Below are 57671 nucleotides of genomic sequence, written 5' to 3'. Positions count from 1 at the left end.
AGTCCGCTTTATCGAAGATTAGTAACCTATCGATTGCGGTGTCTGCCTGATTGCTTTCACACGGCGTGTCTGAGCAAATTTAGAGCGAAAGTCATGCCAATGAGTTCCGTCTAATAAAAAACGTTACAAATCAATATATTAAGAGGGTTGAGTGATTTTTTACCCGGAAGGGCGACGGCCCTTTGACTGAAACGGACGTAGGTAGAGGGTACTTTGAGTGCCGCGCCGGGAAGTCGACGCGACACAAAAAGCGACGTGCGGTTGTTACTGGGCGTTGAAAGCTTGGCCGTTGATGCCAGTGCTGTCCGGGCCCATCAGGTAGAGGTAGGCCGGCATGATCTCCTCGGGCGTAGGATTATTCAGTGGGTTTTCACCCGGGTAGGCCTGGGCGCGCATGCTGGTGCGGGTGGCGCCCGGGTTGATGCTGTTGGAACGCACCGGTGCCACGGTGTCGACTTCGTCGGCCAGGGTTTGCATCAAGCCTTCGGTGGCAAACTTGGACACGCCATAAGCGCCCCAATACGCACGCCCCTTGCGACCGACGCTGCTGGAGGTGAACACCACCGAAGCGTCCTGGGACAGCTTGAGCAGGGGCAGCAAGGTGCTGGTGAGCATGAACATGGCGTTGACGTTGACGTGCATGACGCGCATGAAGTTTTCGCCGGACAGTTGCTCGATCGGTGTGCGCGGTCCAATGATCGACGCGTTGTGCAGCAAACCGTCGAGATGGCCGAACTCTGTTTCGATCATCGCGGCCAGTTCGTCGTATTGATGAGGCAGCGCGGTTTCGAGGTTGAACGGGATCACGGCGGGTTGTGGATGTCCGGCGGCTTCGATCTCGTCATAGACCTGGGTCAGATTGGCTTCGGTCTTGCCCAGCAGCAGTACGGTTGCGCCATGGGCTGCGTAGGTTTTCGCAGCCGCAGCGCCAATGCCGCGACCTGCGCCGGTGACCAGGATGACCCGGTCCTTGAGCAATTCAGGGCGGGCGGAATAATCAAACATAAGAAACCTCACAACAATTCAATAGACAGGCATCGCACTTGTGGCGAGAGGGCTTTTGTGGCGAGGGGATTTATCCCCGTTGGGTTGCGGAGCGACCCCAAAAAAGGGACTGCTGCGCAGTCCAACGGGGATAAATCCCCTCGCCACAAAGCATCCGGCAACCAGTCAGGTCAGCAACTACAGAGCGCGCTATCAAGCACTTTGCGCAACTCCAGCGGATGATCGACCACCACATCCGCCCCCCAATGCCGCGGGTTGTCGTCCGGGTGAATGTACCCGTAGGTCACGGCGGCCGTTTTGGTGCCAGCATCGCGACCGGACTCGATATCGCGCAGGTCATCGCCCACAAACAGCACGCTGGCCGGGTCCAGGTCGAGCATCTTGCACGCCAGGATCAGCGGCTCCGGGTCCGGCTTGCTGTTCTTCACGTGGTCCGGGCAGATCAGCAGCGCCGAGCGTTCTGCCAGCCCCAGTCGTTGCATGATCGGTTCGGCGAAGCGCACAGGCTTGTTGGTCACCACGCCCCAGATCAAGTTGGCCTTCTCGATGTCGGCCAGCAGTTCACCCATGCCGTCGAACAGCTTACTGTGAACCGCGCAATCCTTGAGGTAGCGCTCGAGGAACTCCAGGCGCAGTTCTTCAAAGCCTGGGGATTCCGGGTCCATGGAGAAGGTCACGGCGACCATCGCCTTGGCGCCGCCGGAAATCTCGTCGCGGATGTGTTTGTCGTTCACCGGCGGCAAGCCGCGATCGGCCAGCATCGCCTGGCAGATGGCAATGAAGTCCGGCGCGGTGTCGAGCAGCGTGCCGTCCATGTCGAAAAGGACTGCTCTGATTCGCATCGGCTTATTCCTCGCGCAGGGTCTGGATCATGTAGTTGACGTCCACATCGGCCGCCAGTTTGTAGTGCTTGGTCAGCGGGTTGTACGTCAGCCCGATGATGTCCTTGACGGTCAGGCCGGCCATGCGGCTCCAGGCACCCAGCTCGGAAGGACGGATGAATTTCTTGAAGTCGTGAGTGCCGCGTGGCAGCAGCTTCATGATGTATTCAGCGCCGACGATGGCGAACAGATACGCCTTTGGATTGCGGTTGATGGTGGAGAAGAACACCTGGCCACCCGGTTTGACCATTTTGAAGCAGGCGCGGATCACCGACGACGGATCTGGCACGTGCTCAAGCATTTCCAGGCAGGTGACCACGTCGAACTGCTCGGGCATTTCCTCTGCCAGCGCTTCGGCGGTGATCTGCCGGTATTCGACGCTCACGCCGGATTCCAGCTGATGCAGTTGCGCGACCGCCAGCGGCGCTTCACCCATGTCGATGCCCATGACGGTAGCACCGCGCTGGGCCATGGCTTCACTGAGGATGCCGCCACCGCAGCCCACATCGAGGACTTTCTTGCCGGCCAGGCTGACCCGCTCGTCAATCCAGTTGACCCGCAGCGGGTTGATGTCGTGCAGCGGTTTGAACTCGCTTTCGCGATCCCACCAGCGATGGGCCAGGGCTTCGAATTTGGCGATTTCGGCGTAGTCGACGTTGCTCATGGTTTAAGTCCTCTAAAACTTGAAAAATCCTGTTGCCCCGGTGTTCAGTCCGGGGGGCTTACTATTCGGTGTGGCCGCTGATGCGTTGACCCCAGGCCTTGGCAGTGGCGCAGAGCTGTTCTTCGTCGAGGCGGGTCAAGCGACGGTCGTCGAGCAGTTGCTTGCCGGCGACCCACAGGTGTTTCACGCAGTCCCGGCCCGTGGCGTAGATAAGCTGCGACACCGGATCGTAGACCGGCTGCTGCGCCAGGCCCGACAGATCGAATGCCACGATGTCCGCGGCTTTGCCGACCTCCAGCGAACCGACTTCAGCCTCGATCCCCAGCGCGCGGGCGCCGTTGAGCGTGGCCATGCGCAGCGCGCGATGGGCGTCCAGCGCGGTGGCCGAGCCGGCAACAGCCTTGGCCAGCAACGCGGCAGTACGGGTTTCGCCGAGCAAATCGAGGTCATTATTGCTGGCCGCGCCATCGGTACCGACGGCGACATTGACGCCGGCCTGCCACAGGCGTTCGACCGGGCAGAAGCCGCTGGCCAGCTTGAGGTTGGATTCCGGGCAATGAATCACATGGGTGTTGCTCTCTACCAGCAACACCAGGTCTTCATCGCTGATCTGGGTCATGTGAACGGCCTGGAAGCGTGGCCCGAGCAGGCCCAGGCGCCCGAGTCGAGCCAGTGGGCGCTCACCGCGCTGCTCGACCGATTGCTGCACTTCGAAAGCGGTTTCGTGAACGTGCATGTGAATCGAGGCGTCCAGTTCTTCGGCGATTACCCGGATTTTTTCCAGGTTCTCGTCGCCCACGGTGTAGGGCGCATGGGGGCCGAACGTGACTTTGATGCGCTCGTGGTGCTTGAGGTCGCCGAATAACTCGACGCCCTGACGAATGGCCTCGTCCGCCGTGCTGGCGCCTGGAATCGGGAAATCGAGGATCGGAATGGCGATCTGTGCGCGAATACCGCTGTTATGCACCCGCTCGCTGGCAACCTTCGGGAAGAAATACATGTCAGAGAAGCAGGTGATGCCACCTTTGATCTGCTCGGCGATGGCCAGGTCCGTGCCGTCGCGGACGAACGCTTCATCGACCCACTTGGCCTCGGCGGGCCAGATGTGGTTTTCCAGCCAGGTCATCAACGGCAGATCGTCGGCCAAGCCCCGGAACAGCGTCATCGCCGCATGACCATGGGCATTGATCAGGCCGGGGCTAAGCAACATGTCCGGCAACTCACGTACTTCGGTTGCGTTAAGCTTCAGCGCAGCCGACCGTGGGCCGATAAACACGATACGCCCGTCGCGAATGCCCAGGCCGTGCTCTTTGAGGACAACGCCAGCGGGTTCGACGGGTACCAGCCAGGTCGGCAGCAATAACAGGTCGAGCGCAGCGGCAGTGTTCGGCATCGAAGGTCGGTTCCAGTGCTTTTGTAAAGGATGGCGAAGTATACCCGAGCGTCTTCGCGGGGGGATCGCTATAATCGGCGGCTTTTGTTCATGAGTGCGGGGTGTGGGATGCGCGATCGACTGTTGGCTGCGGAGAAGGTGAAGGCCATCGATTGGCGTGATGGCGTCCTGTACCTGCTGGATCAGCGTATTTTGCCGTTCGAGGAAACGTGGATCGCCTACACCAGCGCCGCTGGCGTGGCCGAAGCCATTCGCTCGATGGTGGTGCGCGGTGCGCCGGCGATTGGCATCAGTGCCGCGTATGCCATGGTGCTGGCAGCCCGCGCCCGCATTGCCGAGGGCGGTGACTGGCAGGCCGCGTGGGAAGAGGATTACGCGTTGCTGGCCGATTCCCGTCCGACGGCGGTGAACCTGTTCTGGGCCTTGGCCCGCATGCGTGACCGCCTTGATCGTCTCAAGGGTAATGCCGACCCTCTGGCGGCGCTGGAGGCGGAGGCCATCGCCATTCATGAAAGCGATCGCGAAGCCAACCTGACTATGGCGCAGCTGGGTGTGGACCTGATCCGCAAGCACCAGGGCAATGCGCAAGCGATCCTGACCCATTGCAACACCGGCGCGTTGGCGACCGGCGGCTTTGGCACGGCGCTGGGGGTGATTCGCGGGGCCTTTATCGAAGGCATGGTCGAGCGCGTCTACGCCGACGAAACCCGCCCATGGCTGCAAGGTTCGCGATTGACTGCATGGGAATTGGCCAATGAAGGCATTCCCGTGACCGTCAACGCCGACTCTGCCGCCGCGCACATCATGAAAACCAAAGGGGTGACCTGGGTGATCGTCGGTGCGGACCGGATCACCGCCAATGGCGACGTGGCCAACAAGATCGGCACCTATCAGCTGGCGGTCAACGCCATGCACCACGGCGTTCGCTTCATGGTGGTGGCGCCGAGTTCAACCATCGACATGAACCTGGCCAGCGGCGATGAGATTCCTATTGAAGAACGCGATGGTCGCGAGTTGCTGGAAGTCGGCGGCAAGCGGGTCGGGGCGGATGTCGATGCGTTCAACCCGGTGTTTGACGTGACCCCGGCGGACCTGATCGATGCGATCGTTACCGAAAAAGGCATCGTCGAACGCCCGGACACCGCGAAAATGGCGCAGTTGATGTGTCGTAAGCGTCTGCATTGAAGATATTTGGTGCCTGTTAATTGCCTTCGCGGGCAAGCCTCGCTCCTACGATTGATCGCGTCGGTCGCATCTTTTGCGAGCGGCATCGATTCAATGTAGGAGCGAGGCTTGCCCGCGAATGGGCATTAACTGACACCAAATAGCTTTCATTCCTCCCGAAATTTTGCATTCAAAATGCCTCTAAGCCTCTCTCGTCCCCGTTAAGCCTGCCACCAGTCAACTAACTACACTCCATGCGCATCTGGGGGATAGGTGCGTGGCGGCTCTTGTGATAACATCCGGCGTTTTCCGAGGCAGTCCCACGGGGTTGTCTTTACTGCGCAAATCCATGGTTCATCTTGTTGATTTGTCGTAAGTCGGTGCATGGCACTCAGCCTGCAGCGGCGAGCTTCGTTCGTCCCATATGGATGTGACGAAGTTTCACCAGAAAAAGGAATCGAGCTTCTCATGGGCGAACTGGCCAAAGAAATCCTCCCGGTCAATATCGAAGACGAGCTGAAGCAGTCCTACCTCGACTACGCGATGAGCGTAATCGTCGGGCGGGCCCTGCCGGATGCGCGCGATGGCTTGAAGCCCGTGCACCGGCGTGTGCTGTTCGCGATGAGCGAGCTGGGCAACGACTTCAACAAGCCGTACAAGAAATCTGCCCGTGTTGTCGGTGACGTAATCGGTAAGTATCACCCGCACGGTGATACCGCGGTGTACGACACCATCGTCCGGATGGCGCAGCCATTCTCGCTGCGCTACCTGCTGGTAGACGGCCAGGGCAACTTCGGTTCCGTGGATGGCGACAACGCCGCCGCCATGCGATACACCGAAGTGCGCATGACCAAGCTGGCGCACGAGCTGCTGGCTGACCTGCATAAAGAAACCGTGGACTGGGTGCCGAACTACGACGGCACCGAAATGATCCCTGCGGTCATGCCGACCCGTATTCCAAACCTTTTGGTCAACGGCTCCAGCGGTATCGCCGTGGGCATGGCGACCAACATCCCGCCGCACAACCTCGGTGAAGTCATCGACGGTTGCCTGGCCCTCATCGACAACCCTGAGTTGACCATCGATGAGCTGATGCAATACATCCCCGGTCCGGACTTCCCGACCGCCGCGATCATCAACGGTCGCGCCGGCATTATCGAAGCCTACCGCACCGGTCGCGGGCGCATTTACATGCGCGCCCGCTCGATGATCGAAGACATCGACAAGGTCGGTGGCCGTCAGCAGATCGTCATCACCGAACTCCCTTACCAGCTGAACAAGGCCCGTCTGATCGAGAAGATCGCCGAGCTGGTAAAAGAGAAGAAGCTCGAAGGCATCACCGAGCTGCGCGACGAGTCCGACAAGGACGGTATGCGCGTCGTGATCGAGCTGCGTCGCGGCGAAGTGCCTGAGGTGATCCTCAACAACCTCTACGCCCAGACCCAGCTGCAGGCGGTGTTCGGTATCAACATCGTCGCGCTGATCGACGGCCGTCCGCGGATCCTGAACCTCAAGGACCTGCTGGAAGCGTTCGTTCGTCACCGTCGCGAAGTCGTTACCCGCCGTACCGTGTTCGAACTGCGCAAAGCGCGCGAGCGTGGTCACATCCTGGAAGGTCAAGCGGTTGCCCTGTCGAACATCGACCCGGTCATCGCCTTGATCAAGGCTTCGCCGACGCCGTCGGAAGCCAAGGAAGCGCTGATCAAGACCGCATGGGAGTCGTCCGCTGTGGTTGCGATGGTTGAGCGCGCCGGCGCCGACTCCTGCCGTCCAGAGACCCTGGACCCGCAATACGGTCTGCGCGAAGGTAAATACTTCCTGTCGCCGGAACAGGCGCAAGCCATTCTGGAACTGCGTCTGCACCGTCTGACCGGTCTGGAGCACGAAAAGCTGCTGGCGGAGTATCAAGAGATCCTCAACCAGATCGGCGAGCTGATCCGCATCCTCAGCAGCGCTACGCGCCTGATGGAAGTGATCCGCGAAGAGCTGGAAGTGATCCGCGCCGAATACGGCGACGTGCGCCGCACCGAAATTCTCGATGCCCGTCTCGACCTGACCCTGGGTGACATGATCCCGGAAGAAGAGCGCGTCGTGACCATCTCCCACGGTGGCTACGCCAAGACCCAGCCGCTGGCTGCGTACCAGGCCCAGCGTCGTGGCGGTAAAGGCAAATCGGCTACCGGCGTGAAGGATGAGGACTACATTGCTCACCTGCTGGTCGCTAACAGCCACACCACGCTGCTGCTGTTCTCCAGCAAAGGCAAAGTGTACTGGCTGAAAACCTACGAAATTCCGGAAGCGTCCCGCGCTGCCCGTGGTCGTCCGCTGGTCAACCTGCTGCCGCTGGACAGTGATGAATACATCACCACCATGCTGCCGGTCGAGGAATACACCGAAGGTCACTTCATCTTCATGGCCACTGCCAAAGGCACCGTGAAGAAGACCCCGCTGGAATCCTTCAGCCGTCAACGCAGCGTCGGCCTGATCGCGCTGGAGCTGGACGAAGGTGACGTATTGATTTCTGCCGCCATTACCGATGGTGAGCGCGAAGTCATGCTGTTCTCCGACGGCGGCAAGGTGACTCGCTTCAAGGAAACCGACGTTCGCGCCATGGGCCGTACCGCCCGCGGTGTTCGCGGCATGCGTCTGCCGGAAGGCCAGAAGCTGATTTCCATGCTGATCCCGGAAGAAGGCAGCGAGATCCTCACCGCTTCGGCCCGTGGTTTCGGCAAGCGCACGGCGATCTCCGAGTTCCCTGAGTACAAACGTGGCGGTCAGGGCGTTATCGCCATGGTCAGCAACGACCGTAACGGCCGTCTGGTCGGTGCAGTCCAGGTGCTCGACGGCGAGGAAATCATGTTGATTTCCGACCAGGGCACCCTGGTTCGTACCCGTGTCGACGAAGTCTCCAGCCTGGGTCGTAACACCCAGGGCGTAACCCTGATCAAACTGGCCAGTGATGAAACGCTGGTTGGTCTGGAGCGGGTTCAGGAGCCGTCGGAAGTCGAGGGCGAAGAGCTTGAGGGTGAAGAGGGCGAAGAGGGTGCGGTGTTCGACGGCGAAGTCGTGATCGACGACGTTGTTGAAGATCAGCAACTCGACGCCGCTGCTGACGAAGAGCCACAAGAGTAAGTGGACAAACAGGGGGCGGATGAAAATTCGCCCCCTTGTTGTTTGTCTTGTACGAAAATATCGACACCATGGAGAACCCTGTAGGAGTGAGCCTGCTCGCGATTGCATCACCGCGATGCGCCAGACATACCGCGGCGCCAGCATCGCGAGCAGGCTCACTCCTACAGAAGCTGTGCTTCAGCAGGGACTCTGTGTCGATTGATGTTGTGATTTATTGCGTGACTACCACCAAATCAGAGCGAGATTGGATGTGAGCAAGAGAGCCTATAACTTCTGTGCCGGTCCTGCGGCACTTCCCGAAGCTGTCCTGCAGCGCGCCCAGGGTGAACTCCTTGATTGGCACGGCAAGGGCCTGTCGGTCATGGAAATGAGCCATCGCAGTGATGAGTTCGTGTCCATCGCCACCAAGGCCGAGCAGGATCTGCGTGATCTGCTGAATATCCCCTCGAACTATAAAGTGCTGTTTCTGCAAGGTGGCGCCAGCCAGCAATTTGCTCAGATCCCTCTGAACCTGTTGCCGGAAGGTGGCACGGCCGACTATATCGACACCGGTATCTGGTCGCAGAAAGCCATTGAAGAAGCCTCGCGCTACGGCCACGTCAACGTTGCTGCTACCGCCAAGCCTTACGACTATTTCGCGATTCCCGGTCAGAACGAATGGAACCTGTCGAAAGACGCCGCCTACGTTCACTACGCGCCGAACGAAACCATTGGCGGTCTGGAATTCAATTGGGTCCCGGAAACCGGTGACGTTCCGCTGGTCGCCGACATGTCCTCGGACATCCTCTCGCGTCCGATCGATGTTTCGCGCTTCGGCATGATCTACGCCGGCGCACAGAAAAACATCGGCCCGAGCGGCATCGTCGTCAACATCGTTCGCGAAGACCTGTTGGGTCACGCCCGTTCCCTGTGCCCGACCATGCTCAACTACAAGGTCGCGGCCGATAACGGCTCGATGTACAACACTCCGCCAACCCTGGCCTGGTATCTGTCGGGTCTGGTCTTCGAGTGGCTGAAAGAGCAGGGTGGTGTCGAAGCCATTGGCAAGCTCAACGAAGTGAAACAGCGCACGCTGTACGACTTCATTGACGCCAGCGGTTTGTACAGCAACCCGATCAACAAGTCGGATCGCTCGTGGATGAACGTGCCGTTCCGTCTGGCTGACGATCGTCTCGACAAGCCATTCCTGGTCGGTGCCGAAGAGCGTGGCCTGCTGAACCTCAAGGGTCACCGTTCCGTGGGCGGCATGCGTGCCTCCATCTATAACGCCGTCGACATCGTTGCGGTCAACGCACTGGTTTCGTACATGGCAGAGTTCGAGAAGGAACACGGCTAATGTCTGAGCAAGAACTCAAGGCACTGCGCGTTCGCATTGATGCTCTGGACACCAAAGTCCTGGAGCTGATCAGTGAGCGCGCACGCTGCGCCCAGGAAGTTGCGCGAGTAAAGATGGCCTCGCTGGCCGAAGGCGAAGTGCCGGTGTTCTATCGTCCTGAGCGTGAAGCTCAGGTGCTCAAGCGCGTGATGGAGCGCAACCAGGGGCCGCTGGGCAACGAAGAGATGGCGCGCTTGTTCCGCGAAATCATGTCCTCGTGCCTGGCCCTGGAACAGCCGCTGAAAGTGGCTTACCTCGGCCCTGAAGGCACCTTCACCCAAGCCGCCGCCATGAAGCACTTCGGTCACGCCGTGATCAGCAAGCCGATGGCGGCGATCGACGAAGTGTTCCGCGAAGTGGCAGCCGGTGCGGTGAATTTTGGCGTGGTCCCGGTGGAAAACTCCACCGAAGGCGCGGTCAACCACACCCTCGACAGCTTCCTCGAACACGACATGGTCATCTGTGGCGAAGTCGAGTTGCGGATTCACCACCATTTGCTGGTCGGTGAAAACACCAAGACCGACAGCATCAGCCGCATTTACTCCCACGCCCAGTCCCTGGCCCAGTGCCGCAAGTGGCTGGACGCGCACTACCCAAATGTCGAGCGCGTGGCGGTTTCGAGCAACGCCGAAGCGGCCAAACGGGTCAAGGGTGAGTGGAACTCGGCGGCAATTGCCGGCGACATGGCGGCAAGCTTGTACGGGCTGACCCGGCTGGCCGAGAAAATCGAGGATCGCCCGGACAACTCCACGCGCTTCCTGATGATCGGCAGCCAGGAAGTGCCGCCGACCGGCGACGACAAGACGTCGATCATCGTCTCCATGAGCAACAAGCCCGGTGCGCTCCACGAGTTGCTGGTGCCGTTCCACGACAATGGCATCGACCTGACGCGAATCGAGACGCGTCCTTCGCGCAGCGGTAAATGGACCTACGTGTTCTTCATCGACTTCGTCGGCCACCACCGTGATCCGTTGATCAAAGGTGTATTGGAAAAGATCAGCCAGGAAGCAGTAGCACTCAAAGTGCTGGGTTCGTACCCGAAAGCAGTTCTCTAAGGGGTAGCAAATGAGTGGTGACTTCCTCGCTCTGGCACAGCCGGGCGTGCAACAACTTTCGCCGTATGTTCCGGGCAAGCCCGTGGACGAACTGGCGCGCGAGCTGAACATCGATCCAGCCAAAATCATCAAGCTGGCCAGCAATGAAAACCCGTTGGGCGCCAGTCCAAAGGCGCTGGCGGCCATTCGTGAAGAACTGGCCGAGCTGACCCGCTATCCGGACGGCAACGGTTTTGCGCTCAAGACCCTGCTGGCCGATCAGTGCCGCGTCGAGCTGAATCAGGTGACGCTGGGCAATGGGTCCAACGACATTCTTGAGCTGGTTGCGCGCGCTTATCTGGCGCCCGGCCTGAACGCGGTATTCAGCGAGCATGCGTTTGCGGTCTATCCGATCGTCACGCAAGCCGTCGGCGCTACGGCCAAAGTGATCCCGGCCAAAGACTGGGGTCATGATCTGTTGGCCATGCTGGCGGCGATCGATGCCGATACCCGCGTGGTGTTCATCGCCAATCCGAACAACCCGACCGGGACCTGGTTCGGTGCCGAAGCGCTGGACGAGTTCCTGCAGGATGTACCGGAACATGTGCTGGTAGTGCTGGACGAGGCCTACATCGAATACGCCGAAGGTGGCGACTTGCCGGATGGCCTGGACTTCCTGGCGGCGTATCCGAACCTGCTGGTCTCGCGCACGTTCTCCAAGGCTTATGGCCTGGCGGCACTGCGGGTCGGTTATGGCTTGTCCACCGCCGTGGTCGCCGATGTGCTGAACCGCGTGCGTCAGCCGTTCAACGTGAACAGCCTGGCCTTGGCCGCTGCATGCGCTGCGCTGCAAGACTCCGATTACCTGGCAGAAAGCCGTCGCCTGAACGAATCCGGCATGCAGCAACTGGAAGCGGGTTTGCGCGAACTGGGGCTGAGCTGGATTCCGTCCAAGGGCAACTTCATCTGCGTCGATATGGGGCAGGTGGCTGCGCCGATCTTCCAGGGGTTGCTGCGCGAAGGCGTGATCGTGCGTCCGGTGGCCAACTACGGCATGCCGAACCACCTGCGTATCACCATCGGTTTGCCGGCTGAAAACAGCCGCTTCCTAGAGGCGCTGACCAAGGTTCTGGCTCGTGGTTGATGTCACTGCACTGCAATCTGCTGAACCTATGATCGGTCGCCTGGTGGTGGTCGGTCTGGGGTTGATCGGCGGTTCGTTTGCCAAGGGGCTGCGTGAAAGTGGCCTGTGCCGCGAAGTGGTCGGGGTCGATCTCGACCCGCAATCGCGCAAGCTGGCGGTTGAGCTGGGCGTGGTGGATCGTTGCGAAGAAGACCTGGCGGTTGCTTGCCAGGGTGCGGACGTGATTCAGCTCGCTGTGCCGATCCTCGCCATGGAAAAAATGCTGGGCCGATTGGCCTGCATGGACCTGGGGCAAGCGATTCTGACCGACGTCGGCAGCGCCAAAGGCAATGTGGTGCGTGCCGCGACCGAAGCGTTTGGCGGCATGCCGGCGCGTTTCGTACCGGGTCATCCGATTGCCGGTTCCGAGCAGAGCGGGGTGGAAGCCTCCAATGCCGAGCTGTTTCGTCGCCATAAAGTGATTTTGACACCGCTGGATCAGACTGATCCGGCAGCCCTGGCAGTGGTCGACCGCTTGTGGCGCGAATTGGGCGCCGATGTTGAACACATGCAGGTCGAGCGTCATGACGAAGTGTTGGCGGCGACCAGCCATTTGCCGCACTTGTTGGCGTTCGGTCTGGTCGATTCGTTGGCCAAGCGCAATGAAAACCTTGAGATCTTCCGTTACGCTGCCGGCGGTTTCCGCGATTTCACAAGAATCGCGGGTAGCGACCCGGTCATGTGGCACGACATCTTCCTCGCCAACCGCGAAGCTGTCCTGCGCACACTCGATACATTTCGCAGCGACCTCGACGCCTTGCGCGACGCGGTCGATGCAGGGGATGGGCACCAATTGTTGGGCGTGTTCACACGCGCCCGGGTTGCCCGCGAACATTTCAGTAAAATCCTGGCCCGCCGGGCTTATGTGGACGCTATGAACTCCAACGACCTGATTTTCCTGGCACAACCTGGTGGCCGCCTGACTGGGCGGATTCGTGTACCGGGCGATAAATCGATTTCCCACCGTTCGATCATGCTCGGCTCCCTGGCCGAAGGCGTCACTGAAGTGGAAGGTTTCCTCGAGGGCGAAGACGCTCTGGCAACCTTGCAAGCCTTCCGTGACATGGGCGTGGTGATCGAAGGTCCGCACCACGGTCGCGTGACCATTCACGGCGTCGGCCTGCATGGCTTGAAGCCTGCGCCGGGCCCGATCTATCTGGGCAACTCCGGCACCTCGATGCGTCTGCTGTCGGGCCTGCTGGCTGCGCAGGACTTCGACAGCACGTTGACCGGCGATGCTTCGCTGTCCAAGCGCCCGATGAATCGCGTGGCCAATCCGCTGCGTGAAATGGGCGCCGTGATCGAGACCGCCGCCGAAGGTCGTCCACCGATGACCATTCGTGGCGGCAATAAGCTAAAAGGCCTGACTTACACCATGCCGATGGCCAGTGCCCAGGTTAAATCCTGCCTGCTACTGGCCGGCCTGTACGCCGAAGGCAAGACCACCGTCACCGAGCCGGCTCCGACTCGCGATCACACCGAACGCATGTTGCAAGGCTTCGGCTACCCGGTCAGTGTCAACGGTGCTACCGCTTCGGTCGAATCCGGCCACAAGCTGACGGCTACCCACATTGAAGTACCGGGCGATATCTCTTCGTCGGCGTTCTTCCTGGTGGCCGCGTCGATCGCCGAAGGTTCGGAACTGGTGCTTGAGCACGTCGGCATCAACCCGACCCGTACCGGCGTGATCGACATCCTGCGTCTGATGGGCGCTGATATCACCCTGGAAAACCAGCGTGAAGTCGGCGGCGAGCCGGTAGCGGACCTGCGCGTACGTGCAGCTAAACTCAAAGGTATCGAGATTCCCGAAGCGCTGGTTCCGCTGGCCATCGACGAATTCCCGGTGCTGTTCGTGGCCGCGGCCTGTGCCGAAGGGCGTACTGTCCTGCGTGGCGCTGAAGAGCTGCGAGTCAAGGAGTCGGACCGGATTCAGGTCATGGCCGACGGCCTGCTCGCACTGGGCGTCAAATGTGAACCGACCCCGGACGGCATCATCATCGACGGCGGCCTGATCGGCGGCGGCGAAGTGCATGGTCACGGCGATCACCGGATTGCCATGGCCTTCAGCGTGGCTTCGCTGCGCGCCACTGCACCGATTCGCATCCATGACTGTGCCAACGTCGCAACCTCGTTCCCGAACTTCCTCGCGCTGTGCGCGCAGGTCGGCATCCGTGTTGCACAAGAGGCTCAGTCGTGAATATCAAGCCACCGGTCATCACCATCGACGGGCCTAGCGGCTCGGGCAAGGGCACTATTGCCGGGATTCTGGCCAAGCGCCTGGGCTGGTGCCTGCTGGATTCCGGTGCGCTGTACCGTCTGCTGGCGTTCGCTGCGCGAAACCATGGCGTTGACCTGACCAATGAAGAGTCGCTCAAGCTGCTGGCCGCTCATCTGGACGTGCAGTTCGTCGGGGCGACCGAAGGTCATCCGCAGCGCATTATCCTCGAAGGTGACGATGTCACTGATGACCTGCGTAACGAACAAGTAGGTGCGTGGGCCTCCCAAGTTGCGGCGTTGCCGGCCGTTCGCGATGCGCTGCTCCAGCGCCAGCGGGCGTTTCAGGAAGCGCCGGGTCTGGTAGCCGATGGTCGAGACATGGGTACGGTGGTTTTCCCGGACGCGCCGCTGAAGATATTCCTCACTGCCAGTGCCGAGGAGCGTGCGCGCCGTCGATACTTGCAGTTGAAGGGCAAAGTCGATGGTGTTAGTCTGTCGAGTCTGCTAGATGAGATACGTGTCCGCGATGAGCGTGACACCCAGCGAGCGGTAGCCCCGCTCAAGCCGGCGGCTGACGCCATACAGCTGGATTCCACGGAATTATCCATCGATCAGGTGCTGGAACGCATCATGAGTGAGATCGCACTCCGCGATATCGCCGGGTGACCAAGAGACTCTGCAGGGGACCAGTCATAGTCCTGCTTTGTTTCTTTAAATGAACGTAACCCACGTCGTCTGGGATGTGGAGATGGGCGTATTCTTCGCCCTTATCATCAGGAATTAAAATGAGCGAAAGCTTTGCGGAACTCTTTGAAGAAAGCCTAAAAACCCTGAACCTTCAGGCAGGCTCCATCATCACCGGTGTTATCGTTGATATCGATTACCAAGCTCGCTGGGTAACCGTTCACGCTGGCCTGAAGTCTGAAGCACTCATCCCGCTTGAGCAGTTCTACAACGATGCTGGCGAACTGACTATCAACGTCGGTGACGAAGTTCACGTTGCTCTGGACTCGGTTGAAGACGGCTTTGGTGAAACCAAGCTGTCCCGTGAAAAAGCCAAGCGCGCTGAATGCTGGATTGTTCTGGAAGCAGCCTTCGCAGCCGAAGAAGTGGTCAAGGGCGTTATCAACGGTAAGGTTAAAGGCGGCTTCACTGTCGACGTTAACGGCATCCGTGCGTTCCTGCCAGGTTCTCTGGTTGACGTCCGTCCTGTGCGCGACACCACGCACCTGGAAGGCAAAGAGCTGGAATTCAAGGTCATCAAACTCGACCAGAAACGCAACAACGTTGTCGTTTCCCGTCGTAGCGTCCTCGAAGCCGAGAACTCCGCTGAGCGTGAAGCTCTGCTGGAATCCCTGCAGGAAGGCCAACAAGTCAAAGGTATCGTCAAGAACCTCACCGATTACGGCGCATTCGTCGATCTGGGTGGCGTCGATGGCCTGCTGCACATTACCGACATGGCTTGGAAGCGTATCAAGCATCCTTCCGAAATCGTCAACGTTGGCGACGAGATTGATGTCAAGGTTCTGAAGTACGATCGCGAACGCAATCGTGTTTCCCTGGGCCTCAAGCAACTGGGCGAAGATCCATGGGTTGCTATCAAAGCCCGTTACCCAGAAAGCACTCGCGTTACCGCTCGTGTAACCAACCTGACCGACTACGGCTGCTTCGCTGAGCTGGAAGAAGGCGTTGAAGGCCTGGTACACGTTTCCGAAATGGACTGGACCAACAAGAACATCCACCCTTCGAAAGTCGTACAAGTTGGCGACGAAGTGGAAGTTATGGTTCTGGACATCGACGAAGAGCGTCGTCGTATCTCCCTCGGCATCAAGCAGTGCAAATCTAACCCATGGGAAGATTTCTCTGGTCAGTTCAACAAGGGCGATAAAATCTCCGGCACCATCAAGTCGATCACCGATTTCGGTATCTTCATTGGTCTGGACGGCGGCATCGACGGTCTGGTTCACCTGTCCGACATCTCCTGGAACGAAGTGGGCGAAGAAGCCGTTCGCCGCTTCAAGAAGGGCGACGAGCTGGACACCGTTATCCTGTCGGTTGACCCAGAGCGCGAGCGTATCTCCCTGGGTATCAAGCAACTGGAAAGCGATCCGTTCTCCGAGTACGTTCAAGAGAACGACAAAGGCGCAATCGTTAAAGGCATCGTGAAAGAAGTTGACGCTAAAGGCGCCATCATCACTCTGGCCGACGATATCGAAGCGACTCTGAAAGCCTCCGAAATCAGCCGTGACCGCGTTGAAGACGCGCGCAACGTTCTGAAAGAAGGCCAGGAAGTAGAAGCCAAGATCATCAGCGTTGACCGCAAGAGCCGTGTAATCCAGCTCTCCATCAAGTCGAAAGACGATGCTGAAGAGAAAGAAGCTATCCAAAGCCTGCGCGACAAGCCAGCTACGGAAGCTGCTGCTACTGGTGATACCACCATGGCTGCACTGCTGCGCGAAGCAATGGCCAAACAGAACTAAGTTCTGTCGGACCATAGGAAAAGGGCGACTTCGGTCGCCCTTTTTTGCGCCCGAGATTTGGTCAGTCTGCCAATGTATTCATGCCGGGGCGACGGCCCTTGAAACCAATGACCCTTCTGAGTTGTCTCTTTCTTTAATCGGATCAATCGCTTATTTGCAGCTGGTCTTTAGCTCAAGCGAACGAACGCCGGGCAGGGCGCCTGCCATAAGGATGTGAATGAACAAGCTCATTGTCGCAATGGCACTGTTGGCATTGGCGGGTTGTGGCACGAATGCCAAGACCCATGCGGTGCGTGGGGTCAGCGGGGTTGAAATAGATTGTTCGGGTTTGGGTTCCGGATGGGAGAAGTGTCGTAAACGCGCGGATAAAGAGTGTAAGGCGGCGGGCTACAAGGTAGTAGCGAGATCCGATGATGCCAAGGATGAGGATGAGTTCCCTTTTGGTTTTAATCCCGCAGGTTATCTGACACGCACCATGCTTGTTATCTGTCGATGAGGTCGATCGGTGTTGATATTTGCTGATATCGGGAGCGGCAATTCTGATAAAGATATGTGACGCTCCGGGCTGTTCAAATTCCTCCGGGCATGCTAAAACCTTTGAAGCGCTTTTCCTAGCTGCTTGAAAAAGAAGGGAAAAATATGACGAAGTCGGAGTTGATCGAACGAATTGTCACCCATCAGGGGCTGCTTTCATCCAAGGATGTGGAGCTGGCCATCAAGACCATGCTCGAGCAAATGTCCCAATGCCTGGCCACCGGTGATCGTATCGAGATCCGTGGTTTTGGCAGTTTCTCTCTGCACTACCGCGCTCCGCGCGTAGGGCGCAATCCGAAAACCGGTCAATCCGTTAGCCTTGACGGCAAGTTTGTGCCGCATTTCAAGCCGGGCAAGGAGTTGCGTGATCGGGTCAACGAGGAAGAGGAGGAAGGCTTTGACCTCCATAACTAAAGGGGCGACGCATGCGTAATCTCAAGCGTGTACTCCTCGGTATAGTTATCCTGTTGTTGGTTTTGGCAGTAGTGGCTTTTGTCCTTGAAAATCAACAGTCGGTTTCGCTGCTATTCCTTGGTTGGTCAGGTCCACAGTTGCCAGTGTCGCTGGTCATGGTTCTTGCGCTGCTGTTCGGCATGCTGATTGGGCCGGTTATAGGGTGGTTTCTCGGACGGGCGTCCAGAACCTCCCGCAAGCGTCTTGTCTGATTGCGAAAAGAATAAACATCTCGAATTTGCTTCACAGCTTGTCTGTATCCATTAGTAAAAGCGTCATTAAGCTGTAAAATGCTGCGCTTGTCCGATAATGGCACGTTCCTGCGTCGGGTCATACTGGTGTTGTCAGAAGCCTCAGCATAGACGGCTTTTGCATTCATGGATTAGACAGCGCTCGGTTTGGCGGCCCTGTCAGTTACTCAAAGGGTGTAGTTTTCGCGTGAAAATTCTAGTAACCGGCGGCGCCGGGTTCATCGGCTCGGCAGTCATCCGTCATATCATCTCCAACACTGCCGACTCCGTCGTTAACGTTGATAAGCTGACGTACGCCGGTAACCTTGAGTCATTGGCCGAAGTTAGTCAGAACTCACGCTATGTGTTCGAGCGCGTTGATATCTGCGACCGCGATGAAATCGACCGTGTCCTGCGTGAACACCAACCAGATGCCATCATGCACCTGGCCGCAGAATCCCACGTGGATCGCTCGATTTCCGGCCCATCTGAATTTATCCAGACGAACATCATCGGCACTTACACCCTGTTGGAAGCAGCACGCCACTATTGGGCTGCACTGGAGGATGGGCGCAAAGCCAACTTCCGCTTCCACCATATTTCGACTGATGAGGTCTATGGGGATCTTGAAGGTCCGGAAGACCTCTTCACCGAAACCACCCCATATCAGCCAAGCTCACCGTACTCGGCGAGCAAGGCCAGCTCCGATCACCTGGTTCGCTCCTGGAGCCGTACTTACGGCTTGCCGACCCTGGTCACCAACTGTTCGAACAACTACGGCCCGTGCCACTTCCCTGAGAAACTGATTCCGCTGATCATTCTCAATGCACTGGAAGGGAAGCCGCTGCCGGTCTACGGCAAAGGCAACCAGGTTCGCGATTGGCTTTATGTTGAAGACCACGCCCGTGCTTTGTACAAAGTTGTGACCGAAGGTGTTATCGGCGAGACGTACAACATCGGTGGCCATAACGAAAAGCAAAACATCGAAGTGGTGCATACCCTGTGCGCACTGCTCGACGAACTGCGTCCAGATTCTGCTCACCGTCCGCATGCAAGCTTGATCACCTACGTTCAGGATCGCCCGGGCCATGATCAGCGCTACGCGATCGACGCCAGCAAAATTCAGCGTGAACTGGATTGGACGCCGGAAGAAACCTTTGAAACCGGCATCCGCAAGACTGTCGAGTGGTACCTCAACAACACTGAATGGGTAGCTCACGTGAAGAGCGGTAGCTATCAGCAGTGGATCGATCAGAACTACGCAGATCGTTCGAACAACGTATGAAAATCCTCCTGCTGGGAAAAAACGGGCAAGTGGGCTGGGAACTGCAACGTTCACTCGCGCCGCTTGGCGAGTTGATCGCGTTGGATCGTCATCCGGTTGATGGCTTGTGCGGCGACCTGTCTGATCTAGGTGCATTGCGCGCGACGATTCGAACGGTCAGGCCCGACATTATCGTCAACGCTGCTGCCTATACCGCAGTTGACAAGGCTGAGTCAGAAGCTGAGCTGGCTGAATGCGTGAACGGTCATGCGTGCCATGTGATGGCTGAAGAAGCTAAGTCTATTGGTGCCTGGCTGATCCACTATTCGACCGATTACGTCTTCAGTGGTCGCGGTTCGGAACCCTGGAAGGAGACCGATGCGGTTGCGCCCTTGAGCCGCTATGGCATCAGTAAAGTGGCTGGTGAAAGCGCGATTCTCTTGTCTGGTTGCAAGCATCTTATTTTTCGCACAAGTTGGGCTTATTGTGCTCGTGGCAACAACTTCGCGAAGACCATGCTGCGCCTGGCCAAGGAGCGACAAACCTTGGACGTCATCGCCGACCAGATAGGGGCTCCAACCGGCGCTGACCTCATTGCTGATGTCACTGCGTTGGCGATTCAGCAGGTGTTGCAGCGGCCGGAACTGGCGGGTCTTTATCATTTGACGGCGAGCGGCGAAGTGTCCTGGCACGGTTATGCCACCTATGTAGTAGGTTTCGCTCAAGCCAATGGCGTGCAGCTCGCGGTTACGGCGATTAATCCTATAGAAACGAGCGCTTATCCATCACCGGCACGTCGTCCTCTGAATTCGCGACTGTGTACTCAGAAACTGCGTGAGAATTTTTGTCTACACTTGCCGGATTGGCAAATTGGTGTAACCCGAATGCTTAGAGAAGTTTTGAATAAATGACGACGGTAAATCGTAAGGGCATCATCCTCGCTGGCGGCTCAGGTACTCGTTTGCATCCGTTGACTCTTGGCGTGTCCAAGCAGATGCTGCCGATTTACGACAAGCCGATGATCTTTTATCCGTTGTCAGTGCTGATGCTGGCGGGCATGCGGGAGATTCTGATCATATCCACGCCTGACGACTTGCCAAACTTTCGTAAACTGCTGGGGGATGGCAGCCTGTATGGCATCAAGCTGTCCTACGCTGAACAGCCAAGCCCGGATGGCCTGGCACAGGCTTTCATAATCGGTGAAGAGTTCATTGGTGACGATCCGTGCTGCCTGATTCTGGGCGACAACATCTTCTATGGTCAGTACTTCACGGACCACTTGCGTTCCGCCAATAGTCAAAAACAAGGTGCGACCGTATTTGGCTATCACGTTTCAGATCCAGAGCGTTTTGGTGTTATTGAGTTTGACGAAACCGGTCGGGCGCTGAGCATCGAAGAAAAACCGCTGAAACCCAAGTCCAATTATGCGGTGACCGGTTTGTACTTCTATGACAACCAGGTTGTCGAGATCGCCAAGAGCATCAAGCCGTCCGAGCGCGGTGAGCTGGAAATCACCGACGTAAACCGTATTTACCTTGAGCAGAACGCCCTTAAAGTCGAAATGCTTCGACGCGGATTCGCTTGGCTGGATACAGGGACTCACGACTCGCTGCTTGAGGCTAGTCATTTCGTGCATACCATCGAGAAGCGCCAAGGCTTGAAGGTGGCCTGCCTGGAAGAGATTGCGTACAACAGCGGGTGGATCTCCGCAGCTGAACTGTCCGCACAGGCTCGGCGCCTAGGGAAGACTGGTTATGGTCAATACCTGGCGAAACTTTTGGATGCCCATGGCCACTGAGATTTATTCGATGCTGGAGGCTGATGTTATTTTGATGGCGGGCACTTGTTTGTTTTCAAAAGATTTTTTATCTCCGGTCGGCGCATGAGTTATTAATTCGCGGTACTACCTTGTAGAATGACCGACATAATTATCTGATCCCGATAAGCATTGCATCTCAATCTCAATTGACTCGCTTTTCCTTTCAAAGGAAGGCTCCATTTGTCGAGATTTCCTCCTTTAAAGGCGCTATCAGGCAGGAAAGTCCGATAAGTGGTAGAGGGCGTCAATTCGGGAGGCGCCAGGCACAAAAGCCGATGGGTTTGGATCGAAGTCGAGCTGTCACCCTTGCAATCGCTTCGAGCAAAGAATTTGCATCGATTACGATGCAGGAATGACCGGAAACATAACTGAGCCCCACTTTCTGGACGTATCTGCCAGAAGGGGGATTAAGGATTTAGAGCATGGAACTGATTCCCGTAATTTTGTCTGGCGGAGTGGGCAGCCGGTTGTGGCCTGTTTCTCGTGAAGCCCATCCAAAGCCGTTTATGGAACTGCCAGATGGCCAGAATCTAATCCAGAAAACCTTCCTTCGTGCTTCGCGCCTGGAAGGTGTTGTGGAAGTTCTGACGGTGACCAACCGGGAACTCCTGTTCAAGACCGAAGACGAGTACGGCGCAGTCAATACAGCCAAGCACGCTCAAGGCTTCATCCTGGAGCCTTTCGGTCGTAACACCGCTGCGGCCGTCGCTGCCGCCGCGCTTCAGCTGGAATCCACGCATGGCCCCGACGCCCAAATGCTGGTACTGGCCGCTGACCATCTGATAAAAGACGAAGAAGCCTTTGCTGCGGCCGTATCCAGTGCCATGACGCTTGCCGCCGACGGCTGGCTGGTCACGTTCGGTATCCAGCCGACGTACCCTGAAACCGGGTTTGGCTACATCGAAGCGCAAAAAGATGCCCCGCTGAAGGGCGGCCTGAAAGTAGCGCGCTTTGTCGAAAAACCCAATCTTGACACCGCTCAGGCTTATGTCAGCGCAGGTAACTACTACTGGAACTCCGGGATGTTCTGCTTTCGGGTGGGTACGGTCCTCGAAGAGCTTCGTCAGCATGCTCCGGACGTAGTGGAAGCGGTCAGCAAGACGATCGAAGCATCGCGCGTTACTTCATCCACCAAGTACCGTTGCCTTGCGCTCGATGCTGATGCGTTCGCTGAGGTGCCGGATATCTCCATCGACTACGCGTTGATGGAACGTTCCTCCAAAGTCGCGACTGTTCCCTGTGATATCGGTTGGAGTGACATTGGTTCCTGGAACGCTGTCAGTGAACTGACCGAGCCTGACGAGAACGGCAACCGCTTTGAAGGCGAGGTGTTGTCCCACGGTTCTCGTAACAACTACGTAAATAGTGAAAGTCGGCTTACCGCGCTGGTCGGTGTCGAGGATTTGCTGGTCATCGACACCCCGGACGCGGTGATGATCGCCCACAAGGACCACGCCCAAGACGTGAAACATATCGTCAACCAGCTCAAGGCCTGCAGTCACACGGTTCATCTGCTCCATCGCACCGTGCATCGCCCTTGGGGCACTTACACGACGCTGGAAAATGGTGAGCGCTTCAAGATCAAGCGCATTGTGGTGAAACCCAAGGCATCTCTGTCCCTGCAAATGCATCACCACAGAAGCGAGCACTGGATCGTTGTCAGCGGGATGGCTAAGGTCGTCAACGACCAACAGGAGTTGATGTTGAACACCAATGAGTCCACCTTCATTCGTGCTGGCCATCAGCACCGCCTGATGAACCCGGGAGTCATCGACCTGGTGATGATTGAAGTGCAAAGTGGCGACTATCTTGGCGAGGACGATATCGTTCGTTTTGACGATATTTACGGTCGCGCCGATAAGTAACAGCGCCAGCGCATATGCAAGCCAGATCGGGGGATTTCCACCGGTCAGGCTTTTTTTGCATTTGGCCTGTTCCTGATGCACTTCCATTCTGATGAGAGAGCAGATCCGTCAATCGGCTTTGCTTCCACATATCTCAGCAAGAGAGCGGTATGACTACCCCGATCAAAACCCAGTGTTTCAAAGCTTATGACATTCGTGGCCAGGTGCCGTCCGATCTCAATGAAGATGTGGCCTACCGGATAGGCCGGGCCATGGTTGTCGAGTTGCAAGGCAAAAACATTGTGCTGGGGCGGGATATGCGGCTCGAAAGCCCGATGCTGGCAGAGGCGATGACACGTGGGTTGCTTGAGGCCGGTGCCAATGTCATCGATATTGGTTTGTGCGGCACCGAAGAGGTCTACTTTGCCACCAGCGCGTTCAAGGCGGATGGCGGAGTGATGATCACCGCAAGCCACAATCCCAAAGGTTACAACGGGATGAAGCTTGTGAAATCCGAGTCCCGGCCTATCAGTGGCGACACCGGGCTCAATGCCATACGTGACCGCGTGGAAAGTGGTGATTTAGGTGCGCTGGCCGCCACTCCCGGTGAAGTTCGATTTGAGCTGGATAAGACGACCTACATCGAGCACCTACTCAGTTACGTCAATGTTGCAGATCTCAAACCGCTTAAAATCCTGGCCGATCCGGGTAACGGCGCTGCCGGGCCTGTGTTGCAGGAGTTGATCAAAAAACTGCCCTTCGAATGGGTAGTCATCAACGCCGAGCCCGATGGCGACTTCCCTAATGGTGTGCCCAATCCGCTACTTCCAGAAAACCGTACGCTGACACGTCAAGCGTTGCTGGCGAACGGCTGCGATTTGGGAATCGCGTGGGATGGTGATTTCGATCGCTGCTTCTTTTTCGACCAGAACGGCCGCTTCATCGAGGGCTATTATCTGGTTGGCCTGTTGGCTGAAATGCTGCTCAAGAAGAACCCTGGCTCCAAGATCATCCATGATCCAAGGTTGACCTGGAACACGATCGATCAGGTTCGATTGGCGGGCGGTGTTTCAGTACAATGCAAGACCGGGCACGCATTCATAAAAGAGCGCATGCGTCTGGAGGATGCAATTTACGGCGGTGAGATGAGTGCTCACCATTACTTTCGGGATTTTGCCTATTGTGACAGCGGCATGATCCCCTGGCTGCTGGTGGCCGCATTGATGTCTGCCTCGGGAAAAAATTTAGCCCAACTTGTTGATGAGCGTATTGCCGCCTATCCATGTAGTGGCGAAATCAACTATCGGGTAAACGATGTATCCGCGGCGCTGAAGGAGGTCCTGGCACATTATTTACCTGAAGGGCCTCACCTCGATCAAACCGATGGCGTCGGTCTAGAGTTTCCCGACTGGCGATTCAATCTGCGAGGTTCAAACACAGAACCTTTGTTGAGGTTGAATGTGGAAAGTAAAAGAGACCCAGAGCTGGTAGCGGTAAAGGTTAAAGAAATTGAGGAACTGCTGAACAGTAGATATATGGAATGACAAAGCGGTTCTCACTTACAGAAGGACAGTGAAGGGCAGCAACGAGTTGAGTCTATTTTAGAGACTTACTGTTCGATTGATTAATTCAAAATGGTGAAAAAATGAGCGACAAGAAAGTAGCGTTGATTACGGGTATTACTGGTCAGGATGGTGCTTACCTCGCTGAGTTCCTGCTCAAAAAAGGTTACTCGGTACACGGCATCAAGCGCCGTAGCTCCCTATTCAATACTCAGCGTATTGACCATCTCTACCACGACCCGCACAACCAAGGCTATGATCTCAAGCTGCACTACGGCGACCTGACCGATTCAAGTAGCCTGATTCGTATCGTGCAAGAAGTTCAACCAGATGAGGTCTACAACCTCGGGGCGCAAAGCCACGTTGCGGTTTCCTTTGAATCGCCAGAATACACTGCTGATACTGATGCCATGGGTACACTGCGCATCCTTGAAGCAATCCGCATCGCTGGTCTTGAGAAAAAGACCAAGTTCTATCAAGCGTCCACATCCGAGCTGTACGGTCTGGTTCAGGAAATTCCACAGAAAGAAACCACGCCGTTCTATCCGCGTTCCCCTTATGCCGTCGCCAAGATGTACGCCTACTGGATCACTGTGAACTACCGTGAGTCTTATGGCATGTATGCCTGCAACGGTATTCTCTTTAACCACGAATCGCCCATCCGCGGTGAAACCTTCGTAACCCGTAAGATCACTCGCGCCTTGGCACGTATCAAGATCGATCTGCAAGATTGCCTGTACCTCGGGAACATGGACGCCCTGCGTGACTGGGGTCATGCTCGTGATTACGTGGAAATGCAATGGCTTATGCTGCAACAAGAAACTCCGGAAGACTTTGTGATCGCGACCGGTGAGCAGCATTCGGTTCGGGAGTTTGTTGAGGTTGCAGCGAAGGAAATCGATATCAAGATTCGTTGGGAAGGTACGGGCGTAGACGAGAAAGGTTACGACGTCGCTACCAACAAATGTATCGTTGCCGTCGATCCGCGTTATTTCCGTCCGGCCGAAGTTGAGACGCTGTTGGGTGACCCAAGCAAAGCCAAAGCCAAATTAGGCTGGGTACCCACTACCTCCTTCAATGAGTTGGTAGAAGAAATGATGCGTGAAGACATGAATGAAGCCAAGCGTGACAAACTGGTCGCTGAACACGGCTTTAAATACTTCAAGGGTCAGGAATAAAGGGGGCTGTTATGATTCCGGTATATCAGCCCTTTCTGGGCGGACGCGAAAAGGAATATGTAAACCAGTGTCTTGATTCGACCTGGATTTCCTCCCGTGGAGAGTTTATCTCCCGCTTTGAGAGCGAGTTTGCCCGATACATTGGTGCGGAACATGCGACCACAGTGAGTAATGGCACCGTTGCCCTGCACTTGGCAATGGCCGCTCTGGGGCTTGGGCCTGGCGATGAGGTGATTGTTCCAACGCTCACTTACGTGGCGTCCGTTAACACCATCATGCAAACCGGGGCCAGCGTCGTTTACGCTGAATCCCTGGCTGATACCTGGAACGTCAGCGTTGCAGACATCCGCAGCCGCATCACGCCGAAAACCAAAGCCGTCATGGTCGTGCATTTGTACGGCCTGTCGTGTGACATGGATGAGGTCGTCGCTCTGTGTAAAGAGCACAACCTGCTGCTGATCGAAGACTGTGCAGAAGCTTTCGGCTCTCTGTACAACGGTCAGCATGTAGGGACGTTTGGTGATGTCGCGACGTTCAGTTTTTTTGGAAACAAGACCATTACCACCGGTGAGGGTGGGATGGTCGTGTCCAAGAACAAGGACATCCATGAGAGAGCCTGCCATCTCAAAAGCCAGGGCGTGTCCAAAACCCGCGAATATTGGCATGACGAGTTGGCGTTCAACTATCGGATGACCAACATCTGTGCAGCCATTGGCCTCGCCCAGTTGGAACGTGCAGACGAGATCATCACGCTCAAGCGGCAGGTTGCGGACTGGTATCGTGAAGCGCTCGAAGGACTTCCGCTGCAGATGCATGCAGAGCAACCCGGTACACGCCACTCCTACTGGATGTGCTCGGTGCTGTTGGATGATCCGAGCCAGCGTCAGGCATTGCGCGATCATTTGAAGAACAAGGGCATTGAGACACGGCCTCTGTTCGCTCCTGCTCACCACATGCCGCATTGCAAGACGGATGAAACCTTTCCGGTGGCCGAGGACCTTAGCTCGCGCGGGATGAACCTCCCGAGTTATCCGACGCTGAGCCGCGAGCAGGTGCAGCAAGTAGTAGAAGAAATTCGATCTTACTTTGCCAGCTGATGTTGCGTTGGGATTGAGGCTGGTAACAGCCTCAATTCTCATAAAAATTCAAAGAGGACGAATAATGTCCAGGCTTTCGAATTTAATTATTCAGGGGAAGTAATGTTTTCGTATTTTTCTCGCGTTTGGGCTGCTCGATACTTTTGGGTACATCTTGCTCTAGCTGATTTGCGCTCCCGCTGGCGCAGGTCTTTTTTTGGCGTGACGTGGTCAATTATTCAGCCTTTGGGTATGACCGTGCTCCTGACGCTGGTGTTTAGCAAGCTGTTCAATACGGATGTATTAACCTACGCCCCTTATGTTCTCTCCGGAATAGTCGTGTGGGAGTTCATCTCCGCTAATACAATTGGTGGCTCATTGTCTTTCGTTCAAGCGGATGCTTACATTAAACAATGTAACCATCCCTTGGCAATTTATACCTTGCGAACTGTGCTCGGTAGTTCAATCGTGCTCATGCTGGCCAGTGTTTCCCTCTATCTCTGGGTGGCGATCATGATGCCTCAGAATTTCGGATGGAGCTGGTTGGCGACGCTAACGATATTCCCCGTCGTTGCCTTGATAGCCTGGCCTGTATCGACACTTCTCGCCTACATCAGTACCCGCTTTCGCGACGTTCCCCACGCGCTTGGGCTGGTAATGCAATCATTATGGTTCGTGTCTCCGGTGTACTTTGAAGCGAAAATGTTTCAAAACGGCGGGTTGCACGCTTTGGTTGATTACAACCCGATTTATCACATTCTTCAGCTGTTTAGAGCGCCGCTTCTACAAGGGGAATGGCCAACTCTTGCAAACTACGCTTTTAGTTTGGGTACTGCTTTGTTCTTCGGTCTAATCGCGATGTATGTTGGTTACAAAGCGGAGCGGAAGGTTATTTTTTACCTATGAGAATGAATAAAATCAATCAGATCAATGTAAAGAACGTCAATCTCCACTACGCGGCTGCGGCCTATAAGGAGCGTTCATTAAAGTCATTGATGGCCAACATTTTCGCAAAAAAAGATGCCAATAACCACGTGGCCGATATTCACGCACTCAAGAACATAAATGTTCAAATTGTCAGCGGCGAGCGCGTGGGGCTTCTTGGGCATAATGGCGCGGGTAAAAGTACATTCCTCAAGACGGTTGCAGGCCTCTATCCAATCTCCAGCGGCGAGCTCGATGTACAAGGCCAGGTTCGTTCCCTGTTTGACCTGAGCTTGGGATTCGAGCCGGACGCGACGGGACGTGAGAATATTCTCTACCGTGGCCTGCTGCTAGGCCTGTCTCCTAAGTTCATGCGAGACAAGATCGACGAAATCGTAGCGTTTGCCGATCTGGGCGAGTTCATTGATTACCCGATTAAAACGTACTCTGCCGGGATGCAAGTACGACTTGCTTTTGCTATCTCAACCACGGTCGGCGGCGACATTCTGTTGCTGGACGAGGTAATTGGTGCGGGCGATGCCAACTTTATGGCAAAGGCTAAAGTACGTATTACCAGTCTGATCGAAAAGGCTGAAATACTCGTGCTGGCCTCTCATGACTTCGGTGCTTTGCAATCCATCTGCACCCGGGGCTTGGTGTTTCATCATGGCGAGTTGTTGTTCGACGGTGAAATAACCGACGCGATAGCTGAATACAAGAAGATAAATGGACTTGCTGATGCAAACTAAACCGTTTCGTGTGATGTGGCTGCTGAACCATGGCGCAGCTCGTAAATTCGAGCTTCAAATGCTCAAGACATTGGGGGTTAAAGAATTTTTTCTGCCAAAGTCATTTCCACAGGAAATCGGTTTTCGTTCGGCAAGCATAGATCATTCGGAGGATGCGAACCTTACTATTCCTGCTGAAGATCTAGAGGTATTAAATCAGCAGAACTGGTATGTGTCGCCGTCGAAAGAAGCCTGGGATATAGCCAATAAATATTTCGATGTTTGTTTTTTTATCTGCCACTCGAAAGGCTTCATGAATGAGGTTTCACGATCATTCACTGGCGCGGCTATTTGGCGCGCTTATGGGCTGGACAAAACACTAAGCTATTCAGAAGTCGTGAAGGTCTTGACGCTAGGTACGCAGTCAGTAAAGAAACTTGGACGACGTCTTTGGTTGGGTATTGCGTACGAGCATCTTGCCGATTCTGAACCCATGTACCTGCAGAAGCGTAAGGCATTTTTACCGCTGGGCCTGAGTAACTGTGCGATCAATGACATCTGGAACGGCAGGCAGAAGCATATTTTTTTCGTTTGCCCGGATATTGGTTTCAGTAGTTACTATAAAAAAGTATATGAAGATTTTATTTCGGACATGCAAGGGTTGCCATACAAAATCGGTGGTTCTCAGCCGATAGAGGTGAGTGATCCGAATGTGTTGGGATTTGTCACCAACGAAGAGCATGAACGTAACATGAGAGAGTCGCGAGTGATGTTTTATCATTCAAGCGAACCCAACCATATTCATTATCATCCCTTCGAAGCCATTCGCGTCGGTATGCCACTGATCTTCATGAGTGGCGGCATCCTGGATCGGATGGGTGGAGCGACCCTTCCTGGTCGATGCGAGTCTGTCAAAGAAGCGAGAGAGAAAATTCGTCGCATCTTGAATGATGACACGAAGTTTATTGAGCAAGTCCGTAGAAGTCAGGCAGTACTGCTGGAGCCCATGCGCGCAGAGAACTGTGAAGCCGCTTGGATAAGCAGTTTCAAAGAAATCTTGCAAGAGCTGGAAGTCAGCCGCTTGGAACAAAGCCAACGGCCAGTCAAACGCAAGAAAATCGCAGTGGTAGTCCCAGTCGAGTATCGAGGGGGGAGCCTTCGTGGTGCCCATCTGCTAGCGGAAGCTTTGCATGAAGGGAGCAGGCAGTGGGGAGAGGATGTCGACGTTGTCCTCTTGCATTTGAAGTCTGCTGACGATGAGGCAGAAGATCCTTCCGATCAGGATGAGAGAATTCAGCTGCGCACTTTTCACTGGAAAACCCTCGACGCGCAAACAGCACGGAGAGCCATGCGATATGCAGGTCATGACGGTTGGGAACCGGACTCCGTAAGATATGTTGTCCCGGATGACGGTATCAAACAGCTTCTGGACTGCGATGCGTGGATCATAGTCTCTGATCGCGTGCAGGCACCCTTAGTACCTCTGCGGCCATGCATATTTATGGTCTATGACTACCTTCAGCGGTATGAAAAGGTACTTTCCAACAGCGGAGATGAACACTTTATCAGTGCCGTGCGCAGGGCACAGAAGCTTCTTGTAACAACAGAGTTTACGGAACAGGACGCCATTCAGTATGCCGGTGTTGAGCTAAATAGAATCGCTAAAGTACCTATGCTCGCACCCGATTTTTCAAAAGTTGAATGTGGGATGTTGTCGGCCCCGGACCAGCCATATTTCCTGTGGACAACTAATGCCGGGGCGCACAAGAATCATGTAAATGCACTAAAAGCACTCAAGTTCTATTATGAGGTTCTAGGAGGGCAATTCTTCTGTCATGTAACGGGTGTGAATACTAACAACCTGCTAGAGAGCAGTGAACCGCACCTTAAGTTACTGTCTGTACAGGTTAATGCAAGCGCCGCATTGTGGGAGAAAGTTAAATGGCTTGGCGAACTCCCAGACTTTGAGTATCGCAGTGCTTTGGCGAATGCAATGTTTCTATGGCATGCAGGCAAAATTGACAACGGCTCCTTCAGTGTTGTTGAAGCCGCTAGCTTGGGTGTACCGGCATTGAGTAGTGACTATCCGGCTATGCGTGAGATGGACGTTCAGTTCTCACTGCAGTTGTCCTGGATGAATGCCGCCGACTATAAAGAGATGGCGCACAAGCTGAAAGAAATGGAATTGACTTACTTGTCCAAGAAGGCCCTGCTTCCATCGCCTGAGGTATTGGCAGAACAAGGCGTTGAGAAGTTGGCGGCACAATATTGGGGAGTCATACGCGAGTGTCTATAAATAAATATGGTATCTACTTGGCCTATGCGCCGGGTTTGGATTTGCGTCACGAAGGCTTGGGTAGATACCTCGCTGCCTTTCTGAAAGGGGCTAGCGACCGAGAAGATGTGCGCTTTGTACTGGTATGTCCGAGTTGGTCAAAAGAAGGGCTTGAAGATCTATTTCGCAGTGAAGGTGTCTCTAAAGAGCGCTTCGAATTAATTTCTCCATCGAAAAAGCCGATGGTGTTACGCGTTTACGAAGCCTACATCGCTAGAAAGAAACGAAAACGGAAGCCAGGAATATTCAAAAGAATTTCCAATGGTTTCTCAGCGATTAAAAAAGCTGCTATTGATCACGTTGAGCAACAATTGGTAACGACCAATTCGTATGCGGGTGTAGCGCTACTGTTTATAGAAGGTCTTTTTCTTCTCAGCCTTGGGGTCTTGTTTAGCCCACTTATTATTTTGGCGTTGATTGTTCTTTTTTTCATAAAACTAAAGTTTGTTTTTAAACGACTGACTCGACCTTTTCGGCGCCATTTATCACGCGCTCAAGTGGCTGTCGGGGAGCCGAAGGACGATGCTCTCATTTTCCGACTTTATAAGCGAATGGAACGAATTGAGTCAGAGCGAATGCTTCACTTGATTGATAGCCTGGCTGATGTGAAAGCTTGGTACAGTCCTACTGCTTTTTGGCCGGCCTTCAACAAGATAGATCGTCCACGTCTGATGTGCGTGCCAGATGTAGTGTTATCGGATTTCCCTGTCGGTTTCTCAAGTGTAGGAGGTGAACGCTTTTTGCAAACCTTTGAGGATGTTCGCCGATCGATCCAGACTGGGCAGCATTACGTCACCTACAGCAACGCAATCAAGTGGGATACATTGGTCGAACAGTATTCGATCCGTGCTTCCAATGTATCGGTGATCCACCATGCGCCGAATATGCTGAACCAGTGGGTCACAACTCGAGGGTTTGCGGATCTGGAAGCCACCTCGCTCCATTATTCACAAACGCTTCTCGCTAGTGCGATGCGTAAATCCTCCAATAAGAACTATACGGTAGGTTTCGCAAATGCCTCCTTTAAGTTTATATTTTATGCGAGCCAATTTAGACCGAACAAAAACCTGTTGATGTTGTTGCGAGCATACGAATTCCTTTTAAGGAAAAAATATGTCAGCCACAAACTGATTTTGACCGGTGATCCTGAGCGTTATCCGGCCGTCAAAAAATTCATTGCCGAACACGGTTTGGAGAATGATGTTTTATGCTTATACGGCTTGACGGTGCAGGAGCTTGCTGCGTGTTACAAGTTGGCAGACCTGGCGGTAAACCCTAGTCTGAGTGAAGGGGGGTGCCCATTCACCTTTACCGAGGCTCTGTCAGTAGACACGCCGGTGGTCATGGCTCGAATTGCGGTTACTGAGGAAATACTTGACCAGCCCGAGCTTCAAGACACGACATTTTTTGACCCGTTTGAATGGGAAGATATGGCTCGCCGTATTGAATGGGCTCTGTCTCATCGAGAGGAGCTTCTTAAACTGCAGAAAAACATCTATCAGAGCTTGATTCAGCGTACCTGGACGGATGTCGTGAATGAACACATCACTGTTCTTGAAGCTATCTCTGCCGGTGGCGGTAACCCTTTGGAGGTCCTGGCGTGACTTCCATTACAGGGTTCCTGATTCTGGGGTTTGGCGGTCATGCCCGAAGTGTGGCTGACGTTGCACTTGCATCGGGCATAACGCAGTTGTGCTTTATTGACGCCAACGCTAAACCAGATGAATCGTTTTGTTCTTTTCCAGTGAAAGCGTCCGTGGATTTTGAGCTACCCGAGGATTGGTCAGTCATTCCCGCAGCTGGCGACAACAAAAAGAGAATAGAGCAGTGCGAATGGGTCATTCAGCAGGGATGGCGTTTAGCGACACTCATCTCACCCAGCGCCACCATAGGCATCGGAGCCCAAATCGGCGAGGGGACTTTTATTGCTCATCACGCACATGTTGGGCCGATGGCATCCGTCGGACGCGGTTGTATTATCAATACCGGCGCAATTGTCGAGCATGAGTGTGTGGTGGGTGACTACAACCACATTTCCGTCGGCGCTGTAGTTGCTGGCCGCAGCTGTATCGGTGATCGCTGCTTCCTGGGGGCGGGCTCAACAGTGATCGACGGGCTTCGGGTGACAGACGATGTCATGCTGGGAGCCGGTGCGTGTGCTCATCGCAATCTTGATAAGGCTGGCACCTACGTGGGAGTCCCTGCTAAGTTTTTGGGGCGTAAACATTGAAAATCCTGCATTTTTTCAAGACTTACTACCCAGACACCATGGGCGGGGTAGAGCAGGTGATCTTTCAGCTCGCTGAGGGTGGGGTGCAGCACGGTATCGAATCTGAAGTTCTTTACCTTAGTCCCCGTGGCGCCATGCGCAACGAACGGCTCGGACATCACCTTACCCATCGCTCGTATGAGAATTTTCAGATCGCTTCCACGGGCTTTTCAATCGGGGCGATCAAGGACTTCTACGAACTCGCAAAACAAGCCGACATTATTCATTACCATTTTCCGTGGCCATTTATGGATATGGTGCACTTTCTAACTAGAGTCAAGAAACCGACTGTTGTTACTTATCACTCGGATATCGTGAAACAGCAGTCGTTGCTCCGACTCTATAATCCGCTCTTGCACGCATTTCTACGAAATGTTGATGTAATCGTTGCATCCTCACCTAACTATGTTGCCAGCAGCGAGACACTTGGCAAATACGTAGATAAGGTCAAGGTCGTCCCCATTGGTATTGATCGCCATACGTACCCAGAGGCGACTGAAGCATCATTGGCACATTGGCGTCAGGCAGTGGGGGAGCGCTTCTTCCTTTTTGTCGGGGCGCTCCGTTATTACAAAGGCCTCGATTTTCTTCTGGAAGCGGCTCAGCAGACCCGGCTGCCAATCGTGATCATGGGCAAAGGGCCTATGGAAATGGCGCTGAAACAGAAGGCTAAAGACGCAGGCCTGGATAATGTCTTTTTTGTCGGTGCCCTGCCAGACAGTGATAAGGCCGCACTAATGACTCTGTGCTTCGCGCTGGTTTTCCCCTCCCACCTCAGGTCCGAAGCCTTCGGGATTTCTCTACTGGAAGGAGCGATGCATGGGAAACCGCTCATTTCCTGCGAAATTGGGACAGGTACGACGTACATCAATATCGAAGGTGAAACAGGCTGTGTGGCACTCCCTGGCGACAGTGCGTCTCTCGCCAGCGCTATGAAAAAGCTCTGGGATGATCCATTGGGGGCCGCAAAGATGGGGGAGAATGCTCTAAAGCGTTATGAAGAGTATTTCAAGGCGGACGATATGGTTAAGTCGTACAGCGAAATATATCACTCGCTTTTGAAACGATGAGTGTAGGTGACTGAAATATAGCTAAGAGCTTTGCGTCTATATTGTGCACGTAAAATGACAAGAATAGCGCATTAAAAAAAACTAGACGTAGAGAGTGTCATGCATTTATTGGACTCAATTCATCACCGCCAGAGATTGTTTTCTTTTTTTACAGTTTTCCTGCTGTCATTAATGCTTCATCGGATCATGGATATTTCTTTCTATCCTTTTGATTCAAGTTTGTATTGGTCGCTTAGTTCACCTTCAGTGATAGTGAATTTTCCTGAAGTAGCGCGTGGATATTTTTATCCACTTTTACTCGTGCCTGTCCACGCACTCGCTGATGTGGCAGGTGATAACGGAAGAATTGTTTTTCAGTTTGCCTCTTCTGCAGTTTATGCTTATTTGCTGACAGGCCCCATCGCTAACTTTTTCTTGAAGACTTTCGGGGGCACGTTGTCCTTCGCTCGACGGACGGTCTTCGCGTTACTCACAATCGCCGTGTTTCCAGGCTTATTCCTGTTTCCATTGTCTGACTTGCCTGCACTGCTCGTACTGATCATTGGTGTTGCGCTGGCGACCCGTGTGAATTCGCAATATTGGTGGTGCTGGCTATTCCTGTCCGGCGCTGCTGTCAGCGCGGCCTATAATATTCGGACAATTTATCTTTTTGCCGCGATGGCGCTTTTCGTCGTTGTCTTGTTCGTGTTTATGCAGGGTATTCCTTGGCGATTACGCGCTTTCGGGATGCTTGCCTTTTTACTAGGAGCTTTAATCGTTGCGACGCCACAGATGCTGATCAACAAGCGTATACATGGCACCGCCACGCCCTTGGTGATTGCCATGGTGAAGGGTAAACCGCTAATGGCACAGCAACTCTATTGGGGGATGGTGGTTCAGCGTTATGAGACCTACGCAGGCAAAGACAGTCCTGCGCCAAGTCTTTACTACCGTGATCCTGCAGGTATTGCGCTTCGGAATCTTGATGACTCGTCGTTCTCAGATCCTAGTATGCGTGGATACTTGTCGATGGTCCTGAAGCATCCAGTGCAGTTTCTGGGAATTTATGGTCGGCACTTTATCAATGGTCTGGATGTGCGTGATGGCATCGTTTATGCCGAAAAATCTTCCACCAATAAAAGTGTTGTGTCGTTCCTTTGCTTTTCTTTATTGTTTTTCTGTGTATCGATCTATTGGTGGCGCAAAGAAAAACGCTGGATTGAAGCGGCTTACCTGGCCCCCATTCTCTTGCCAGTATTTGCTATCTTGCCGGGAGCGGTAGAAACCCGATTCTTCATACCGATTTACTTGGTATTGTTCGGTGCCGTTGTAACTCGGTTCGAATGGAAAACGTTCGGAGCAACAATTCGCCAGCATTGGCTAGTTCTTTCAGTGGTCTTTATTTTTCTGTCTTCGATATCCCTTGGAATTACAAGCGCGGCGATGGCCTGCATTTCATATGAACTCCCATGATCTTGATATCTTGGTGTTGATGAGGGAGAAGCGATATTGCTTGTGAAGGCGATGGAAGTTGTTATATCGGCTTCACAAGCAATTCAGTGTTCGGCTAGAATTTGTATTGCCCCGTCGTCATGGACGTATCTGCAGGTCTTTAAGAATGACTTCGGTGAGAGCGGTTTTAGCGACGTAGACCGATGCAATTGAAGTCAGGTGTGTTGCATCGAATGTTACCAGTCCGTTCTTACGATCGTTTCCCAGATAGGTAATGCAACCGTCCTTATTGCAAAACAGATCGGTCATTGAGAAATATTCGAAGCCACCTTGACCGCTACCATATTTTGCTTTTAGAGACGCATCCACTTCGAATACTGAACTGTCTACATCGTCAATGATACGCCTTGGCGTGTATAGCCAATACTTTCTTGTAATGATTTGATAGAGACTCGCCTGATACTTTGGAACCGGTCCTGCGATGACGATGTGGGAAATCCCATAGCTTTTCAGTAGTGCTGTCATTGCTTTATAGTCATTCACGGTGTCATGCCCCGTAATTTGCGCAATAACAACAACCTCCGGTGCTTCTTTCTTTATAACGTCGAGTGCTGTTTGATTGGAAACCCGGCAGTACTCAGCCTCTGCTGAGAATTTATCAGGGAGATTGGGAAAGCAACCTGAACTGGCTATTTGGAGGATAGAAATGCTGTCCGGTAGCGTATGCTTAAGGCCATAGTTTAGCTGCTGAACATGTGAGTCGCCCCATAAGAGCACTTTTTTGTTCGATGTAGGTGTGTAACAACTCGGTGCTATGCTGCTTGTGGGGCTATTGGTTGCTTTTCCTTTAAAGAAACTTTTTGTGTCGTAAAAGTCGCAGTCCATGCGGAAGCGCGCAGCCGTCTCGTTATTTGTAAAGTAGTTCCAGTCAGGAGCTGTATTGGCGAATGACCGGGCGAATTCTTCACGGTCCTTTTGTCGGAACGGAAAACCATTGTTCACAATGGTTAATATGGCCACAGAAACAAAGGCAAATGCCGTCACCACAAGCCCGTTAAATACCACTTTTGGATTGGATTTCGCTCGGAACGGTTTCTCTACAAATCGGTAGGTCGCCCATGCAAGTGCTACGCTTGCCATTACAACTGCTATTCTTATTAGTGGGCTCGGAATCTCAGATTTGATGATTCGCGCGAATGTAAGCAGCGGCCAATGCCATAGATATAGCGGATAACTGATAAGGCCTATCCAAACGGCAAATCGGTGGGTGAAAATATACTTGTTGATCACCGCCTTAGGACCAGCGGTGATGATTAGCATTGATCCCAATACAGGGGCAATTGCCCAATACCCCGGAAACTGAAAGTTTTTATTTATGAATACTACGGATGCTATCAGCAGCGAAAGGCCGAGGACTGAGGCTATATGGGACATCATCAATGATAAAGGGGCGGACTTCCTGGTTAGGGTGACGTAGGCTATAATGCTGCCACATAGAAGCTCCCAGACACGGTATTGCGGTAAGAAAAACGCGGCAGTGGTATTGGTAGAAACTTGGACAATATTGGAATATAAAGACGCCAACAGCATAAGCGCGATGATTGTCAGAGCGTTTAGGTTCCAACGCCATATTAGTAGCGCGATAATTGGAAAGGCCAGATAAAACTGTTCCTCTACTCCGAGCGACCACAAGTGTGTAAGCGGTTTCAACTCAGAGCTGACTTCAAAATAGCCAGACTCTTGGAATAGAATAATGTTCTGTATGAAACCAAGCCCTGCAGCTATGTGTTTGTTTAACTGTTGGAACTCAGTAGCCAACAGCACTATCCAGCCAGACAAGAATGTTGCCGCCAATACCAGTAGCAACGCAGGGAATATCCGGCGTATACGGCGTCTGTAAAAGTCATAGAAACTGAATGTGCCGCTTTGCAGGTTCTTGAAGATAATACTCGAGATCAGATAACCGGAAATTACAAAAAAAACGTCGACTCCAACAAATCCCCCTGGAAGGAGAGTGGGGAAGGCATGGAATATGACCACGGCGAGGATCGCAAAAGCTCTTAAGCCATCGATATCGGGTCGATAGACAGGATGATAACTCTGGATGGTTGATCTGCTCACTGTGGAGCTTTTATCGACGAGCAACATTTTCGAAAGATAATCCCTAGGTGTCCATGCTTCATAGTGTTGTTGAAATAGCTGAAAAGACTCATTTTTTTGGGGTCGTGACAGGTACAGGCGCAACCGAACTCGATCAGGCAGGCATCTTAAGGGGATGAATAGCCTTCGACAATCGATTTTTAGGCTCAAGAATTCGCCATTTCGGCCGATGTGGCGTTGTTTGAGGCTTCTTTCAAATCGGAGTGTGCGAAACCTGACAGTGATAGCCAAGGCTTGTAGAATTCCCGCTGTCGCAATGGCTCCCCCAGTCTTCGGTCTTCAATTCCTTAATGCGCGGTCTAGATATGGCTAACAGAATCACCGACAGAGTAGTTTTTCTCGATGTAATGCGGATATTTGCGTTCATCAGTGTGCTAATTGCTCACAAATTATATGACTCAATCGCTTTTGCCTCCACTAATGAGGCATTGCATATAACTGTCCGGTATCTCGCCCAAGCAATCCTTCCGTTGTGTTATGGCGGTGGCGCAGGGGTGGTCGTGTTTTTTCTGACGTCTGGATATATCATTACCCATGTGCTGCAGTCGGAATCCACGCCTGAGTTTTTGCTAAAAAGATTTTTCAGGATCTATCCGCTTTTTATCGTAGCGGTATTGATGGAGGGGTTATTCGATCATTTTTTAAGAGGCGCAGTCTTCCCCCCTCTCTCAGTATGGGTCCCACGACTTCTTTTGATAGGCGATTTTTTTGGAACTCCGTTGGCCCTTGGTGGGGTCGAGTGGACTCTCAGGCTGGAGATTGCCTTTTATATAGTCATGGCCGTTATTAAGGCTTTAGGCCTATTCAAATTCCAAAAATATTTGCCTGTTGTATTTATCATTATTGCATCAGGAATTATTTTACTGCCGCCTTTTCCTAGCGCTACCAATCTCCCTTTGGCGTACCAGACAATTTATTCATCGTTTCTGCTCATGGGCGCCTGCGTGTATCTTTGGGAAACTGGAAGCGCGAGAAAAAATCTGTGCATCGCTACGTTTTTTATTCTGTTTGGTTGTTTTCTTTACATGCTTGCCAAGTATCAGCCAGGCTGGAAAGAGTTTAATTATGGATTCTATGCTGTTGCCATTTTTCTCATAGGGTGGGCCTTGCGGTACCGAATTGAAGACGGGCCGTTGATACGTTTGATATCTAACATGACATTCTCTGTCTACCTATTCCACAACTGGCTGTGGAGTTACATATCTTCCTTCGTGGATTATTGTGGATTGCTTTTCATCCCGGCAAAAGCTCAGATTTTGATTGTGTTATTTTTAGTGTGCTTTGGATTACATAAAAGTGTAGAGCGGTATGGTCTGCGTGCAGGCAAAATATGTTTGAATAAATATCGTGACATTTCTGCCCGCAAGTCTTTGTTTGATACACCAGAGCCGCAGAGCAAAAGTAGGTTGAGTTAACGGAGCTTTCAAAAGATAGCGCGTTCTATTACCGACTTGCAGTGGAACTTACGAATTTTAGGAGTGATGATGCCGATTTCATTTGACCGTTCAGGTGCAATACCCGCCCTGACTGGACTTAGATTTGCTGCAGCATTAATGGTGTTTTTTTCGCACTACAATATTCCAGGTCTTGAAGGATGGGCTTTACGAATTCAAGGGTCTGGTTATAGCGGCGTGACATTTTTCTTTGTGCTTTCAGGTTTTATTATTACCTATAACTACCTTGAAAAGTTTGAGTCGAATGCGTTAAGCAACACGTTCCAATACATTGTTTCCAGGTTTGCGAGAATTTATCCACTTTATGCTCTATGCATAATTTATCCTTGGATGAATTCGGGACTAGAAACTCCTCTGTTTCTATACCTTGCCGGGATCCAGGCCTGGAGTGGCGACGTTTACTTCGCGTTCGGAATTAATGGGCCTGCATGGAGCATTAGTGTGGAGATATTTCTCTACTTGATGTTCCCATTACTTATCCCTGTATTGAGCAAGTTAAATATTATTAACTCGCGGAACAGATTGCTGGCGTTTGCGATCTTTGCTTTTGCTGCTCAACTTTGTCTTGCTGCCTATTTCTCCATGCCGGGACGAGTGGAACTCACATCCATCAGTCCTGACTCTGCCCACAGATGGCTGTACCGCATGCCGGCTACCAGGATATTTGACTTCTGTTTAGGTATAGCTGCGGCCATTTATTACAAACGTCACTTTGTGCACTCCAATAAAGCGCAGCAGTTTTGGAGTGTGGCTGTTGGTACCTCATTGATGCTGGTACTGGTGCTTATGGGTTGGACTAAGAATTTTTTGTCGGCCTTTAGTTGGGATGCGTCTTATGCGGCGTTGTTCGCAATTGTCATCTTGGGCTTGGCTATAAATCAAACCTCCAGAATCTCTAAAGCCTTCTCCGGGCAAACAATGATATTGCTGGGAGAGTCTTCATTCGCGTTCTATCTTATACATGCCATTTTGCGCCCGTTATATACTGCACATGCTTCTGCGTCGTTGGTGTACCAAGTTATGCATTTGGCAGTCTTCCTGTTGATTGTCGTGTGCGTGTCTATTGGATTGCATTTGGCTATTGAGAAGCCCTTACAAAAGCAAATAAAGACTTTGTTTAGCAAGAAAAAGACGGTCGTAACAGTGATCTGATTACTGTGGTGATAATTTATATCGGTTGCGCGCGGTTGGCGCAATCAACTAATATTCCCAAGCTCAATCATTAAATTGCCGGTTTTATATGCCCAAGAAAATCATGGATAGAATAGTATTTTTGGATTGTATGCGTATATTTGCCTTTGTAGGTGTGCTTGTTGGACATAGGATGTTCCCCGATCTTTACTATGCGTAATCGACGAGTCACTTCACGTATCTTTAAGATATGTCCTCTCTGCACTTGTTCCGCTCGCTTGGAGTGGGGCTGCGGGTGTAATTGTGTTTTTTATAACCTCCGGGTATGTAATAACGCACGTGCTTCAATCGGAGAAGACGACAGAGTTCCTGATAAAGCGTTTTTTTAGAATTTATCCATTGTTCATATTTGCGCTGATTTGTGAGGCGGTTGTAAACGAAGTTGTTAATGGGATGCCCTTTCCGCCTGCATGGCAGTGGTTACCACATTTCCTGCTATTAGGAGATATTGTTGGAATTCCTACGTCTCTATCGGGAGTTGAGTGGACGTTGCGCATCGAGGTTGCATTCTATGTGCTGATGGTGATATTTAAGTCGTCCGGGTTGATGCGAAATCAACAATATCTTCCTACTGTGTTTGCCATCTTGGCTGCAGTTCTTTATTTTTCTCCACCCTTTCCAAACTCTCCAGGGTTAACGCTTGGGTATACTACTTTGTACGCGCCGTTCCTATTTTTACCGGCGTGCGTTTACCTCTTGGAGACAGGGAAGGCTAACAAGAACGTTTGTATCGCGGTAATGATATCTATCGTTTTTGCTTTTTGGATCATGACCACAAAAGTCCATCCGGTGTTCAGTAACAATAATCACTCAATGTATGCATTGATGATATTTTTTGGGGCTTGGCTTATTAGAGATAAGATGCAAGACGGTCCGTTAATTAGGATTGCCTCGAACCTGACGTATTCAGTTTATTTGTTTCATAACTGGGCTTGGCCTTACTTGTTGGATTTTTTGTCCAAGGCTGGGATGACAGTTATACCGTTGAAAATGCAGGTCACGATAGTTCTGTTGCTATTGTGCTATGTCTTACATAAAACGGTAGAAGACTACGGACTTCGCGCTGGCAGGACTGCTATTAAACGCTATCGTGCTTTCAAGGTTAGTGTAAGCAACAAGCAAAGTGAACCTACGGCTGTTTGATTCTATCGGCTGCTCGGACCGGTTTTTTATTCATGAGTGAGCATGTGGTGTGATCTTTCGCAGGCACGGTCTTCATTTTTCCACAGATTTAAGAACGCCAGCAACTCGGCTGGCGTAAGGGGGAGTTTGTGTATAGAGGGCACCCGTGCGATATGTCGGTGCCCTAGAGATTGATAGCAATTGGTAGCAACCAATACAGCAGGAGATTTGAATTAATTAGTAGGAGGCTATGTACAGAGCGATGCTTCCTGCGCATCACTGATTGGATGGACAGGAAGCAATAGTGTTTTAGTTGGTAGTGCTATTTTTTATCTCAATCCAGTCAAGTCTTCCCGCAAACCCAAAGTATTTATCATCAACATCCGAAATAAAAGTAATCGTATTCTTTCCGTCTCGAAGTAGGTTCGTGGTGAGCTGAGCTTGAAAGCTGTTGTCCACGTTCCACTCAAATGGAATATTGACGCCGTTTATCTCAATTTTCATGCTTGTTTTTATCGCAGGGTTAACGACTACGTCGAACATTCCGTGCAATTGATAACGGTCTGATGAAGGTGAAAACTTAAAGTCGAGGAATGCCTGCTTACTGGTTTTCCAGGCTGAGGCGTTATGCTGAAACTTGTTAACAGTCCATTCAGCTTCGCGCCAGCCAGAGCCTGCTATTGGCAACTCCATACTCCACCAGTCACCAAACCCCCAGAAGTAGTGCTCGGTGGATTCTTGGTCAGCGAAACCTATCCAGTGATTTTGATAGTCTGGCTTATCGATAAAACCACGGTAGATCGCGCCAGTACGACCTTGGTCACTGCGTAGCATTTCTGTACGGCCTGGATTGATCTCGGAAGCCCCATCTGGATTTACAATGATCGCGACGGTTTCGGATTTACCCAGCTTTTTGTCTTCCAGGCTTGGTGTGGGTTCAAACCCGGGGCCACTTATAGAAGTCGGGTAGTGAAAGATCCATTCATTGGTGGTCTCCTCGCAGGTCCCCTTTCGGCCAACGCTGTCAGTATGCTGCCACTCACTGCCATCTTCGCGGCAGACCTCCAGCGAGTTAAAAGGATGCCCATAGATGTAGTTGAGCGTGGCCTGCAGGTTTTCGTTTATAAACATCCAGGTGTTATTGAGTTGATTTGTCTTGTCGACGATCACCAGCGTTTTGTTATCGGTCTTACCGTCAAAGTGATCGACGATATTCTTTAGAATATTACGCTGCCTGTCCGATATTTTAACGTAATGGTGAAATTGATAGAGTTGGCTTGACAGTCCAATAAAAACAAAAAGGGCCACGCAAAGTGCTGCCAGATTTTTACTTGCTTTGCTGACGCCAATCAGTATGGCGAGTGTCACGAACACACCGCCGGGAGTTGCGAACAAGAAGGTGCGTTGGCTGATTGCTTGATGTGATGTCGACAGTAGAAACGGTGCGTACCCTAATAGTATTAAAATGATGCCAGCGATCAACAGTCGGAGGGAAACTATCGCCGAAATATTGAGCTCGATGGTTTTGGTTTTTTTGTGGTGAGACAGTAGAAGAAGCGCGGCAAATATAATAAGCGTCACGCTAATAGCATACCAATAAGAGCTGAACTCCACTGCTGTTATACGGGTTGCATCATACCAGCCCCCCAAGGTCGTTCTGAGCAAGCCAATCGAAAACAAATTCGGAAGAGAATGTAGGAGCGTGGTGATAACACTGGTACTGCCAGCGATACCCCCTTGATAACTGTTAACGAGCGGTGCGGTGTGAATGACATAGGCGATATAGGTGAAGGCACCCATAACCCAGATCAGGTGTTTCCATAGGTGCTGACGCACCTGGGAAGCAGATGACTTTAAATTCGACTTGGCGAGTATCGCTAAAAACGGCAGTACCGTCAGTAATAATGAAGCCTCATACATTGCACATGCGGCGAATAATAATACGGCTGCCAGGATGCTCAGGAAGTAGGACAGGGGCCTCGATTTTGCTTGCAGTGCAGCGATAAATATCGCGGTGCCAAGCAACAAGAAACTAAGCGCCCAGTTGATGTGAAGCGCTCTAAACGACAACTGCATTGTATCAGCCGGATATACAACGATCAGCAGGCCAGCGATAACGCCCCATTTTGCTGAACCGGTAATGTAGCTGGTTATGTAGCTCAGGCTCGACCCTTTTACGCACAATGAAAGCGCAAGGAGCACGTTCCAGTATTTAAAGGAGTAGGGGTCCAGATAATAAGCAATGGCTTGAGGAAGGATTGTCAGTGGCCGTAACGCATGGGCGGCTAAAGGGCTGGAGGTGTCAGCTACGAAGAACAGTCCGTGGGTTGTAAACGAACCTAACAAACCCCATTCTTCAATCAATCCGATCAGTGAAAACCCGTAGGGTAACCACAATGCCAAGACTAAAATAGCAACGGGTAAGATGTGCGCCATCCATATCTTTGCCCCTTGACACGAATGTGGCGGAGAAAGTTTTTGAGGTTTTAGTTGCTCTTTCAGGTTCGTCATTTGGCTCTACTGGTCCATTCCTGTCTTGGGCTGATCTGTAGCTTTAAGTATTGTTTTGCTCAGCAAGTAGGTCACCGGCAGAAGCAGGACAATGATCAAAAGCGGGGCTATTTCTTTAGGTATCCCTAATCTCTCTACCATCAGGCTCAGCAAAATAGCGCCTAGCACATATTGAAGTAAATAAACTAGAGGATAGGCCATCAGCCCTTTCCATGATTTTTTTACATTGAAAACAACATGTGCGTTAAACAGATACGAGAAAATAATTCCGCTTATGTAAGCAATCACATAAGATTTTTGATAACTCATATACATGTTCAACAACAAATAGATTCCATAGGTTAGAAGGGTGTTTAAACACCCTCCTGCCAGGAACGAAACCCATCGACGTATGTTTTCTTTTGAGACGGTAATGCCCACTAGTTTTTCGAACCTGTGATTTTCACAAACTCGGAGTAATCCCGAATGTAATCAGCCGCATCATAGTAGTCAGAAGTGAATACCAGCAGGACTGCATCTTCAGAGTATTTGTACTGAATGCCCCAGATCAAAGGGGGCAAATAAATACCTTTGTTTGGCGCGTCCAGCATCACTTCGGCACGATTGTGGCCGTCATCTACTACAACAGCGCAACTACCCTTAACACAGATAAGGAACTGATGGCATTTGTGATGAGCATGTTCGCCGCGGGTTTTTTGGCTGGGTACGTTAAACACCAGAAAATAGCGCTTCGGAACAAATGGTATTTCTTTTTCGAATTCCCCGACTGACAAATCGCCCCGCATGTCCGCAACGAATTTGAAGTTGTGTGAGGTGACGTCGCCCACTCCAACCCTTGTAATCCCTTCTTGCGACTCTGCACTTCCAACGAGCTTCGGTTTTTCGCTGTTGTCGCTTGCAGCTGAATTCTCTACGTATCCGGTAATCCGCGCCGGCGACCCGGTCACGATCGCATACGGAGGTACGGATTTGGTGACCACCGCACCGGCTCCGACCATTGCCCCCATACCGATGGTAACGCCAGGGAGGATGACGGCACCGCCACCAATCGAAGCTTTGTCGTGAATAACGGTCGGCAGGAAGGTTTCCGGGTAAACCTTCGAGCGAGGAAACTTGTCATTGGTAAAGGTGACATTTGGACCTATGAACACATCATCGCCAACTCTCAGGCCATCCCAAACATATACACCCGACTTGATCGTCGTTCGGTCGCCGATCACGACATCATTTTCAATCAGGCAGTGAGAGCAGATGTTGACATCCGAACCGATCACCGCTTCAGGAAAAATGACAACGTACTGCCAAACACGGGTGTTTTGGCCAATGTTGGTACTTTTGACATCTGCGCTAGGGTGGATTGTCGGATTAGACATGGCTGATTTGCTCTCGGTTGTTCAACTGTATGCTTACGACTGCCAACGGCCGCTGTTTGGTGTTCTCATAGGCGCGCCAGGCATAAGTGCCTACAAGTCCCAGGCCCAGTAGGTTCAAGGTGCCCAGCAGGAGGACCACGACCATGGTGGCGGCATACCCTGGTACTGCGATGGTGCCATGAATTCTTGCAATGATGACCAGCAGGCCTATTGCTGCAGATATCAATGAGCCTATCGCGCCCATTTTTATCAATAGACGTATAGGGTAGTCGGTGAAAGCGAAGACGCTGTCCATCATGTATTCCAGCTTCTTCTTGAACGTCCAGGCTGATTTACCCTCCTGGCGAGTCTGGCGATCGTAATCGACGAATTTCCTTCGGAAGCCGAGCCAGAAGATTAACGCGATCAGTGACGAACGAGATTCTTCTAGCTTCAGTAGCTGTTCTTTGAATGTGTTATTGCAGCCAAAAATGTCGACGCCACCTTTAGGCATGTCATGGACGACCAGCTTTCTGTAAAGCCCCCAGAACATTGACGAGGCCACTCGGCTAAAAAAAGGATCCTTACGGGCGTTGCGCGTACCAATGGCAACATCACACTCATCGTTTGAAAGTGATTGAAAGAAGCTTATCAACAGTTCCGGCGGCTCCTGCAGGTCGGCCGCCATGACGCCGAAGTATTCTCCGGTTGCTGCCATCAGGCCCGTTCGAATCGCCGGGAATGAACCGAAGTTCCTTGAATGGGCAAGTAGTTGCGCTGCAAAAGGCAGGTTTGGCAGCTCTTTTTGAATCAACTCAAACGATGCATCCGGGCTGCCGTCGACGACAAAAACCGCTTCTACCTCGTTGTTCAAACTCTTGTTGATTTCGTCGATGGCCTGGATCAAACGCGGAATGGATTCCGCGTTTTTATACACAGGAATGATGATCGAGTACGTCATGCAGTCCATCCATTGACTGCTTTGATCACTGCGCTGACTTCATGCTCTTCCATTTCTGGATAGCATGGTAGTGTCAGAATCTCTTTTGCCAATCGCTCGGTGTTGGCCAAGTGGCAATCAACGTTGACGTTCTTGAATACGGGTTGTTTGTAGTCAGGAATCGGGTAGTGAACCTCGGAAGCGATTTGCAGACCACGTAGATGTTGCTGCAATGCGTCACGTTTCTGGCTCTTGATGACATAGAGGTGAGCGACCCAAGCACCGCTATTCCCCTGCGGATGAACGATATCGGGTTGATTTATTTCGTTGCGATAACGTTCGGCAATCTCGTTGCGTCGCGAGTTGCCCTGATCAAGGTGGGGCAGGAACTCGGAGAGAATGGCGGCTTGTATTTCGTCCAGACGGCTGTTTCTGGCTCCGTCCAATTCCACGCAATATTTGGAGGACCAGCCGTATTGACGCAATTGTGAGACTCGTTGCGCAATTTCAGCAGAGTTGGTGACTACTGCACCGCCGTCGCCAAGCGCACCGAGGTTTTTTGTTGGGTAGAAGCTGAAGCTCGAGGCGTCGCCGAATGTTCCTACACGTTTGCCTTGCACGCTGGCTCCGTGAGCTTGTGCGCAATCTTCCAGGAGCGGAATACCTTTGTCCGCACAGAAAACAGCGATCTCCTGGATTTCCGGGATGGCCAAGCCGTAAAGGTGCGTTACGACGACAGCTTTGGCTCCGGCTTCAACGGCGCGCTTTACTTCCGCGAACGTTACGACCTGAGTATCGAGGTCGACATCCATGAAGGCCGGTACGGCGCCGATGGACAGAACAGAAGTGGTCGTATACATGCCGGCATTGGCAACCGTGGCAACAACGTCACCTTTTTCAACACCCAGGGCCTTGAGGGCCAATTCGATTGCATCGGTACCATTGGCTACAGTTATGCAGTGGCTGGCGCCCAGATACTCGGCAAACGATGCTTCAAAACGTTTGACCTCTGGCCCCAGGACTACCCACCCGCTGGAAACCACGCGCTGAATGGATGCATCGATCTGATCCCGGTATTTCGCAATTTTTGCGCTGAGATTATTGATTTGCTGCATCGATATGCTCCCTTCGAGGCGTAGCCTGCTAAATTTAGTGTGTATTTTGAACGGCTTACTGACAACACGCACGCTGCGAGGCGTCTCAGGCTCTATTCGGAGAGCGATCAGTCAAAATTGGGAGGATTCTATCTCTCCCGGGTGTTTGCTCCAACCTGTGTGATGGAAAATCGCGTTGAGACCAGGGCTTCGAGTTTCTCATCCGCCGGCTAACCAGTACTGTGTAAGGGGCAGGGCAGGGCGCTCCGCATAAATTCAGCGCTCAAAATGACGCCTTTACGTGATAGATTGTTCCATTGCTATCTATTTTTTGAATCGGTTTGAAATGTCCAAAAAAATACTTGTGACCGGTGCGACGGGGTTTCTGGGAGGCGCTCTGGTAAAGCGTTTCTGTACTTTACCGGAAACTACGGTCGTCGCCCCCCTCAGAAATCCGAATAGTAAGTTACCCGATTTAGTAGAAAAGACTTATATATCAAACATTGATGAAACCACCGACTGGACTCAGTCCCTCAGTGGTGTGCACGTGGTTGTGCATTCGGCTGCCCGAGTGCACGTCATGCACGAAGATCCGACGCAATCGCTGGCAAAGTTTCGTGCGATTAATGTCGAGGGCACACTTAATCTTGCGCGCCAGGCCATACAAGCTGGTGTTAAAAGATTTATCTTTGTTAGCTCGATTAAGGTCAATGGGGAAAGTACTGCGCTGGGACATGCGTTCTCGGCAGATGATATCCCGCAGCCTTCGGACCCTTACGGCATTTCCAAGTACGAAGCGGAACAACAACTCATGCAACTCGCCGATACGGGAGCGATTGACGTTGTCATCATCCGCCCGGTCCTTATATACGGTGCTGGTGTAGGTGCGAATTTTCAGCAAATGATGCGTTGGCTGGTGAAGGGCATTCCGCTACCGTTCGGGGCGGTGACTAATCATCGAAGCCTTGTCTCACTGGAAAATGTCGTTGATTTGGTCAATACGTGCGTCGATCATCCCCGGGCTGTGAATCAGGTCTTTCTGGTCAGCGATAATGAGGATGTTTCAACGACCCAGCTTATGCGGCGCCTTGTCACCTATTTAGGTGTGAAGACCTGGCTCGTACCCGTACCTGCCGGGATGCTGGTGTTTCTGGCCGGCTTGTTGGGACGACGCGCGACAGCGCAACGGCTTTTCGGCTCATTGCAGGTCGATATCAAGAAAAATCAAGCGCTACTGGGCTGGCGTCCACCTGCAAGTCTGGATGATGGATTGAAATCGACGGCGCAGCATTTTCTGGAGTCTCGCAAGTGATCGGTTATGCGTGGTTTATTCCAGTGGCTGTCGGTATTTCCTTTCTGCTGACGGCAGCGTTACGTCAGTACGCAATTTCTCGAAGTTTGATGGACGTTCCGAACGCACGCAGTTCCCATGTGGTCGCGACACCACGAGGCGGCGGCGTAGCCATTGTCGTGGCTTTTATCGTTTCGTTGGGTTTTCTGTACGCCGCGGGACTGATTTCTCCATCGGCGTTTTACGCGATTGCAGGGGCAGGGGTTTCGATAGCATTGATTGGCTTTATGGACGACCACGGACATATCGCCGCACGCTGGCGTTTGCTGGGCCATTTTGCGGCGGCGGCCTGGCTTCTGGGCTGGATAGGTGGTTTACCTCCCATTGAGCTATTCGGCACCGATGTCAATTTGGGTTGGGCCGGTCATGTGCTGGCCGCTGTTTATCTGGTGTGGTTGCTCAATCTCTACAACTTCATGGACGGAATCGATGGCATTGCCAGCGTAGAAGCCATTTGTGCTTGCTTGGGCGCCTGTCTGCTTTATTGGTTGGCAGGTCTCGACACGCTGATTTGGGGACCGTTGTTGCTCGCTGCTTCCGTTTCAGGTTTTCTTTACTTGAATTTCCCACCCGCGAAGATTTTCATGGGCGACGCCGGCAGCGGGTTCCTCGGCATTGCTCTGGGCGGGCTTTCTCTCCAGGTGGCGTGGGTGAGTGCACCGATGCTATGGGCCTGGCTGATTTTGCTGGGGGTGTTCATCGTTGATGCAACATTCACGCTGTTTCGCCGTTTGTTTAGAGGGGACAAAGTCTATGAAGCGCATCGCAGCCATGCCTACCAATTCGCCTCGCGTCGTTTCGGCAAGCATTTACCGGTAACTATCGCTGTTGGCGTGATCAATCTGTTCTGGCTGTTGCCGGTAGCCGTGTGCGTGACACGTTTTGGTCTAGACGGGGCCTTGGGAGTCATTTTGGCTTATGCGCCACTGATCGCACTGGCAATAAAGTTTCGCGCCGGAGAGCTGGAAGATCCGCCGCTAAAGAACTAAGCAGCAACTACTCTGTCATTTAGGTTTAAAGTGATCGCGACGCGACTTTGAGGTTTCACCACGGTGAAGGGTCTGCTGAGAGGAGGCGACTGAGGTGTTTGAAGGGTTTATGGATAAAATCAGAGCATATTTGGTGGGGCTCCCTCGGCGTCGGAAAAGGTTGATACAGGTCGCCACTGACATCCTGCTGGTCTGGATGGCCCTGTGGTTGGCGTTCATTGTGCGCCTGGGCCTGGACGATATGTACAACCCCTTGAAGGTCCATTTTTGGCTCTTCGTTTGTGCCCCGGTTATCGCTATTCCCTTGTTTGTGCGTTTTGGCATGTACCGTGCCGTCATGCGCTATTTCGGCAATGATGCCCTTATCGCGATTATCAAAGCCGTTAGCCTTTCGTCGCTTATTTTGGCTGTCGCTGTCTATTGGTACAGTAATCACGAAGCGGTAGTGCCACGCTCCATTGTTTTCAACTATTGGTGGCTCAGCCTCGTCATTATTGGCGGGCTGCGACTATGCATGCGTCAATATTTCATGGGCGACTGGTTCAACACCGCCCAGCATGTACCATTTACCAATCGTGAGGACGGCCTTATCAAGGTTGCTGTGTATGGTGCCGGTGTGGCCGGAAATCAGCTTGTCGCGGCACTTCGCATGGGCCGAGCCATGCGTCCCGTGGCATTTATTGATGATGATCCAAGCATCGCGGATCGTTCGATCGCAGGCCTCCAAGTCTACAAACCCAAACACATCCAACAGATGATCGACGAAACCGGCGCCCAGGAAATCCTTCTCGCTCTGCCGTCATCTACCCGTGCACGACGTAGGGAGATTCTCACTATTCTGGAGCGTTTCCCGCTTCACATCCGAAGCGTACCCAATTTCACCGATCTGGCCAGCGGCCGGGTAAAGGTCGAAGACATCCAGGAAGTGGATATCGCCGACCTTCTTGGGCGCGACTCGGTACCAGCGCAACCAGACCTGCTCGAACGCTGTATCAAAGGCAAGACAGTGATGGTCACTGGCGCCGGTGGATCAATCGGCGCGGAATTGTGCCGGCAGATTTTCGCGCTGGGCCCGACCGCGCTTTTGCTGTTCGAGCACAGTGAGTTCAACCTCTACAGCATTCTTTCGGAACTGGAGCAACGCGCCTGCAGGGAGTCGGTGCCTGTCCGGCTACTGCCGATCCTGGGTTCCATTCGCCACCAGGACAAACTTCTGGATGTGATGAAAACCTGGGGCGTGGACACCGTCTACCACGCTGCTGCGTATAAACACGTCCCGATGGTGGAGCACAACATTGCCGAAGGCGTGCTTAACAATGTCATTGGCACGCTCAATACCGCGCAGGCTGCATTGCAGTCTGGGGTTTCCAATTTTGTATTAATCTCCACCGACAAGGCTGTTCGCCCCACGAATGTGATGGGGAGTACCAAGCGTCTCGCCGAAATGACACTTCAAGCGTTGAGTCGAGAAATCGCCCCTGTGCTATTCGGCGACACTGCCAATGTATCCCGGGTCAACAAGACCCGTTTCACCATGGTGCGCTTTGGCAATGTGCTGGGTTCTTCCGGTTCAGTGATCCCACTGTTTCACCGCCAGATCAAATCCGGTGGCCCGTTGACGGTCACCCACCCGAAAATCACCCGCTACTTCATGACCATCCCCGAAGCAGCGCAATTGGTGATCCAGGCGGGCTCCATGGGGCAGGGTGGTGATGTGTTCGTTCTGGACATGGGCGAGCCGGTGAAGATTGTCGAGCTGGCAGAGAAGATGATTCACCTGTCGGGTTTGAGCGTTCGTTCGGACAAGAATTTGCACGGCGACATCTCCATCGAATTCACCGGTCTGCGTCCCGGCGAGAAGCTTTACGAGGAGTTGCTGATCGGCGACAACGTCACTGCTACTCAGCATCCGATGATCATGAGCGCCAACGAAGACCATCTGCCCTGGGATGTGCTCAAGGTCCGTTTGACGGAGTTGCTGAGTGCTGTCGATCAGGACGATTATTCTCGCGTCCGTCAGCTCCTGCGCGAAACGGTCAGCGGCTACACCCCTGAAGGCGATATCGTTGACTGGATCTACCAGCAACGTCGTCTCGAACCCTGATTGTTTCACATCCTGTAACGGACACATTTTTGACAGGCTCCAGACATCGCCTAGGTTTAGGAGGCAGCTTCGGAAAGCTGCTTTCTCAATCGATGTTATGGAGCTTCATTTATGCGTACTGGCTATTTCTACTCTCTGGTTTTCGCCCTGCTGACCAGCGCCTCTATTGCTGCCATCGCCGCGCCTGCGGCAAAACCTGAGGCTGGCAATGCACCTCTGATGCTGGAAGTTGCACCCAAGGCTCAGTCTGGCAAAGTCGATCTCAATGGAGCTGATGCACCGACGCTGCAGCGTGAGCTATCCGGTATCGGGGAAGCCAAAGCCAAGGCGATTGTTGCGTATCGCGAGAGTAATGGCCCATTTTCGTCTGTTGACGAGTTGCTGGAAGTGAAGGGGATAGGCAAAGCGATCCTGGATAAGAACCGCGAAAAGCTGGAAGTGAACTAAGCTTAGAGATCCAAGCCAAGAGGCCGGTCATTGACCGGCCTTTTTTCATTTTGGCGTAACGGGTGTGTCGGGCCTTTCATCGGGGCATGAAAAATTACGACTATCATATCTCCTTAAAATTATGCCTATAATAATTTCTCTGTCCACTGAAGCACTCAGGCGCTCATCTTCCTAACGCATCTTCCCAGGAGCACGCTCATGAACTCTGTTCAGGCCCAAGGTACAGCCCTCGTCACCGGAGCTTCCTCCGGTATCGGTGCAATTTACGCTGAGCGGTTGGCGGCGCGTGGTTTTGATCTTTTGCTGGTCGCTCGCGACGAAGAACGATTGCAGGCAGCGGCGAGCAAGTTGCGCGCGGAACATGGCGTCCAGGTCGAAGTACTCAAGGCAGACCTGACACAAAAGGATGACGTTCTGAAGATTGAACAGCGTCTGCGCAGTGATTCGAGTATCAGCCTGTTACTGAACAACGCCGGTGTCGCCGCAGATGGTCTTTTGGCAAATAGCGACATGGATCAGATGGAAAAACTGATTCAACTGAACGTCACCACCGTCACACGCCTGGCATCGGCAGCCGCCGCCAGCTTCGCCAAGGCGGGCCGGGGTTCTATCATCAATATCGCTTCGGTGGTGGCCTTGTTTCCTGAGCGATTCAACGCAACTTACAGCGCAAGCAAGGCTTATGTGCTAAGTCTGACCCAATCGTTGAATGCGGAACTGGACGGTACCGGGGTCAAGGTCCAGGCCGTGTTGCCAGGCGTAACACGCACCGAAATCTGGGAACGCTCCGGTATCGACGCTTCTCAGATTCCCGCAGAAATGGTGATGGAAGCAGGTGAAATGGTCGATGCGGCACTGTCCGGTCTGGACCAGGGTGAGCTGATCACCATTCCATCGTTGCCGAACGCCTCCGACTGGGACGACTTTGTAAAGGCTCGCCTGGTCATGGCCCCGAATCTTTCCAGAAGTACGGCCGCCGCGCGTTACAAGTGAGGCGTCTTCAATCGGCTTGAGGTAATTGCGGCATGAGTGATCGTCGAGTGGTTGTAACGGGCATGGGCCTGGTGTCTCCGCTGGGTAGCAATGTTGAGGCGGTCTGGGAGCGTCTGTTGGCCGGGCGCTCCGGGTTGCGTAATTTGCCTGACGAAGTGGTCGCCGATCTGCCGGCCAAGGTCGGTGGCGCAGTGCTCACCGTGGCGGAAGATCCCGAAGCGGGTTTTGACCCGGATCGGGCGACGCCACCCAAAGAGCAGAAGAAGATGGACCGCTTCATTATGTTTGCCATGGAGGCCGCGCGTCAGGCGCTGGAGCAGGCCGGTTGGCAAGCGCAGGACGCCAAGGCCCAAGAGCGCACTGCAACGATTATCGGCTCGGGCGTGGGTGGCTTCGGCGCGATTGCCGATGCGGTCCGGACCACGGACACTCGCGGCCCGCGACGTTTGTCGCCATTCACCATTCCTTCGTTTCTGGTCAACCTTGCGGCGGGTCATGTGTCAATCCAGCACGGTTTCAAAGGCCCGCTGGGTGCTCCGGTGACGGCGTGCGCGGCCGGCGTCCAGGCGATCGGTGACGCCGCGCGGCTGATTCGTTGTGGTGAGGCAGATATTGCTGTGTGTGGCGGTGCGGAGGCTGCGATCGATCGGGTCAGTCTGGCCGGGTTCGCGGCGGCACGTGCCTTGTCCAGCGGTTACAACGAAACACCGGAGCGCGCCTCACGGCCGTTCGACAGTGGCCGTGATGGCTTCGTGATGGGCGAGGGGGCTGGTCTTCTGGTGATTGAATCACTTGAACATGCTCTTGCCCGTGGCGCTCAACCTTTGGCTGAGCTGGTCGGGTACGGCACCAGTGCCGACGCCTATCACCTGACTGCCGGCCCCGAAGATGGCAGCGGTGCGCGCCGGGCGATGTCGTTGGCATTGGCTCAGGCGGGCATTTCTGCAGTGCAGGTGCAGCATCTCAACGCTCACGCGACTTCGACCCCGGTCGGGGACTTGGGAGAGCTGGCCGCTATCAAGTCATTGTTCGGTTCGGACAACAAGATCGCGGTGACGTCGACCAAGTCCGCCACCGGGCATTTGCTGGGTGCGGCAGGCGGGATTGAGGCGATTTTCACGCTGTTGGCGATCCGCGATCAGGTCGTGCCGCCCACCCTCAATTTCGAAAACCCGGATCCGGCGGCGCAAGGTGTGGACATCGTCCACGGTCAGGCGCGGCCGATGGCGATCGAGTACGCATTGTCCAATGGCTTCGGGTTTGGCGGGGTCAATGCCAGCGTGCTGTTCAAGCGCTGGCAAGATTAGTCCTGGGGCTGTTTGAGAAATTCGCGTGTCACGTCGAGGATCCGCTGGGCCAGCTCCGGGTTCTCGACACTGCGCGATAGCAGCAACGCCCCGACCAGGGCGGACATAATGAAGATGCTGTGGTCGGCGGCATCTTCGCCTTCAAGCGTGCCTTGTACTTGTTCAAGCCTTGCATTGAGCACCACGTCGGAGGTCGGACTGGGTTGTCCGCGCAGGCCCAGCTCCGAGGACATGGTCGGCAGCGGGCAACCTTCATCGGGTGTGGTCTGGTGCCATTCGGACAGATAGGTATCGATGAACGTTTCCAGCGGGCGATCCTGAGCGAAGAGCTCGGCGCAGGTGGCGTCGCACTGATCGGCGGCGGCCTGCAGGGCCTTTTCCACCAGCTCGTCCTTGGACTTGAAATGCGAGTAGAAACCACCGTGGGTCAGGCCCAGTGCTTTCATCAGGGGTTGCAAACCGGTTGCGCCGATACCGTCGCGGCGAAATCGCGCTGAGGCTTCCTTGATGATGCGTTGATGGGTCTGTGCTTTATGGTCCTGCGAGTAACGCATCTGGAATCTCCGCAACAATGCGCCATCTTAACCAATGAAAATGGGATGGTGACTGTACTTCTACTTCTAAAAAGCATGCAGATACGTCCAACTCCCTCCTGCCGCTTCGAATGAACTGGCACGAATAGTGATTACTTGTCTGCTGACGATTGTTGAACAATCACGAGGCGATGAGCATGAACAGTGGACTGTCCCTGGCCGACCACATCACATTGGAGATACGCGCCGACATCATTGGCGGGCGTCTACTGCCTGGCATGGCGCTGGTGGAAAACGATCTGGTGTCTGCCTACAACGCCTCCCGCAACACCATTCGCGAAGCCTTGCACCGCCTGGGGCAGGACGGTCTGACCCGTTACGTGCGCAACAAGGGCGTGATGGTGCGCAGGCTGGGCGTGGATGATGTGCGGGATCTGTTCAAGGTTCGCCGTACCCTGGAGCTGCAAGCCATCAGCGTCAGCCCGCCACTGCGCGACGACCAGTCCGTCCGGATGCTCGAGGCGCTGGAGGCCACCGAGCTTGCGCGGGAGCGCGAGGACTGGCGCGCCGTCGGCACCCACAGCCTAGCGTTTCATCAACACATCGTCGGGCTACTGCGCAGCCCATTGTTCGATGAGTTTTTCACCAACGTCGTTGCGCAACTGCGCCTGGCGTTCTGCACCGCTCCCGATGAATCACGCTTTCAGGCGCCCTGGCTGGCTCGCGACCGGCAGATCCATGACCTGCTGGCCGAGGGCGATAAAACCGCGGCCGAGGACGCCATGAGCCTTTATCTCGACGATTCCGAACACCTCCTGTTGCAGATGCTTGCACCGATTTCCCGTCACTGATCGAGGATTCTTGCCATGTACAAAGACTATCCGGCGGCCTATCAAGTCAGCAAAGGCTCGGCCTTGCAGGTGGACAAAGCTTTCTACGAACGGATCCGCGACACGAGGGAGGGGCGTACGCTGATCGAGCAGTTCGAAGTGCCGATCCGCACCGGTCGGGCCTGGAACGTGCCGGCCGGGCACGTGTTCCGCGTGACCACGCCGGTCGGCCCTCAAGTCGGCGACTTCAATGTCTGGAATGCCAACGATCCGCGTGAGCGGCTATGGGCGGCGCGGACCCGGCAATTACAGGGCGCCCATGTCAGCACCCACGACCGGCTCTGGTCGAACCTACCTTTTTTGCGCCCGTTGGTGACCATCACCGACGACAGCCTGGCGGGTTACGGTATCGATGAACATGGCGGTCGCTTGCATGATTTGTTGGGCACTCGCTGCGATCCCTATGTGAACAAAATGCTCACCGGCGAGGACTTCCATCATCACTGCCACTCCAACCTGACTCGCGCCGTGTTGCCCCATGGCCTGACCGAGTTCGACGTGCACGACGTGCTGAACATTTTCCAGTGCACGGGCCTGAACCACGACGACATGTACTTCATGAAAGCCTGTCCGGCGCAGAAGGGCGATTACCTGGAGTTCTTTGCCGAGATCGATTTGCTGTGTGCGCTGTCGACCTGTCCGGGTGGTGATCTGTCGCTGGCCATGTGGGGGCCGGATGCACAGGATCCGCTGAGCGTCTGTCGCCCGTTGGGGGTGGAGATTTATCGGTTGGAGGATTCGTTGCTCGCCGGCTGGAGCCAGCCGGAGCGTGCAGCGTACAAAGGGCTGCATGGCTTGCACATCGCCAAGGCGGACTGGGAAAAATAATCGGTACGTAGGAGCGAGGCTTGCCCGCGAAGGCGTCCCTGAGATCGCCTTCGCGCGCAAGCCTCGCTCCTACAGAAGCTGTTCAGCAGTTTTTCAGCGGTCCTGCGCATCCTTGGCATCCGCTTCCGCGTTGCGTTCAGCGACGCGTTTACGTTGCTCTTCGGTGAGGTCGACCTTGTTGGCAGTATCACGCAGCATCATCAAACCACCAACGATCGAGCCGATTGCAACGACCAGAATCAACCAGGCATACCAGGGCATAGGGCTCTCCTTGAGGGCAGGCCGATTGGCGGGTTTCGCCAATCGATCGTGCATACCACTTTGAGCGATGAATTTTCGCACTGGTTCCATCGCAGTGTTTCCATTCTATGCCTGATACGACAGCAGCACCGCGACTGTTTAGAGCCCGGTCAACATCGCGTCCGCCGGCGCATCCGCGCGCAACTGCGCCGTGAGCATGAAGTACACGAAACCCACCGCCATGAAACCGAGGAAGATCAACCCGATCAGGGTGTTGAACCAGGCCATCGCCACCAGGCACACCACCGCCAGTATCAACGCAATGAGCGGTACCAAGGGGTAGCACGGCGCGCGGAAAGTGCGCTCCAGGTTCGGTTCGGTTTTACGCAGCTTGAATAGGCTGAGCATGCTCATGATGTACATCACGATCGCGCCGAACACCGCCATGGTGATCATCGCTGCGGTCAGCGTCATGCCGCCCAAGTTGATCAGGCCGTCGCTGTAGATCGCTGCAATACCAATGACGCCGCCGGCAATGATGGCCCGGTGCGGAGTCTGAAAGCGCGACAGTTTGGCCAGTGACGCGGGCAGGTAACCGGCACGGGCAAGGGCGAAGAATTGTCGCGAGTAGCCGAGGATGATCCCGTGGAAACTCGCCACCAGACCGAACAGGCCGATCCATACCAGCATGTGCAACCAGCCCGAGCTTTCGCCGACCACGGTTTTCATCGCTTGCGGCAGCGGGTCGTTGATGTTCGAGAGGGTGCGCCAGTCGCCGACGCCGCCGGCAAAGAACATCACGCCCATGGCCAGCAATACCAGGGTCAGAATGCCGCTGATGTAGGCCTTGGGGATCGTGCGTTTCGGGTCTTTGGCCTCTTCGGCGGCCATGGCAGCGCCTTCGATGGCGAGAAAGAACC

49 protein-coding genes (1 of these 49 cut by a window edge) are annotated in these 57671 nt (G+C 53.6%); 36 read left to right on the top strand and 13 right to left on the bottom strand.

What is annotated here, in order from left to right:
- Nucleotides 1-264: 264 nt before the first annotated feature.
- The 4 genes from ACYZTY_RS19770 to ACYZTY_RS19755 all read right to left on the bottom strand — a co-directional run bounded on the left by ACYZTY_RS19770 (nt 265) and on the right by ACYZTY_RS19755 (nt 3943).
- Nucleotides 265-1005 carry a YciK family oxidoreductase gene (locus tag ACYZTY_RS19770; RefSeq protein ID WP_461955121.1) on the bottom strand — a complete coding sequence of 247 codons (741 nt, stop codon included), beginning with the start codon at nt 1003-1005 and terminating at the stop codon, nt 265-267.
- Between the two features lie 170 nt (nt 1006-1175).
- A complete protein-coding gene (mupP, locus tag ACYZTY_RS19765; RefSeq protein ID WP_461955120.1) occupies nt 1176-1847 on the bottom strand; it encodes an N-acetylmuramic acid 6-phosphate phosphatase MupP in 672 nt (223 codons plus the stop codon).
- 4 nt (nt 1848-1851) lie between these two features.
- The gene (gene ubiG, locus ACYZTY_RS19760; protein ID WP_131061361.1) at nt 1852-2550 is read right to left on the bottom strand and encodes a bifunctional 2-polyprenyl-6-hydroxyphenol methylase/3-demethylubiquinol 3-O-methyltransferase UbiG; all 699 of its coding nucleotides are present in this window, start codon (nt 2548-2550) and stop codon (nt 1852-1854) included.
- 61 nt (nt 2551-2611) lie between these two features.
- Nucleotides 2612-3943 carry a TRZ/ATZ family hydrolase gene (locus tag ACYZTY_RS19755; RefSeq protein ID WP_461955119.1) on the bottom strand — a complete coding sequence of 444 codons (1332 nt, stop codon included), beginning with the start codon at nt 3941-3943 and terminating at the stop codon, nt 2612-2614.
- Between the two features lie 108 nt (nt 3944-4051).
- Between ACYZTY_RS19755 and mtnA the strand changes: the two genes are divergently transcribed.
- From mtnA to ACYZTY_RS19630, 25 genes are all read left to right on the top strand, one after another.
- Nucleotides 4052-5128 (top strand): S-methyl-5-thioribose-1-phosphate isomerase, encoded by a 1077-nt coding sequence (gene mtnA, locus ACYZTY_RS19750; RefSeq protein WP_461955118.1) that lies wholly within the window; start codon nt 4052-4054, stop codon nt 5126-5128.
- 447 nt (nt 5129-5575) lie between these two features.
- On the top strand, nt 5576-8239 hold the full coding sequence (gyrA, locus tag ACYZTY_RS19745; protein WP_461955117.1) for a DNA gyrase subunit A: 2664 nt from the start codon (nt 5576-5578) through the stop codon (nt 8237-8239).
- A gap of 250 nt (nt 8240-8489) precedes the next feature.
- Nucleotides 8490-9575, top strand: coding sequence for a 3-phosphoserine/phosphohydroxythreonine transaminase (gene serC, locus ACYZTY_RS19740; protein WP_461955116.1), 1086 nt, complete (start codon nt 8490-8492; stop codon nt 9573-9575).
- On the top strand, nt 9575-10669 hold the full coding sequence (gene pheA, locus ACYZTY_RS19735; protein ID WP_162436108.1) for a prephenate dehydratase: 1095 nt from the start codon (nt 9575-9577) through the stop codon (nt 10667-10669). The genes serC and pheA overlap by 1 nt, the downstream gene beginning before the upstream one ends.
- 10 nt (nt 10670-10679) lie before the next feature.
- Nucleotides 10680-11792 carry a histidinol-phosphate transaminase gene (gene hisC, locus ACYZTY_RS19730; protein ID WP_461955115.1) on the top strand — a complete coding sequence of 371 codons (1113 nt, stop codon included), beginning with the start codon at nt 10680-10682 and terminating at the stop codon, nt 11790-11792.
- Between the two features lie 28 nt (nt 11793-11820).
- Nucleotides 11821-14028 (top strand): bifunctional prephenate dehydrogenase/3-phosphoshikimate 1-carboxyvinyltransferase, encoded by a 2208-nt coding sequence (locus tag ACYZTY_RS19725; protein WP_461959363.1) that lies wholly within the window; start codon nt 11821-11823, stop codon nt 14026-14028.
- Complete coding sequence (cmk, locus tag ACYZTY_RS19720; RefSeq protein WP_262169323.1) at nt 14025-14714, top strand: (d)CMP kinase; 690 nt, start codon at nt 14025-14027, stop codon at nt 14712-14714. Before ACYZTY_RS19725 ends, cmk begins: the two co-directional genes overlap by 4 nt.
- Nucleotides 14715-14833: 119 nt before the next feature.
- Complete coding sequence (gene rpsA, locus ACYZTY_RS19715; protein WP_461955114.1) at nt 14834-16528, top strand: 30S ribosomal protein S1; 1695 nt, start codon at nt 14834-14836, stop codon at nt 16526-16528.
- A gap of 217 nt (nt 16529-16745) precedes the next feature.
- On the top strand, nt 16746-17024 hold the full coding sequence (locus ACYZTY_RS19710) for a hypothetical protein (RefSeq protein ID WP_461955113.1): 279 nt from the start codon (nt 16746-16748) through the stop codon (nt 17022-17024).
- Nucleotides 17025-17167: 143 nt separating this feature from the next.
- Nucleotides 17168-17476: an integration host factor subunit beta gene (gene ihfB / locus ACYZTY_RS19705; protein WP_054051920.1), complete on the top strand. Its 309-nt coding sequence runs from the start codon at nt 17168-17170 to the stop codon at nt 17474-17476.
- 11 nt (nt 17477-17487) lie between these two features.
- On the top strand, nt 17488-17727 hold the full coding sequence (locus ACYZTY_RS19700; protein WP_461955112.1) for a LapA family protein: 240 nt from the start codon (nt 17488-17490) through the stop codon (nt 17725-17727).
- 226 nt (nt 17728-17953) lie between these two features.
- A complete protein-coding gene (gene rfbB, locus ACYZTY_RS19695; protein ID WP_461955111.1) occupies nt 17954-19030 on the top strand; it encodes a dTDP-glucose 4,6-dehydratase in 1077 nt (358 codons plus the stop codon).
- The gene (gene rfbD, locus ACYZTY_RS19690; RefSeq protein ID WP_461955110.1) at nt 19027-19920 is read left to right on the top strand and encodes a dTDP-4-dehydrorhamnose reductase; all 894 of its coding nucleotides are present in this window, start codon (nt 19027-19029) and stop codon (nt 19918-19920) included. Before rfbB ends, rfbD begins: the two co-directional genes overlap by 4 nt.
- Nucleotides 19917-20807: a glucose-1-phosphate thymidylyltransferase RfbA gene (gene rfbA / locus ACYZTY_RS19685; RefSeq protein WP_461955109.1), complete on the top strand. Its 891-nt coding sequence runs from the start codon at nt 19917-19919 to the stop codon at nt 20805-20807. The genes rfbD and rfbA overlap by 4 nt, the downstream gene beginning before the upstream one ends.
- A 443-nt stretch (nt 20808-21250) precedes the next feature.
- Nucleotides 21251-22693: a mannose-1-phosphate guanylyltransferase/mannose-6-phosphate isomerase gene (locus tag ACYZTY_RS19680; protein ID WP_461955108.1), complete on the top strand. Its 1443-nt coding sequence runs from the start codon at nt 21251-21253 to the stop codon at nt 22691-22693.
- Between the two features lie 149 nt (nt 22694-22842).
- Nucleotides 22843-24216, top strand: a complete 1374-nt coding sequence (locus ACYZTY_RS19675) for a phosphohexomutase domain-containing protein (protein ID WP_461955107.1) — start codon at nt 22843-22845, stop codon at nt 24214-24216.
- A gap of 101 nt (nt 24217-24317) precedes the next feature.
- Nucleotides 24318-25412, top strand: a complete 1095-nt coding sequence (gene gmd, locus ACYZTY_RS19670; protein WP_282382624.1) for a GDP-mannose 4,6-dehydratase — start codon at nt 24318-24320, stop codon at nt 25410-25412.
- 11 nt (nt 25413-25423) lie between these two features.
- The gene (locus ACYZTY_RS19665; RefSeq protein WP_461955106.1) at nt 25424-26509 is read left to right on the top strand and encodes a DegT/DnrJ/EryC1/StrS family aminotransferase; all 1086 of its coding nucleotides are present in this window, start codon (nt 25424-25426) and stop codon (nt 26507-26509) included.
- 102 nt (nt 26510-26611) lie between these two features.
- Entirely contained in the window at nt 26612-27394 is a 783-nt protein-coding gene (locus ACYZTY_RS19660) for an ABC transporter permease (RefSeq protein ID WP_461955105.1), read from the top strand.
- A gap of 2 nt (nt 27395-27396) precedes the next feature.
- A complete protein-coding gene (locus ACYZTY_RS19655; protein ID WP_461955104.1) occupies nt 27397-28161 on the top strand; it encodes an ABC transporter ATP-binding protein in 765 nt (254 codons plus the stop codon).
- The gene (locus tag ACYZTY_RS19650) at nt 28139-30436 is read left to right on the top strand and encodes a glycosyltransferase (protein WP_461955103.1); all 2298 of its coding nucleotides are present in this window, start codon (nt 28139-28141) and stop codon (nt 30434-30436) included. The genes ACYZTY_RS19655 and ACYZTY_RS19650 overlap by 23 nt, the downstream gene beginning before the upstream one ends.
- Entirely contained in the window at nt 30427-32079 is a 1653-nt protein-coding gene (locus ACYZTY_RS19645) for a glycosyltransferase (protein WP_461955102.1), read from the top strand. The genes ACYZTY_RS19650 and ACYZTY_RS19645 overlap by 10 nt, the downstream gene beginning before the upstream one ends.
- Nucleotides 32076-32705 (top strand): acetyltransferase, encoded by a 630-nt coding sequence (locus tag ACYZTY_RS19640; protein ID WP_461955101.1) that lies wholly within the window; start codon nt 32076-32078, stop codon nt 32703-32705. Before ACYZTY_RS19645 ends, ACYZTY_RS19640 begins: the two co-directional genes overlap by 4 nt.
- Nucleotides 32702-33814: a glycosyltransferase family 4 protein gene (locus ACYZTY_RS19635; RefSeq protein ID WP_461955100.1), complete on the top strand. Its 1113-nt coding sequence runs from the start codon at nt 32702-32704 to the stop codon at nt 33812-33814. The genes ACYZTY_RS19640 and ACYZTY_RS19635 overlap by 4 nt, the downstream gene beginning before the upstream one ends.
- A gap of 99 nt (nt 33815-33913) precedes the next feature.
- Complete coding sequence (locus ACYZTY_RS19630) at nt 33914-35266, top strand: hypothetical protein (RefSeq protein ID WP_461955099.1); 1353 nt, start codon at nt 33914-33916, stop codon at nt 35264-35266.
- Between the two features lie 117 nt (nt 35267-35383).
- On the opposite strand, the gene ACYZTY_RS19625 is transcribed toward ACYZTY_RS19630, so the two are convergent.
- Complete coding sequence (locus ACYZTY_RS19625) at nt 35384-37393, bottom strand: acyltransferase family protein (RefSeq protein ID WP_461955098.1); 2010 nt, start codon at nt 37391-37393, stop codon at nt 35384-35386.
- A gap of 317 nt (nt 37394-37710) precedes the next feature.
- Here ACYZTY_RS19625 and ACYZTY_RS19620 point away from each other — a divergent pair, with 317 nt between their 5' ends.
- The 3 genes from ACYZTY_RS19620 (at nt 37711) to ACYZTY_RS19610 (ending at nt 41193) form a co-directional block, all read left to right on the top strand.
- Complete coding sequence (locus tag ACYZTY_RS19620) at nt 37711-38820, top strand: acyltransferase family protein (RefSeq protein WP_461955097.1); 1110 nt, start codon at nt 37711-37713, stop codon at nt 38818-38820.
- A 69-nt stretch (nt 38821-38889) separates the two neighbouring features.
- The gene (locus ACYZTY_RS19615) at nt 38890-40011 is read left to right on the top strand and encodes an acyltransferase family protein (protein WP_461955096.1); all 1122 of its coding nucleotides are present in this window, start codon (nt 38890-38892) and stop codon (nt 40009-40011) included.
- Nucleotides 40012-40293: 282 nt separating this feature from the next.
- Complete coding sequence (locus tag ACYZTY_RS19610; protein ID WP_461955095.1) at nt 40294-41193, top strand: acyltransferase family protein; 900 nt, start codon at nt 40294-40296, stop codon at nt 41191-41193.
- Between the two features lie 288 nt (nt 41194-41481).
- Here the strand turns inward: ACYZTY_RS19610 and ACYZTY_RS19605 are convergent, their stop codons facing one another.
- The 5 genes from ACYZTY_RS19605 to ACYZTY_RS19585 all read right to left on the bottom strand — a co-directional run bounded on the left by ACYZTY_RS19605 (nt 41482) and on the right by ACYZTY_RS19585 (nt 47090).
- Entirely contained in the window at nt 41482-43683 is a 2202-nt protein-coding gene (locus tag ACYZTY_RS19605; RefSeq protein WP_461955094.1) for a glucosyltransferase domain-containing protein, read from the bottom strand.
- A 6-nt stretch (nt 43684-43689) separates the two neighbouring features.
- Entirely contained in the window at nt 43690-43998 is a 309-nt protein-coding gene (locus ACYZTY_RS19600) for a GtrA family protein (RefSeq protein ID WP_461959362.1), read from the bottom strand.
- A 104-nt stretch (nt 43999-44102) separates the two neighbouring features.
- Nucleotides 44103-45056 (bottom strand): WxcM-like domain-containing protein, encoded by a 954-nt coding sequence (locus ACYZTY_RS19595; RefSeq protein WP_461955093.1) that lies wholly within the window; start codon nt 45054-45056, stop codon nt 44103-44105.
- Nucleotides 45049-45996, bottom strand: a complete 948-nt coding sequence (locus ACYZTY_RS19590; protein ID WP_461955092.1) for a glycosyltransferase family 2 protein — start codon at nt 45994-45996, stop codon at nt 45049-45051. The genes ACYZTY_RS19595 and ACYZTY_RS19590 overlap by 8 nt, the downstream gene beginning before the upstream one ends.
- The gene (locus ACYZTY_RS19585; RefSeq protein WP_461955091.1) at nt 45993-47090 is read right to left on the bottom strand and encodes a DegT/DnrJ/EryC1/StrS family aminotransferase; all 1098 of its coding nucleotides are present in this window, start codon (nt 47088-47090) and stop codon (nt 45993-45995) included. The genes ACYZTY_RS19590 and ACYZTY_RS19585 overlap by 4 nt, the downstream gene beginning before the upstream one ends.
- Nucleotides 47091-47415: 325 nt before the next feature.
- Here ACYZTY_RS19585 and ACYZTY_RS19580 point away from each other — a divergent pair, with 325 nt between their 5' ends.
- From ACYZTY_RS19580 to fabF, 6 genes are all read left to right on the top strand, one after another.
- Nucleotides 47416-48381 carry a UDP-glucose 4-epimerase family protein gene (locus ACYZTY_RS19580; protein ID WP_461955090.1) on the top strand — a complete coding sequence of 322 codons (966 nt, stop codon included), beginning with the start codon at nt 47416-47418 and terminating at the stop codon, nt 48379-48381.
- On the top strand, nt 48381-49409 hold the full coding sequence (locus tag ACYZTY_RS19575) for an MraY family glycosyltransferase (RefSeq protein WP_461959361.1): 1029 nt from the start codon (nt 48381-48383) through the stop codon (nt 49407-49409). The genes ACYZTY_RS19580 and ACYZTY_RS19575 overlap by 1 nt, the downstream gene beginning before the upstream one ends.
- 109 nt (nt 49410-49518) lie before the next feature.
- On the top strand, nt 49519-51513 hold the full coding sequence (locus ACYZTY_RS19570) for a polysaccharide biosynthesis protein (protein WP_461959360.1): 1995 nt from the start codon (nt 49519-49521) through the stop codon (nt 51511-51513).
- A gap of 111 nt (nt 51514-51624) precedes the next feature.
- On the top strand, nt 51625-51960 hold the full coding sequence (locus tag ACYZTY_RS19565) for a ComEA family DNA-binding protein (RefSeq protein ID WP_461955089.1): 336 nt from the start codon (nt 51625-51627) through the stop codon (nt 51958-51960).
- Nucleotides 51961-52158: 198 nt separating this feature from the next.
- A complete protein-coding gene (locus ACYZTY_RS19560) occupies nt 52159-52953 on the top strand; it encodes an SDR family NAD(P)-dependent oxidoreductase (protein ID WP_461955088.1) in 795 nt (264 codons plus the stop codon).
- A gap of 32 nt (nt 52954-52985) precedes the next feature.
- Nucleotides 52986-54260 (top strand): beta-ketoacyl-ACP synthase II, encoded by a 1275-nt coding sequence (gene fabF, locus ACYZTY_RS19555; RefSeq protein WP_461955087.1) that lies wholly within the window; start codon nt 52986-52988, stop codon nt 54258-54260.
- On the opposite strand, the gene ACYZTY_RS19550 is transcribed toward fabF, so the two are convergent.
- The gene (locus tag ACYZTY_RS19550; protein WP_461955086.1) at nt 54257-54814 is read right to left on the bottom strand and encodes a TetR/AcrR family transcriptional regulator; all 558 of its coding nucleotides are present in this window, start codon (nt 54812-54814) and stop codon (nt 54257-54259) included. The genes fabF and ACYZTY_RS19550 overlap by 4 nt on opposite strands.
- A gap of 176 nt (nt 54815-54990) precedes the next feature.
- Here ACYZTY_RS19550 and ACYZTY_RS19545 point away from each other — a divergent pair, with 176 nt between their 5' ends.
- Nucleotides 54991-55644 (top strand): GntR family transcriptional regulator, encoded by a 654-nt coding sequence (locus tag ACYZTY_RS19545; RefSeq protein WP_461955085.1) that lies wholly within the window; start codon nt 54991-54993, stop codon nt 55642-55644.
- A gap of 15 nt (nt 55645-55659) precedes the next feature.
- Complete coding sequence (locus ACYZTY_RS19540) at nt 55660-56511, top strand: urea carboxylase-associated family protein (protein WP_461955084.1); 852 nt, start codon at nt 55660-55662, stop codon at nt 56509-56511.
- A 93-nt stretch (nt 56512-56604) separates the two neighbouring features.
- Here ACYZTY_RS19540 and ACYZTY_RS19535 read toward each other — a convergent pair whose 3' ends face one another.
- Together ACYZTY_RS19535 and eat are read right to left on the bottom strand one after the other, a co-directional pair.
- Nucleotides 56605-56772 (bottom strand): DUF2897 family protein, encoded by a 168-nt coding sequence (locus ACYZTY_RS19535; RefSeq protein WP_094468421.1) that lies wholly within the window; start codon nt 56770-56772, stop codon nt 56605-56607.
- Nucleotides 56773-56910: 138 nt separating this feature from the next.
- Nucleotides 56911-57671, bottom strand: the 3' portion of a protein-coding gene (gene eat / locus ACYZTY_RS19530; RefSeq protein WP_461955083.1) for an ethanolamine permease. 604 nt of this gene lie beyond the right edge of the window; 761 of the gene's 1365 nt are visible here — the last part of the coding sequence; its start codon lies beyond the right edge, outside the window; the stop codon is at nt 56911-56913.

This window comes from Pseudomonas sp. LB1P83, from assembly GCF_054897885.1.
This window is presented reverse-complemented; position numbering and strand designations above follow the sequence as displayed.

Excerpts from the sequence above, each read along its gene's own strand:
- ACYZTY_RS19770 (WP_461955121.1), bottom strand. The coding sequence starts at position 1,005 with ATGTTTGATTATTCCGCCCGCCCTGAATTGCTCAAGGACCGGGTCATC.
- mupP (WP_461955120.1), bottom strand. The coding sequence starts at position 1,847 with ATGCGAATCAGAGCAGTCCTTTTCGACATGGACGGCACGCTGCTCGAC.
- ubiG (WP_131061361.1), bottom strand. The coding sequence starts at position 2,550 with ATGAGCAACGTCGACTACGCCGAAATCGCCAAATTCGAAGCCCTGGCC.
- ACYZTY_RS19755 (WP_461955119.1), bottom strand. The coding sequence starts at position 3,943 with ATGCCGAACACTGCCGCTGCGCTCGACCTGTTATTGCTGCCGACCTGG.
- mtnA (WP_461955118.1), top strand. The coding sequence starts at position 4,052 with ATGCGCGATCGACTGTTGGCTGCGGAGAAGGTGAAGGCCATCGATTGG.
- gyrA (WP_461955117.1), top strand. The coding sequence starts at position 5,576 with ATGGGCGAACTGGCCAAAGAAATCCTCCCGGTCAATATCGAAGACGAG.
- pheA (WP_162436108.1), top strand. The coding sequence starts at position 9,575 with ATGTCTGAGCAAGAACTCAAGGCACTGCGCGTTCGCATTGATGCTCTG.
- hisC (WP_461955115.1), top strand. The coding sequence starts at position 10,680 with ATGAGTGGTGACTTCCTCGCTCTGGCACAGCCGGGCGTGCAACAACTT.
- ACYZTY_RS19725 (WP_461959363.1), top strand. The coding sequence starts at position 11,821 with ATGATCGGTCGCCTGGTGGTGGTCGGTCTGGGGTTGATCGGCGGTTCG.
- rpsA (WP_461955114.1), top strand. The coding sequence starts at position 14,834 with ATGAGCGAAAGCTTTGCGGAACTCTTTGAAGAAAGCCTAAAAACCCTG.
- ACYZTY_RS19710 (WP_461955113.1), top strand. The coding sequence starts at position 16,746 with ATGAACAAGCTCATTGTCGCAATGGCACTGTTGGCATTGGCGGGTTGT.
- ihfB (WP_054051920.1), top strand. The coding sequence starts at position 17,168 with ATGACGAAGTCGGAGTTGATCGAACGAATTGTCACCCATCAGGGGCTG.
- ACYZTY_RS19700 (WP_461955112.1), top strand. The coding sequence starts at position 17,488 with ATGCGTAATCTCAAGCGTGTACTCCTCGGTATAGTTATCCTGTTGTTG.
- rfbD (WP_461955110.1), top strand. The coding sequence starts at position 19,027 with ATGAAAATCCTCCTGCTGGGAAAAAACGGGCAAGTGGGCTGGGAACTG.
- rfbA (WP_461955109.1), top strand. The coding sequence starts at position 19,917 with ATGACGACGGTAAATCGTAAGGGCATCATCCTCGCTGGCGGCTCAGGT.
- ACYZTY_RS19680 (WP_461955108.1), top strand. The coding sequence starts at position 21,251 with ATGGAACTGATTCCCGTAATTTTGTCTGGCGGAGTGGGCAGCCGGTTG.
- ACYZTY_RS19675 (WP_461955107.1), top strand. The coding sequence starts at position 22,843 with ATGACTACCCCGATCAAAACCCAGTGTTTCAAAGCTTATGACATTCGT.
- gmd (WP_282382624.1), top strand. The coding sequence starts at position 24,318 with ATGAGCGACAAGAAAGTAGCGTTGATTACGGGTATTACTGGTCAGGAT.
- ACYZTY_RS19665 (WP_461955106.1), top strand. The coding sequence starts at position 25,424 with ATGATTCCGGTATATCAGCCCTTTCTGGGCGGACGCGAAAAGGAATAT.
- ACYZTY_RS19660 (WP_461955105.1), top strand. The coding sequence starts at position 26,612 with ATGTTTTCGTATTTTTCTCGCGTTTGGGCTGCTCGATACTTTTGGGTA.
- ACYZTY_RS19655 (WP_461955104.1), top strand. The coding sequence starts at position 27,397 with ATGAATAAAATCAATCAGATCAATGTAAAGAACGTCAATCTCCACTAC.
- ACYZTY_RS19650 (WP_461955103.1), top strand. The coding sequence starts at position 28,139 with ATGGACTTGCTGATGCAAACTAAACCGTTTCGTGTGATGTGGCTGCTG.
- ACYZTY_RS19630 (WP_461955099.1), top strand. The coding sequence starts at position 33,914 with ATGCATTTATTGGACTCAATTCATCACCGCCAGAGATTGTTTTCTTTT.
- ACYZTY_RS19625 (WP_461955098.1), bottom strand. The coding sequence starts at position 37,393 with ATGTTGCTCGTCGATAAAAGCTCCACAGTGAGCAGATCAACCATCCAG.
- ACYZTY_RS19620 (WP_461955097.1), top strand. The coding sequence starts at position 37,711 with ATGGCTAACAGAATCACCGACAGAGTAGTTTTTCTCGATGTAATGCGG.
- ACYZTY_RS19615 (WP_461955096.1), top strand. The coding sequence starts at position 38,890 with ATGCCGATTTCATTTGACCGTTCAGGTGCAATACCCGCCCTGACTGGA.
- ACYZTY_RS19605 (WP_461955094.1), bottom strand. The coding sequence starts at position 43,683 with ATGACGAACCTGAAAGAGCAACTAAAACCTCAAAAACTTTCTCCGCCA.
- ACYZTY_RS19600 (WP_461959362.1), bottom strand. The coding sequence starts at position 43,998 with ATGTATATGAGTTATCAAAAATCTTATGTGATTGCTTACATAAGCGGA.
- ACYZTY_RS19595 (WP_461955093.1), bottom strand. The coding sequence starts at position 45,056 with ATGTCTAATCCGACAATCCACCCTAGCGCAGATGTCAAAAGTACCAAC.
- ACYZTY_RS19590 (WP_461955092.1), bottom strand. The coding sequence starts at position 45,996 with ATGACGTACTCGATCATCATTCCTGTGTATAAAAACGCGGAATCCATT.
- ACYZTY_RS19585 (WP_461955091.1), bottom strand. The coding sequence starts at position 47,090 with ATGCAGCAAATCAATAATCTCAGCGCAAAAATTGCGAAATACCGGGAT.
- ACYZTY_RS19580 (WP_461955090.1), top strand. The coding sequence starts at position 47,416 with ATGTCCAAAAAAATACTTGTGACCGGTGCGACGGGGTTTCTGGGAGGC.
- ACYZTY_RS19570 (WP_461959360.1), top strand. The coding sequence starts at position 49,519 with ATGGATAAAATCAGAGCATATTTGGTGGGGCTCCCTCGGCGTCGGAAA.
- ACYZTY_RS19565 (WP_461955089.1), top strand. The coding sequence starts at position 51,625 with ATGCGTACTGGCTATTTCTACTCTCTGGTTTTCGCCCTGCTGACCAGC.
- ACYZTY_RS19560 (WP_461955088.1), top strand. The coding sequence starts at position 52,159 with ATGAACTCTGTTCAGGCCCAAGGTACAGCCCTCGTCACCGGAGCTTCC.
- fabF (WP_461955087.1), top strand. The coding sequence starts at position 52,986 with ATGAGTGATCGTCGAGTGGTTGTAACGGGCATGGGCCTGGTGTCTCCG.
- ACYZTY_RS19550 (WP_461955086.1), bottom strand. The coding sequence starts at position 54,814 with ATGCGTTACTCGCAGGACCATAAAGCACAGACCCATCAACGCATCATC.
- ACYZTY_RS19545 (WP_461955085.1), top strand. The coding sequence starts at position 54,991 with ATGAACAGTGGACTGTCCCTGGCCGACCACATCACATTGGAGATACGC.
- ACYZTY_RS19540 (WP_461955084.1), top strand. The coding sequence starts at position 55,660 with ATGTACAAAGACTATCCGGCGGCCTATCAAGTCAGCAAAGGCTCGGCC.
- ACYZTY_RS19535 (WP_094468421.1), bottom strand. The coding sequence starts at position 56,772 with ATGCCCTGGTATGCCTGGTTGATTCTGGTCGTTGCAATCGGCTCGATC.